Origin of the sequence: Falsiroseomonas sp. (assembly GCF_030695085.1) — a bacterium.
Classification (GTDB): Bacteria; Pseudomonadota; Alphaproteobacteria; order Acetobacterales; family Acetobacteraceae; genus Falsiroseomonas.
Genome location: NZ_JAUYTS010000161.1, coordinates 1 through 47392, shown reverse-complemented (window position 1 = coordinate 47392; position 47392 = coordinate 1). Strand labels below are relative to the sequence as shown.

General features: G+C 68.9%; 67 protein-coding genes, 1 tRNA gene and 1 pseudogene. 38 read left to right on the top strand and 31 right to left on the bottom strand.

The window, feature by feature from the left end; genetic code table 11:
- The coding region (locus tag Q8S40_RS18180) for an efflux RND transporter periplasmic adaptor subunit (RefSeq protein WP_305671507.1) at window positions 1-1465 on the top strand (1465 nt) is incomplete at its 5' end.
- 75 nt (window positions 1466-1540) lie between these two features.
- Here Q8S40_RS18180 and Q8S40_RS18175 read toward each other — a convergent pair.
- Window positions 1541-2926: an amidase gene (locus Q8S40_RS18175; protein WP_305671506.1), complete on the bottom strand. Its 1386-nt coding sequence runs from the start codon at window positions 2924-2926 to the stop codon at window positions 1541-1543.
- On the bottom strand, window positions 2923-3135 hold the full coding sequence (locus Q8S40_RS18170; RefSeq protein WP_305671505.1) for a hypothetical protein: 213 nt from the start codon (window positions 3133-3135) through the stop codon (window positions 2923-2925). Before Q8S40_RS18170 ends, Q8S40_RS18175 begins: the two co-directional genes overlap by 4 nt.
- A 71-nt stretch (window positions 3136-3206) precedes the next feature.
- Between Q8S40_RS18170 and Q8S40_RS18165 the strand changes: the two genes are divergently transcribed.
- Window positions 3207-3283 (top strand) — tRNA-Arg (locus Q8S40_RS18165).
- A 157-nt stretch (window positions 3284-3440) separates the two neighbouring features.
- Window positions 3441-4916, top strand: coding sequence for a site-specific integrase (locus Q8S40_RS18160; protein WP_305671504.1), 1476 nt, complete (start codon window positions 3441-3443; stop codon window positions 4914-4916).
- Window positions 4917-5063: 147 nt separating this feature from the next.
- Here Q8S40_RS18160 and Q8S40_RS18155 read toward each other — a convergent pair whose 3' ends face one another.
- The 25 genes from Q8S40_RS18155 to Q8S40_RS18035 form a co-directional block, all read right to left on the bottom strand.
- On the bottom strand, window positions 5064-5627 hold the full coding sequence (locus tag Q8S40_RS18155; RefSeq protein ID WP_305671503.1) for a hypothetical protein: 564 nt from the start codon (window positions 5625-5627) through the stop codon (window positions 5064-5066).
- Window positions 5624-7339, bottom strand: a complete 1716-nt coding sequence (locus tag Q8S40_RS18150) for a DEAD/DEAH box helicase (RefSeq protein WP_305671502.1) — start codon at window positions 7337-7339, stop codon at window positions 5624-5626. Before Q8S40_RS18150 ends, Q8S40_RS18155 begins: the two co-directional genes overlap by 4 nt.
- Entirely contained in the window at window positions 7339-7704 is a 366-nt protein-coding gene (locus tag Q8S40_RS18145) for a hypothetical protein (RefSeq protein ID WP_305671501.1), read from the bottom strand. The genes Q8S40_RS18150 and Q8S40_RS18145 overlap by 1 nt, the downstream gene beginning before the upstream one ends.
- The gene (locus Q8S40_RS18140; RefSeq protein WP_305671500.1) at window positions 7701-7925 is read right to left on the bottom strand and encodes a hypothetical protein; all 225 of its coding nucleotides are present in this window, start codon (window positions 7923-7925) and stop codon (window positions 7701-7703) included. Before Q8S40_RS18140 ends, Q8S40_RS18145 begins: the two co-directional genes overlap by 4 nt.
- A gap of 112 nt (window positions 7926-8037) precedes the next feature.
- The gene (locus Q8S40_RS18135) at window positions 8038-8517 is read right to left on the bottom strand and encodes a deaminase (RefSeq protein ID WP_305671499.1); all 480 of its coding nucleotides are present in this window, start codon (window positions 8515-8517) and stop codon (window positions 8038-8040) included.
- Window positions 8514-8840 carry a hypothetical protein gene (locus Q8S40_RS18130; RefSeq protein ID WP_305671498.1) on the bottom strand — a complete coding sequence of 109 codons (327 nt, stop codon included), beginning with the start codon at window positions 8838-8840 and terminating at the stop codon, window positions 8514-8516. Before Q8S40_RS18130 ends, Q8S40_RS18135 begins: the two co-directional genes overlap by 4 nt.
- Window positions 8837-9268: a hypothetical protein gene (locus Q8S40_RS18125; RefSeq protein ID WP_305671497.1), complete on the bottom strand. Its 432-nt coding sequence runs from the start codon at window positions 9266-9268 to the stop codon at window positions 8837-8839. The genes Q8S40_RS18130 and Q8S40_RS18125 overlap by 4 nt, the downstream gene beginning before the upstream one ends.
- On the bottom strand, window positions 9258-9839 hold the full coding sequence (locus tag Q8S40_RS18120) for a hypothetical protein (protein ID WP_305671496.1): 582 nt from the start codon (window positions 9837-9839) through the stop codon (window positions 9258-9260). The genes Q8S40_RS18125 and Q8S40_RS18120 overlap by 11 nt, the downstream gene beginning before the upstream one ends.
- 35 nt (window positions 9840-9874) lie before the next feature.
- Window positions 9875-10789, bottom strand: a complete 915-nt coding sequence (locus tag Q8S40_RS18115) for a DNA cytosine methyltransferase (protein ID WP_305671495.1) — start codon at window positions 10787-10789, stop codon at window positions 9875-9877.
- A complete protein-coding gene (locus Q8S40_RS18110) occupies window positions 10789-11313 on the bottom strand; it encodes a hypothetical protein (RefSeq protein ID WP_305671494.1) in 525 nt (174 codons plus the stop codon). The genes Q8S40_RS18115 and Q8S40_RS18110 overlap by 1 nt, the downstream gene beginning before the upstream one ends.
- Window positions 11310-11903 carry a DUF1643 domain-containing protein gene (locus Q8S40_RS18105; RefSeq protein WP_305671493.1) on the bottom strand — a complete coding sequence of 198 codons (594 nt, stop codon included), beginning with the start codon at window positions 11901-11903 and terminating at the stop codon, window positions 11310-11312. Before Q8S40_RS18105 ends, Q8S40_RS18110 begins: the two co-directional genes overlap by 4 nt.
- Window positions 11900-12178 carry a hypothetical protein gene (locus tag Q8S40_RS18100; RefSeq protein ID WP_305671492.1) on the bottom strand — a complete coding sequence of 93 codons (279 nt, stop codon included), beginning with the start codon at window positions 12176-12178 and terminating at the stop codon, window positions 11900-11902. The genes Q8S40_RS18105 and Q8S40_RS18100 overlap by 4 nt, the downstream gene beginning before the upstream one ends.
- Before the next feature lie 35 nt (window positions 12179-12213).
- On the bottom strand, window positions 12214-13365 hold the full coding sequence (locus tag Q8S40_RS18095) for a DNA polymerase III subunit beta (protein WP_305671491.1): 1152 nt from the start codon (window positions 13363-13365) through the stop codon (window positions 12214-12216).
- Complete coding sequence (locus tag Q8S40_RS18090; RefSeq protein WP_305671490.1) at window positions 13362-13484, bottom strand: hypothetical protein; 123 nt, start codon at window positions 13482-13484, stop codon at window positions 13362-13364. The genes Q8S40_RS18095 and Q8S40_RS18090 overlap by 4 nt, the downstream gene beginning before the upstream one ends.
- A complete protein-coding gene (locus Q8S40_RS18085; protein WP_305671489.1) occupies window positions 13481-14332 on the bottom strand; it encodes a hypothetical protein in 852 nt (283 codons plus the stop codon). Before Q8S40_RS18085 ends, Q8S40_RS18090 begins: the two co-directional genes overlap by 4 nt.
- Window positions 14332-15174, bottom strand: coding sequence for a hypothetical protein (locus Q8S40_RS18080; RefSeq protein ID WP_305671488.1), 843 nt, complete (start codon window positions 15172-15174; stop codon window positions 14332-14334). The genes Q8S40_RS18085 and Q8S40_RS18080 overlap by 1 nt, the downstream gene beginning before the upstream one ends.
- Window positions 15171-15434, bottom strand: coding sequence for a hypothetical protein (locus Q8S40_RS18075; RefSeq protein WP_305671487.1), 264 nt, complete (start codon window positions 15432-15434; stop codon window positions 15171-15173). Before Q8S40_RS18075 ends, Q8S40_RS18080 begins: the two co-directional genes overlap by 4 nt.
- Entirely contained in the window at window positions 15431-15787 is a 357-nt protein-coding gene (locus Q8S40_RS18070) for a MarR family transcriptional regulator (protein WP_305671486.1), read from the bottom strand. Before Q8S40_RS18070 ends, Q8S40_RS18075 begins: the two co-directional genes overlap by 4 nt.
- Complete coding sequence (locus Q8S40_RS18065; protein WP_305671485.1) at window positions 15784-16302, bottom strand: hypothetical protein; 519 nt, start codon at window positions 16300-16302, stop codon at window positions 15784-15786. Before Q8S40_RS18065 ends, Q8S40_RS18070 begins: the two co-directional genes overlap by 4 nt.
- Entirely contained in the window at window positions 16295-16465 is a 171-nt protein-coding gene (locus Q8S40_RS18060; protein ID WP_305671484.1) for a hypothetical protein, read from the bottom strand. Before Q8S40_RS18060 ends, Q8S40_RS18065 begins: the two co-directional genes overlap by 8 nt.
- On the bottom strand, window positions 16462-16839 hold the full coding sequence (locus Q8S40_RS18055) for a hypothetical protein (RefSeq protein WP_305671483.1): 378 nt from the start codon (window positions 16837-16839) through the stop codon (window positions 16462-16464). The genes Q8S40_RS18060 and Q8S40_RS18055 overlap by 4 nt, the downstream gene beginning before the upstream one ends.
- Window positions 16836-17045 (bottom strand): hypothetical protein, encoded by a 210-nt coding sequence (locus Q8S40_RS18050; RefSeq protein WP_305671482.1) that lies wholly within the window; start codon window positions 17043-17045, stop codon window positions 16836-16838. Before Q8S40_RS18050 ends, Q8S40_RS18055 begins: the two co-directional genes overlap by 4 nt.
- Window positions 17042-17314 carry an acyl carrier protein gene (locus Q8S40_RS18045; RefSeq protein WP_305671481.1) on the bottom strand — a complete coding sequence of 91 codons (273 nt, stop codon included), beginning with the start codon at window positions 17312-17314 and terminating at the stop codon, window positions 17042-17044. The genes Q8S40_RS18050 and Q8S40_RS18045 overlap by 4 nt, the downstream gene beginning before the upstream one ends.
- Entirely contained in the window at window positions 17311-17550 is a 240-nt protein-coding gene (locus Q8S40_RS18040; RefSeq protein WP_305671480.1) for a hypothetical protein, read from the bottom strand. Before Q8S40_RS18040 ends, Q8S40_RS18045 begins: the two co-directional genes overlap by 4 nt.
- Window positions 17551-17631: 81 nt before the next feature.
- A complete protein-coding gene (locus Q8S40_RS18035; protein ID WP_305671479.1) occupies window positions 17632-17991 on the bottom strand; it encodes a helix-turn-helix domain-containing protein in 360 nt (119 codons plus the stop codon).
- A 94-nt stretch (window positions 17992-18085) separates the two neighbouring features.
- Here Q8S40_RS18035 and Q8S40_RS18030 point away from each other — a divergent pair, with 94 nt between their 5' ends.
- Window positions 18086-18418: a helix-turn-helix domain-containing protein gene (locus Q8S40_RS18030; RefSeq protein ID WP_305671478.1), complete on the top strand. Its 333-nt coding sequence runs from the start codon at window positions 18086-18088 to the stop codon at window positions 18416-18418.
- 44 nt (window positions 18419-18462) lie between these two features.
- Here the strand turns inward: Q8S40_RS18030 and Q8S40_RS18025 are convergent, their stop codons facing one another.
- Entirely contained in the window at window positions 18463-18780 is a 318-nt protein-coding gene (locus Q8S40_RS18025) for a hypothetical protein (RefSeq protein WP_305671477.1), read from the bottom strand.
- 216 nt (window positions 18781-18996) lie between these two features.
- Window positions 18997-19278, bottom strand: a complete 282-nt coding sequence (locus Q8S40_RS18020; RefSeq protein WP_305671476.1) for a hypothetical protein — start codon at window positions 19276-19278, stop codon at window positions 18997-18999.
- Between the two features lie 222 nt (window positions 19279-19500).
- Between Q8S40_RS18020 and Q8S40_RS18015 the strand changes: the two genes are divergently transcribed.
- The 30 genes from Q8S40_RS18015 to Q8S40_RS17875 all read left to right on the top strand — a co-directional run bounded on the left by Q8S40_RS18015 (window position 19501) and on the right by Q8S40_RS17875 (window position 39824).
- Window positions 19501-19758, top strand: a complete 258-nt coding sequence (locus Q8S40_RS18015; RefSeq protein WP_305671475.1) for a hypothetical protein — start codon at window positions 19501-19503, stop codon at window positions 19756-19758.
- Entirely contained in the window at window positions 19743-20117 is a 375-nt protein-coding gene (locus tag Q8S40_RS18010) for a hypothetical protein (RefSeq protein ID WP_305671474.1), read from the top strand. The genes Q8S40_RS18015 and Q8S40_RS18010 overlap by 16 nt, the downstream gene beginning before the upstream one ends.
- A complete protein-coding gene (locus Q8S40_RS18005; RefSeq protein ID WP_371136857.1) occupies window positions 20114-20410 on the top strand; it encodes a DUF2312 domain-containing protein in 297 nt (98 codons plus the stop codon). The genes Q8S40_RS18010 and Q8S40_RS18005 overlap by 4 nt, the downstream gene beginning before the upstream one ends.
- A gap of 311 nt (window positions 20411-20721) precedes the next feature.
- Window positions 20722-20910, top strand: coding sequence for a hypothetical protein (locus tag Q8S40_RS18000; RefSeq protein WP_305671473.1), 189 nt, complete (start codon window positions 20722-20724; stop codon window positions 20908-20910).
- Between the two features lie 44 nt (window positions 20911-20954).
- A complete protein-coding gene (locus Q8S40_RS17995) occupies window positions 20955-23507 on the top strand; it encodes a DNA methyltransferase (RefSeq protein ID WP_305671472.1) in 2553 nt (850 codons plus the stop codon).
- Window positions 23504-23704: a hypothetical protein gene (locus tag Q8S40_RS17990; RefSeq protein WP_305671471.1), complete on the top strand. Its 201-nt coding sequence runs from the start codon at window positions 23504-23506 to the stop codon at window positions 23702-23704. Before Q8S40_RS17995 ends, Q8S40_RS17990 begins: the two co-directional genes overlap by 4 nt.
- Entirely contained in the window at window positions 23701-24351 is a 651-nt protein-coding gene (locus Q8S40_RS17985; RefSeq protein WP_305671470.1) for a DUF1194 domain-containing protein, read from the top strand. Before Q8S40_RS17990 ends, Q8S40_RS17985 begins: the two co-directional genes overlap by 4 nt.
- On the top strand, window positions 24348-24689 hold the full coding sequence (locus tag Q8S40_RS17980) for a hypothetical protein (RefSeq protein ID WP_305671469.1): 342 nt from the start codon (window positions 24348-24350) through the stop codon (window positions 24687-24689). Before Q8S40_RS17985 ends, Q8S40_RS17980 begins: the two co-directional genes overlap by 4 nt.
- A complete protein-coding gene (locus Q8S40_RS17975) occupies window positions 24686-25078 on the top strand; it encodes a hypothetical protein (protein ID WP_305671468.1) in 393 nt (130 codons plus the stop codon). The genes Q8S40_RS17980 and Q8S40_RS17975 overlap by 4 nt, the downstream gene beginning before the upstream one ends.
- Window positions 25075-25914 carry a DUF1376 domain-containing protein gene (locus tag Q8S40_RS17970; protein WP_305671467.1) on the top strand — a complete coding sequence of 280 codons (840 nt, stop codon included), beginning with the start codon at window positions 25075-25077 and terminating at the stop codon, window positions 25912-25914. Before Q8S40_RS17975 ends, Q8S40_RS17970 begins: the two co-directional genes overlap by 4 nt.
- Window positions 25915-25994: 80 nt before the next feature.
- Window positions 25995-26714: a hypothetical protein gene (locus Q8S40_RS17965; RefSeq protein ID WP_305671466.1), complete on the top strand. Its 720-nt coding sequence runs from the start codon at window positions 25995-25997 to the stop codon at window positions 26712-26714.
- Between the two features lie 274 nt (window positions 26715-26988).
- The gene (locus tag Q8S40_RS17960) at window positions 26989-27642 is read left to right on the top strand and encodes a transcription termination/antitermination protein NusG (RefSeq protein WP_305671465.1); all 654 of its coding nucleotides are present in this window, start codon (window positions 26989-26991) and stop codon (window positions 27640-27642) included.
- On the top strand, window positions 27581-27955 hold the full coding sequence (locus Q8S40_RS25205; RefSeq protein WP_371136856.1) for an HNH endonuclease signature motif containing protein: 375 nt from the start codon (window positions 27581-27583) through the stop codon (window positions 27953-27955). Before Q8S40_RS17960 ends, Q8S40_RS25205 begins: the two co-directional genes overlap by 62 nt.
- Before the next feature lie 118 nt (window positions 27956-28073).
- The gene (locus Q8S40_RS17955; RefSeq protein WP_305671464.1) at window positions 28074-28550 is read left to right on the top strand and encodes a P27 family phage terminase small subunit; all 477 of its coding nucleotides are present in this window, start codon (window positions 28074-28076) and stop codon (window positions 28548-28550) included.
- 58 nt (window positions 28551-28608) lie between these two features.
- Window positions 28609-30312 (top strand): terminase large subunit, encoded by a 1704-nt coding sequence (locus tag Q8S40_RS17950; protein WP_305671463.1) that lies wholly within the window; start codon window positions 28609-28611, stop codon window positions 30310-30312.
- Complete coding sequence (locus Q8S40_RS17945) at window positions 30306-31574, top strand: phage portal protein (protein WP_305671462.1); 1269 nt, start codon at window positions 30306-30308, stop codon at window positions 31572-31574. Before Q8S40_RS17950 ends, Q8S40_RS17945 begins: the two co-directional genes overlap by 7 nt.
- A 2-nt stretch (window positions 31575-31576) precedes the next feature.
- Window positions 31577-32302 carry an HK97 family phage prohead protease gene (locus tag Q8S40_RS17940; protein ID WP_305671461.1) on the top strand — a complete coding sequence of 242 codons (726 nt, stop codon included), beginning with the start codon at window positions 31577-31579 and terminating at the stop codon, window positions 32300-32302.
- 10 nt (window positions 32303-32312) lie between these two features.
- Entirely contained in the window at window positions 32313-33584 is a 1272-nt protein-coding gene (locus Q8S40_RS17935; RefSeq protein ID WP_305671460.1) for a phage major capsid protein, read from the top strand.
- Window positions 33585-33660: 76 nt separating this feature from the next.
- A complete protein-coding gene (locus Q8S40_RS17930) occupies window positions 33661-34110 on the top strand; it encodes a hypothetical protein (protein WP_305671459.1) in 450 nt (149 codons plus the stop codon).
- A 35-nt stretch (window positions 34111-34145) separates the two neighbouring features.
- Window positions 34146-34685 (top strand): hypothetical protein, encoded by a 540-nt coding sequence (locus tag Q8S40_RS17925; protein ID WP_305671458.1) that lies wholly within the window; start codon window positions 34146-34148, stop codon window positions 34683-34685.
- A gap of 3 nt (window positions 34686-34688) precedes the next feature.
- Complete coding sequence (locus Q8S40_RS17920) at window positions 34689-35069, top strand: hypothetical protein (protein ID WP_305671457.1); 381 nt, start codon at window positions 34689-34691, stop codon at window positions 35067-35069.
- Window positions 35070-35076: 7 nt separating this feature from the next.
- On the top strand, window positions 35077-35340 hold the full coding sequence (locus Q8S40_RS17915) for a hypothetical protein (RefSeq protein WP_305671456.1): 264 nt from the start codon (window positions 35077-35079) through the stop codon (window positions 35338-35340).
- Between the two features lie 6 nt (window positions 35341-35346).
- On the top strand, window positions 35347-35961 hold the full coding sequence (locus Q8S40_RS17910; protein WP_305671455.1) for a phage head-tail connector protein: 615 nt from the start codon (window positions 35347-35349) through the stop codon (window positions 35959-35961).
- Window positions 35958-36287 (top strand): hypothetical protein, encoded by a 330-nt coding sequence (locus Q8S40_RS17905; protein ID WP_305671454.1) that lies wholly within the window; start codon window positions 35958-35960, stop codon window positions 36285-36287. Before Q8S40_RS17910 ends, Q8S40_RS17905 begins: the two co-directional genes overlap by 4 nt.
- Window positions 36287-36934, top strand: a complete 648-nt coding sequence (locus Q8S40_RS17900) for a hypothetical protein (protein ID WP_305671453.1) — start codon at window positions 36287-36289, stop codon at window positions 36932-36934. The genes Q8S40_RS17905 and Q8S40_RS17900 overlap by 1 nt, the downstream gene beginning before the upstream one ends.
- Entirely contained in the window at window positions 36934-37428 is a 495-nt protein-coding gene (locus Q8S40_RS17895) for a hypothetical protein (RefSeq protein WP_305671452.1), read from the top strand. Before Q8S40_RS17900 ends, Q8S40_RS17895 begins: the two co-directional genes overlap by 1 nt.
- Before the next feature lie 50 nt (window positions 37429-37478).
- Window positions 37479-38693, top strand: coding sequence for a phage tail tube protein (locus Q8S40_RS17890; RefSeq protein WP_305671451.1), 1215 nt, complete (start codon window positions 37479-37481; stop codon window positions 38691-38693).
- A gap of 10 nt (window positions 38694-38703) precedes the next feature.
- The gene (locus Q8S40_RS17885; RefSeq protein ID WP_305671450.1) at window positions 38704-38922 is read left to right on the top strand and encodes a hypothetical protein; all 219 of its coding nucleotides are present in this window, start codon (window positions 38704-38706) and stop codon (window positions 38920-38922) included.
- Window positions 38923-39027: 105 nt separating this feature from the next.
- Entirely contained in the window at window positions 39028-39465 is a 438-nt protein-coding gene (locus Q8S40_RS17880) for a hypothetical protein (RefSeq protein WP_305671449.1), read from the top strand.
- A gap of 32 nt (window positions 39466-39497) precedes the next feature.
- Entirely contained in the window at window positions 39498-39824 is a 327-nt protein-coding gene (locus tag Q8S40_RS17875; RefSeq protein WP_305671448.1) for a hypothetical protein, read from the top strand.
- On the opposite strand, the gene Q8S40_RS17870 is transcribed toward Q8S40_RS17875, so the two are convergent.
- Entirely contained in the window at window positions 39821-40036 is a 216-nt protein-coding gene (locus Q8S40_RS17870) for a hypothetical protein (protein ID WP_305671447.1), read from the bottom strand. The two genes, Q8S40_RS17875 and Q8S40_RS17870, sit on opposite strands and share 4 nt — an antisense overlap.
- Window positions 40037-40290: 254 nt before the next feature.
- Entirely contained in the window at window positions 40291-40560 is a 270-nt protein-coding gene (locus Q8S40_RS17865) for an Arc family DNA-binding protein (protein WP_305671446.1), read from the bottom strand.
- An 86-nt stretch (window positions 40561-40646) separates the two neighbouring features.
- Here Q8S40_RS17865 and Q8S40_RS25200 point away from each other — a divergent pair, with 86 nt between their 5' ends.
- The 4 genes and pseudogenes from Q8S40_RS25200 to Q8S40_RS17850 form a co-directional block, all read left to right on the top strand.
- Window positions 40647-40850 carry an Arc family DNA-binding protein gene (locus Q8S40_RS25200; RefSeq protein WP_371136858.1) on the top strand — a complete coding sequence of 68 codons (204 nt, stop codon included), beginning with the start codon at window positions 40647-40649 and terminating at the stop codon, window positions 40848-40850.
- An 85-nt stretch (window positions 40851-40935) separates the two neighbouring features.
- Entirely contained in the window at window positions 40936-41745 is an 810-nt protein-coding gene (locus Q8S40_RS17860) for a phage antirepressor KilAC domain-containing protein (RefSeq protein WP_305671445.1), read from the top strand.
- Entirely contained in the window at window positions 41745-42125 is a 381-nt protein-coding gene (locus Q8S40_RS17855) for a hypothetical protein (RefSeq protein WP_305671444.1), read from the top strand. The genes Q8S40_RS17860 and Q8S40_RS17855 overlap by 1 nt, the downstream gene beginning before the upstream one ends.
- A 95-nt stretch (window positions 42126-42220) precedes the next feature.
- A pseudogene (locus tag Q8S40_RS17850) lies at window positions 42221-47392 on the top strand (hypothetical protein); the annotation flags it as partial.

The window sequence follows — 47392 nt, the reverse complement described above, 5'->3', positions numbered from 1 at the left end:
GGTCAGCCGCGCCTTTCGCCTGCGCGTCGGCGCCGCGCGCGGCCGGCTCGGCCTGACCGCGACGCTGACCGATGTGACGGAGGCGGAGCGCCTGGCGGAAGCCGAGGCGGCGCTGACGCGCGACCTCGCGGACCAGCACCGCAAGCTGCAGACCGCCTATCTGCAACTGGAAAACGGCGCCGTCCGCATGCAGCTTGTGGCGCGGCGCGTGCGGCTGGCTCGCCTCGGCGCGGGCGCCGGCGTGGCGCTGCTGCTGCTGGCCACCGGCGCCTATGCCTGGCTGCCGGCGCCAAGCTGGACCGCGGCCGCACCGGCACAATCCGGCGCGCCGAGCATCACGCTGGTGCCGCAGCCCATCACCTCCCGCATCGCCGTGGTCGGCATGCTGGATGCGGGGTCGCTGGTCAGCGTGGTCGGGCCGTTCGACGGGTTGGTGCAGGAAAGGCTGTTCCAGTATGGCGGCCAGGTGGAACGCGGCCAGCCCCTGCTGCGGCTGAACCTGGGCGAGGTGGAGGTGCGGCTGCGCGAGGCCCGCAGCGCGCAGATCCGCGCCCGCCAGCGCGTGGCGGAACTGCGGAGCTGGGAAACCGGCTTCGAAGTGGCGCGCGCCCGGCGCACCCTGGCGCAGGCCCGCCTTGAGGCCACAGACCTCACCACCCGCGTGGCGCAGACCCGCATGCTGCTGTCGCGCGGCATCATCGCGGCCGATGAACACCGCGCCCTGGTGCAGCAGCAGCGGAACCAGCAATTGCAGGTGCAGTCGGCGGAGAATGATCTGGAGGCGACGCTGGCGCGCGGCGATGCGGAGACGCTGCGGATCGCCGAACTCGAACTCGCCAATGCCGAGGCGAAGGTGCAGGAGCTGGAGACGGACCTCGCCAACGCCACCGTCCTCGCCCCCGTCGCCGGCGTGGTGCTGATGCCGCCCGAGGCCCAGGGCGGCCGACGGCCGGAAACGGTGGAGGCCGGATCGCGCGTGCAGCGCGGCCAGACCATGTTCACCATCGGCGCGCTGGAGACTTTTCGGGTGCGCGCCACCGTGGATGAGATCGATGTCAACAAGGTGCGGGTCGGCCAGCGGGTGACGGTGACAGGCGATGCCTTCGGTGACCTGGTGCTGGAGGGCCGCGTCATAAGCGTGGCGGCCCAGGCTGGCGGCGAATCCGCCGCGCGGCAGGGAATGCCGAGCTTCCCGGTCTCGGTGGCGGTGGAGGGGCTGTCGCCGGACCAGCGCCGGCAACTGGCCGTCGGCATGTCCGCCAGCCTGTCCATCGTCACCTATGACAATCCGGCTGCCCTGGTGCTGCCGCCCTACGCCGTGCGGGACCATGGCGGCGGCAGCCGCATGGTGCGGGTGCGCCGCAACGGGGCGGAGGCGATGGTGCCCGTGGTGCTCGGTATCAGCACGCCGGAGGGTGTGGAGATCCGCAGCGGCCTGGCGGCCGGGGATGTGGTGCTGCCCTGACTGCATCCGCCCGCCGGGCGGTGGACTACATCCGCCCGCCGGGCGGTGGACTACATTCGCCCGCCGGGCGGTGGACTACATCGCCCGCTTGGCGCGCCAGTTGGTCGCACGCTCGAAGGCATGGCCGGCGCGCAGCACCAGGGCATCCGCGAAGGGCCGGCCGATGATCTGGGCGCCGACCGGCAGCCCACCGACCCCGAAGCCGGTGCAGACGGCCAGCGCCGGCTGGCCGGTCAGGTTGAAGGGCATGGTCAGGCCGGGCGATTCCAGCCCGGCGAATTTCGGCACCTGATCGATCGGCGGCGCTTCCGACACCTGCGCCGCCGTGACCAGCAGATCCACATCTTCCATGGCGGCGGCGACCTGCTGGCAGAGCTGCCGGCGGCGGCGCTGCGCCTGGAGGTAGTCCGCCGCCGAGACCAGCGCGGCCAGCGCCAGCCTTTCCCGCAGGATCTCGCCGTATTCGTTGAAGCGGGCGCGCAGCCAGGGCTCATGCACCGCATGCGCCTCCGACATCAGGATCAGCCAGCCGGCGAAGTGGAAATCCGTCAGCGGCGGCAGCGTGACCTCCGAGACCACGGCGCCCTCGGCGCGCAGCACATCGGCCAGGTGGTCCACACCGGCGCGGACGGCGGGGCTGGCGGTGATGTCCCGCTCATGGAAGTGGCGAATCACACCGATCCGCAGCCCCTTCACGCCGCCCTCCAGCCCGCCGAGCAGGTCCGGCGCCGGGCGATCGGCGGAGGAAGGGTCGGCGGGATCATGGCCGGCCATCGGCTGCAGCAGCAGCGCGCAATCCTCCACGGTCCAGGCGATCGGGCCGGTGGTGTCCAGGCTATGCGCCAGCGGCAGCACGCCGGCGCGGGAGCACAGTCCATAGGTCGGCTTGATGCCGGCCAGGCCGCACAGCCCGGCTGGGCCGCGGATCGACCCGCCCGTGTCGCTGCCGGTGCCGCCCAGCACGATTCCCGCCGCGACCGCCGCGCCCGTGCCGGTGGAGGACCCGCCGGTGAAGCGGCTGGTGTCCCAGGGGTTGCGGGCGGGTGGCCAGGGCAGGTCGAAGCTCGGCCCGCCCCAGGCGAATTCATGCGTCGCGGTCTTGCCGATGGTGACCGCCCCGGCTTCCGCCCAGGCGCGCACCACCGCGGCGTCCTGCGCCGGGACATGGTGTTCCAGGATGCGGGAATGGCCGGTGGTGGGGATGCCGGCGGTCTCGTAGATGTCCTTGTGTCCGATCGGGATGCCGTCCAGCGGACCCTTCAGCGTGCCGGCCATCTGCCGTTCCTCCGCCGCGCGGGCCTGCTGGCGGGCGAGGTCCGGGGTCAGGCGGATGAAGGCGTGCAGTTCCGGGTTCAGCCGCGCCGCGCGGGCCAGCGCGGTCTCCGCCAGTTCGACCGGGGAGACCTGCTTTGCCGCGATCAGCCGGGCGGCGGCGGCCAGGCCCAAGGGCAGTTCGTTCATGGCCGGAACACCGTGGCCGGCTCCAGCGCCACCTGGTCCTGCGGGCGCAGGCGTTCGTTGGCGGCGGTGAGGTAGCGGGAGGCATCGAGGATGCTGGCCCGCTGCGCCGGGGTCAGCACCAGCCCGGCGCGGGCGATCATCGCATCGAACAGCGGCTCGGGCATCGGCTCCGGCATGCGGGCGGTTCCTTTCACGGTTGCGCCGATCATGCGCTTTATGCGGCGCCTGTCATCCCACCCCCTCGCGGCGGCGGCGGAGGGTGTGGTATTTGCGCCTTGGCGTCTCCGTAGCTCAGCCGGATAGAGCACCAGATTCCTAATCTGGGGGCCGTGGGTTCGAATCCCGCCGGGGACACCAGATTTCCCCTCCAAGTCGCTGAAATCATTGGGTCTCATATGGGCCAATAAAGTCCGATAAGGCCCAGAACACACCCCGAACAGCCCGTTGGCGTGGTAGCCCTGTGGTAGCCGGACCCGGAAGCGCGTAATCTGCGCTGGTCTCGGGAGGGTGCGGCATGCGGATCGGCAAGCGGACCATGGAGGACCTGACCAAGCGCTGGGCTGCCGGCGCCGGAAATGACGGGCCTGTGCCGCGCGACACCATCTGGGATGAAGACCTGCCCGGCTTCGGCGTCCGCCGCCAGAAGGTGGTAGCCCGCGCCGCATCCTTCGTCCTGAAATACCGGGTGAAGGGCGACAAGCGGCAGCGCTTCGTCACCCTGGGCGAGTGGCCCGCGGTCCACCCCGACGCAGCGCGCGACGCCGCGCAGGCCATCAAGCAGGCGGCAGCCCTCGGCCGGGACCTGCTGGCCGAGCGGCAGCGGGAGGCGGATGAAGCGGCCCGGGCGGAGGAAGAGCGCCGCCGCGCCGCCATCCCGCTGCCCGACCTGCTCGACGCCTGGCGCGCCAGCGTAGAAGCATCCATCGCCCGCAAGGCGCAGGCGGGACAGAGCTCGGCTTATGAGCGAGAGATGCTGCGGCTCGAGGCCAAGCACGTCCGCCCCTTCCTGGCCGGGGACACCGTGGGCGCCTTCGACCCGGATCGGCTGCAGGTGCTGATCGACCGCACCTCCGGCCGCTCCGCCGCCTACCAGCTCCGCAACGTGTTCTCCCGCATCGCCCGCTTCGCCCGCGCCTGGCTGCTGGAACGCGGCATCAAGGCCAACTGGATTCGGGTCTACGAGATCCCGCAGGAGAAGGTGACGCCGCGGGACCACCGCTACACCATGGTCGAGGCGGCACAGATCTGGATCGCCGCCGGTGCCCTCGGCCGGCGCGGGGCGCTGGTGCGCTTCATGCTGCTGACCGCCTGCCGCCGGTCGGAGGCCCAGCGCCTGCGGCATGAGCATCTGCACCTGGATGACCTGGTGCTTGGGCCGCACTGGGAAATGGAGGCCGGCATGGTGAAGCACCGCCGGATGACCCGGGTGCCCCTCACCTCCCCCGGCGTGGCGCTGCTGCGCTGGCTGCCACCGCGGGAGACGCGGCGCTCAGGCGAGGCCGATCTGGTTTTCGCCGGCCGCGGCAACCGCCCGATCGGCAACTGGACGGACATACGCCGGGCGCTGCTGGCCGGGTCTCGGATCGAAGAGGGCACGCTGCACGACATCCGTCGCACTGTCGTCTCCACCCTGGCCGACCATGGGTGGGAACCGGCGGTGGTCGACCGGCTGCTGAACCACGCCGCCTCCGCCACCATGCCGGGGGTGATGCGGGTCTACCAGCGGTCGGAGCAGTGGGAACAGAAGCGCGCCGCGCTGGTAGCCTGGATGGACCTGCTGATGGATGAGGTTGGAAAGCTGCAAGGGCGGCCGGTGGACCGGGACACCTGGGGCTTCGACCAGCCCTTCGCCGAGGCGCGCATCAAGCGCCTGGGCGCCAAGCGGAAGCCGGCGAAGCGGCGCGGTCAGGCCGCCCGCGGTGGCCGTCTCCCCTCGCCGGCCGGCTTGATCGACGCCGTAAGCCAGGCCTCCAGATCCTCCGGCGCGTAGAGCGCGAACTTGCCCATGCGGTGGTGGCGCGGTCCGTTGCCGGCCGCCGCCGCCTTGCGGAGGTAGTCCGCCGTGACGTGCCGCAGGCCACGGCGCTGCGCCCATTCAGCGGCCGCGGCGCGGTCAAGCCATTGCGGTGTGGCGGCCTCACTCGACATCGGGTGCATCCTCCGCCTCGCCAACCATGGCCCGGTAGCAAACAGCGGCCCGATCCTCCATGGGGGCGACGCATAGCCACGCCTCTGTTCCGGCAACCTCCATTTCCACGCTCGGATTAATCGGTACCACCGCGAAGCCGGCGGCGCGCAACTCGGCCAAGTAAGCTTTGCGGGCTTGTCCAGGCGGAGAAAAAGCCGCCGCCCGCGCCGCCGAATCCATAGCGCGATCGCGGGCTGACCTCGTGGGTGGCGCGGAGGTCGTGCAGATAGCGGTGGCCGACGGCACGAACAGCCTCTCGTTCCGCACTCGGGCGTCGTTGTGCTTCGCGTTATGCGCAGTCAGCGCGGTCGCATAGGCGAGAAGCCCCTCTTTCGTCACGGAAAAGTGCGTCTCGCCATCGATCCACTCCATGGTGGCCCACCCCTGGTCAACCAGATACCTCATTCGGGTATGCAGCCGCCTGTCATCCTCTCGCGAGACACGAACGCGGTCGCCTTTGCGTTCCAGCCACCTTGCCCAGAGGGCTTTGCCGTAGCTTGGCTCCTGGTTCATGCTGCCATCGCCTCCGCTTCCACCGGCGCCGCGCCGCGGCGATGCAGGTAGCGCTGCACCAGTGCCGCAAGCCGACTCTCATCATTCGCGACTGGCTGCAGGTCCAGCGCCGGGTCGATCACCTGGTGTGCCTCGCTGGCCTTGAGGCCGAGCATCTCCATGATAGGCGGATCGCTGCCTTCATCCGCGACCAGGAACAGCGCGGTCACCGGCTGCGTCTGCCCCTCCCGGTCCAGGCGCTCGATGCACTGGTGGTGCACGCCCGGCGACCAGTCGAGCTCGCCGAAGACCATGGTGCTGCACCGGGCCTGCAACCCGTCCAGCCCGGCGGCGGAGCGCAGCGACATGATCAGCAGATCCGTCTGGCCGGCCAGGAAGGCCTCCTTCGCCGAGTTCTTCTGCGTGGCCGATTCGCTGCCCGTGTACATGGCCGGCTTCAGGTCCTTCAGCCGGTCCAGCCAGATGTCGTAAACCGCGCGGTGCCAGCCCATCAGCACCACCGGCTCCCCGCTTTCCACCAGGATCCGGACCACGTCCGCGACGTGCCGCGCCTTGGCCACGCCGGTCGCCTGGCGGACCATGATGTCCAATTCCCGCGCCGCGTTGCCCCGTTCCACGAAGGCGCCGGTGGTGGCGCGGATGGCGAGCTGGCGGGCCAGCGCCTCGATCGACCGCACCTCGCCCTCGTCATAGCCGACCGTGTCGACGATGCGGTTCACCGCCGGCAGTTCCTTCCCGACCTCGCCCTTGGTTCGCCGTAGGAAGGCGTATTGCTCCCGCAGGTAGGTGCCCAGCGCCTTCGGGCTCAGCAGGCGGCCGCGGTCGCTCAGGTACTCGCGCCGGAAGTCCGCCCAGTCCCCCAGGACCTCCGGGTTGATGAAGCGCATGATCTGGAAGATCTCGGCGCCGTAGTTGTAGATCGGCGTCGCGGTCAGCCCGAGGCGCCAGGCGGCGTGCTGGCTCGCGACCTCGGCGGCCTTGCCCTTGGCGGTATCTGTGCCGCCGCGCAGCTCCTGCGGCTCGTCATAGATCACGGTCTTGAACATGCCGGTGGCGAAGACCTCTGCCCAGCCGGCGAGCTGGCTGTAGCGGAACACATAGATGTCCGCCGGCGGCAGGCTGTAGGGGATGGTCTTCTTGATGGCGTGCACCCGCAGGGTGGTGAACTGCTCGACCACATGCCGCCACTGCTTCTGGATGTGCACCTGACAGACGATGGCCGCCGGCAGCCGGCCGTCGCCGAGGCAGAAGCCGGCGGCGGTGAATGTCTTTCCGAGGCCGCACTCGTCGCCCAGCAGCAGGCCCTTGCTGCGCGCCGCGATCTCGATCGCCTGCGCCTGATAGCCGCGGATGGCCTGGCCCGGCCGAAGCCCGACATAGCCGGACGGCCGGTAGCTCGGCAGCAGGATGCGCTCCATCTCCGCCTGGGTCGCGAAGAAGGACCGTTGGCCGCGCTCCATGGCGGCCGCATCGGCCGGGGAGACGGCCAGCGGGTAGCGCTCCATGAACCAGCGCAGGTCCGCGTCCGTCGCCTCATCCCTCCGCAGCGTGAAGGGTCCGGCGCTGCCCTTCGGCACCCGCGGGAACACCGCCTTCAAGCGGATCGAGACGTGCGGCTCGAGATCGCTGATCTCCCACGCGCCGGCAGCGTTCAGGCGCAGGCGGCCATAGGTGCGGGGCGGGGCGAATAGTTCGCCGGCGATGGCTTCCATCACAACCAGGCCCTCCCGAGGCTGATGAAGTAGAGCGGCTTGCCTGCGATCTCCGAAGGCAGGGCGACCGAGGTGTTGGACACCAGCATCAGCGCCAGCACCCGGTCATGCTCCGCGTACCGGCTGAGCTGGCGCCAGATGTCCATCTTCCCGGCGCGCAGCTTCACCTCGATTGCCAAGCCGGCGGCGTCCAGGAAGAAGTCGGGCCGGTCGCGGCGGGACAGCGGCACCTCCCGCCTGAACTCGATCCCGGCGGACGTCAGCGCCTCACCGATCTGACGCTGCGCTTCCTTCTCGTCCGACAGATCGATGCGCGCCTTGGCGATCGCGCCGCGGGCGGCGGCGATGGTGGCGAGCGCCGTCATGGCCCACATCTCAACGCGCGCAGCATCTCCACCAGTCCGCGCCGCGGCGCCTTCACGCCCTTCTTGGCAAGCTCTTCCAGCGTCAGGTGGATTCTGTTGGCGACCAGCTTCGCGCCGGCGGCGCGCGCCATCCCTTCGGCTCGCTCTGAGCCGCTTGCGCTGTCGGCTGCCTCGTAGAGATCATCTACGGCATCCATTGCGGTGCGGTGGGCGATCTGCATGCCGCGCGCAGCAAGTCTCGCATCGCCTGGGGGAAGGCTCCCGATGCTTGATACGCGAATGGATGCCGCGCGGAGCGCTGCCTCCGACTTCACCGAAGGCCAAGGGCGCCGATCAGCCATGGTGCGCCACCTCCCGATACTCCACCCCCGCCTCCGCCAGCAGCCCTCGGGCAACGGCAAGGTCTGCATGCCAGCGGGACGGCACCGCCTTCTGCGGCCGCGACACGACGGTGGTGATGCCGGCCTGGATCACATGCACCGTGCAGCGGGTGCAGGGCGGGCCACCCCAGATCGCGCCGGTGTCGTCGGTGGCGGCCAGGTACAAGGTGCAGCCATCCAGCGGCACGCCAACGCGCGCTGCCTGGACGATGGCGTTGCACTCCGCGTGCACGATCAGGCTGAGCTTCGTCTCCCGATCGTTCAGCCGCTCCGGGCTATCGCAGATCAGGCGCGGGAAGCCATTGAAGCCGGCCGAGCGCAGCTCCCGCCGCGGCCCGACGATGACGGAGCCGACCTTCGTGTTCGGATCCTTGCTCATGGCCGCATGTGCGGCGGCCAGGCCGAGGAAGTGGTTGTCCCATCGCGAGGTCATGCGCCAAGCTCCCCGGCAGGCGCCGCTGGCGGCGAGGCGGCAGAGATCGCGGCTCGGAGCAGCGCGTTCTGCAATTGCCACACGCTCGGAACCTGGGACGGGTTCGCCTCGGCTGCGTAGGCGTCGGAGACATCGAGCTGCCCCCGCAGCGCCGCCAGCTCGCCGGCCATCACGGAGTTCGCGGTGCGCAGCGTGTCGCGCTCGTGCTGAACCAGACCGATGCGGTCGGATGCGTCTCGCAGCGCCCGCGCCAGCACCAGGTGCCCCTTGCGTTGCGCCTTCTCCGCCTCATCAAGCAGGGCAGCTATCGTCATGTCGGTCATGCCGCTTTCCCCTCGAATTGCGCTGCCGCCTGTTCATCCCGCAGCGCGGCCGCGACATCGATCGCGCGCTGCTGATCCCAGATGAATCGCCGTTGCAGGCCGGCCGCACAACCATCCTTGCGGGCCATCATCCTGCGCGCCTCCGTCAGGTCGGCCGGCACCAGCCCGGCCAGCGGATCGTTCGCGTCCAGCGTCCGGATCGGCTGCCCCTGCGGGCCGGTGGCGGCACGCAGCGCCCACTCGGCCTGGTTCAGCGTATCCAGCACCGCCTGCATGCCCCGCGTCTCGGCCTCGGCCTTCGCCTGGGTCATCTTCCCGGCGGCGACCCACCGGGGATAGACGCGCTGGCGCATCGCGATCTCGCGCTGGACCGCCGCGATCTGGTCGCTCAGCGGCACGGGGAGCTCGGCAAGGAGATCACTGGGCATCGACGTTCCTCCGCTCGACGGTAAAGGTCACGGCGACCACGAAGGGGTTGGCTTTCCAGGCGTCGGCGCCGTGGATGCTGTTCCACAAGTCGCCGAACCAATCGCGCGGATTGGGTCCGCTTGCCATGTTCGGGAAGGGGCAGCCCTCTTCCATTGCATCGCCGCGGCTGATGGCGTGCAGCCGCTGGACCCGCACATCGGTGACAGTGAGCGTCATCCGCGAAGCCCAACGCGGCATGTGAATGGATGGGCGCTGCGTTCCCCAGGCCCGCGCGCCATCGTCGGTGACGAACCAGATCGGCGCATCGCGCGGCAGGTCGCGCGGCGCATCGCCGTCGTGGATGCAACTGGTCCACCAGTTCTCCCGCACCCACAGCCGCATGCCGGTCCGGTACCGGACCTCCTGCCGCTTGATGACGCGGCCCAGCGCTATGCGCGGCCAGGGCTCGTCGTCACAAGGTTCCAGGGCCACCTCGCACGGCACCCCGGGAGCCACGTCGAACAGCTTCGGCTGCGGCTTGATCACCCGCCGCGTCTGCGTCTTCCTGCCTTCCAGCAGCGCGCGGATCATCGGCTCCGAGAAGATGATGGGCCTATCAACCGGCATCATGTGGCCTCCCGGATTGCGGTGATCACGTCCCGCGCCATCGGCGGCGGCACGGCATTGCCCAGCATCTGGATCGCGGGGCGAATCTGCGCCGGCAGGCGATAGCCGGCGGGGAAGCCCATGGCCGCCTTCGTCTCGTCCACGGACAGCATTCGCATGCGGTCGCCATCCACGATGGCCCATCGCGCCAGGGTGGTGATGGTGCCGATCGGCCGGGTCAGGCTGCGCCCGGTCAGGCCGCTGCCGCTGCCGTAGTAGGGGATCAGGAAGCGGTCACCGAAGCGGGCCCGCCCCCGAGCGATCCGTGCCAGCGTGGCCGGCGCGCGCCGTGTCGTGGCAACGGGAGACCATGCTCCGGCGCCGAGATCCAGCACGGCCGCGATAGGCCGGTGCTGCTGCATGCGCAGCGGCAGGCGGAAGGGCGCGCGGCTGCGGGTGCCGATGAGGATCAGCCTCTCCCGGTGCTGCGGCACGCCATGGTCAGCGGCATCCAGCACATGGGCGGACAGGGTGTAGCCCATCGCCGCCATCGCCTCCCGCCATGCCGCGAAGAGCAGCCAGGACCGGAACTCCGGAACATTCTCCACAACGATCACGGCCGGCCGGTGGTACTCAGCCGCGGAGACAACAGCCCAGGCGGTGCTCCGGCTGGCGTCATGCGATGGGGTGTTCTTGCCGCGAGCCCGGGTGTGCCCCTGGCAGCAGGGCGAGGCCAGCAGCAGGTCATGGGCCGGTACGCGCCGCCAGTCCGCCTGGTGCAGGTCCTGGCAGCTATGCTCGGTGGCCGGGTGGTTGGCGGCATGCGTCTGCACCGCGGCCTGCCAGTGGTTGGCAGCCCAGACCACCGTGGCGCCTGCCTGGGTGGCGCCCTCGGTGAAGCCGCCGGCGCCGGCAAACAGGTCGATAGCGCGCATCAGGCGGCCTCGCCCGCGACGGCCGGCTCGCGATAGGCGATGCGGTGATCCGGCCCGAGGTAGGCATCGAAGGCCGCGACGGCCTCCGGGACGTCCGGGTGGCCGCCCATGGTCGTGATGCCGCTATCGCGCTGGCTGAAGCTCAGCATCAGGCCGCGTGTGCCGTAGGGCGAGATGCTCATGCGAATGCGCGCGGCGTGGCAGGCCAGGACCAGCAGCGTCAGGCCGCGGCTATCGAAGGTGGAGAGGTGGCCGTAGCTCAGCGGCACATGCATGTGCTCAAAGCGCGCACCCGCCGTGCCCCACACCACCCGATCCCAGGCGATCGGCGCATTGTAGATGCCGCCGAGCGACAAGCCGATGATGTTCATGACGCGCGCCTGGAACGGCGAAAGCCTCTCTGGCATCGCACCCCAGCCGACGGCGTTGCCATCCCGGTCGCGTCGCGGCTTCGCGCCCATGCTTTTGGCGGCCGCGCCGTTCGCCTCAGCCCACCCGGCGTGGTCGTACTGCGCGTAGCTCATGCCGCGCTTCCTCCCACCGCGAAACTGCCGGTCCACGGCACCATCGGCACGTCGTACCCCAGGCGGCTCGGGTGGCGCGGCAGGCCGGCGGCGGTGGTGCCGAGGCAGAGAAGGTCCACCCCTTTCCCCCGCAGAATCGCCTCCACCTTCGCCGCCTGTGCGCGATGCCGCGGATGCGGGTCCCCACCCGGGGCGAACAGCACGGGCGCGTCGATGTTCTCGATCAGCGCGTTGCGGATCGTGAACATGTTCTTCGCCTCCTCCGCCACATCCTCGCCCGCCGCCCAAAGGTCCGCAGGGTCGGTCGCGACGCGGGGGAACATGTTCAGCATGACCAGGCCACCCAGCCCGGCCCGGTGCGCGCGACGGGCGCAGCGCAGCGCGGTCGGGTCCGTGCGCTGGTGGCTGGCTTTCGACGGATTCTGCCCCACCACCAGCAGCGGCTGCACGCCAGACCGCCACCAGTAGTCCAGCCGGTACCGAAAATGGCCGCAGGGGCTGAAGTCGTCGGTGGCCAGCCGCACCTCCGGTGCGCCGGCGCCGAGCATGCCGCGCACGGCCGGCGCGACCGTCGAAATCAGGTCCGTCACGATGTCCGAGCCTCATCCGCGGCGCGACCCGGGATCCGCAGGCGCGGCACGCCAGCGGCATCCATCAGCGCGCGGAGTTGCACATCCAGGTCCATCAGGTCGCCGCGTTCGGCGGCGCGCCGGACCGCCTCGGCCAGGTCGCGCATATCCTCCGGGCCATCGATGGATGGTGCAAGCGCGATCCCGCGCCTCGCGCATTCCTGGCGCAGCACATCGTCCCCGACATCTTCCAAGACGTCGTCCAGTTCGACGCGAACCCACTCCTCGACATGCACCGTGATGCTGCCGTAACCCCGCTTCCTTCCCATCATCAACGCCCCTTCATCGGCATGAGGGCGCCGAGGTTGCGCTGGCCCCTGATCTCGACCGGGCCATCCGGATCGACATTCGGCCGCATCTCGAGCCCGCCCGGCATCGCCTGGCAGATGTCCGCCACGTAGCGCAGTTGCGCGCAGAAACCCGCCGCGCCCTCCGGCGCTTGCCATTCGGCCGCGTCGCCCGGCACCTTCACCAGCACCGTCCGGCCGGGTTCCCGATCGTCCTTCAGGTCGATGTGCAGCACCCCGCCGCTCGGCCGGAACCACGCTGGCTGGCTGTGTGGCCGGCCGGCGGTCAGCGCGCCCAGCATCGCCGCGAGGAATTCGGGCCGGCGCACCACCAGCGGTGATCGCAGCACCTCCGCCTTCGGCAGCACCCTCCGCCACTCCGGAAACGTCCCGTCGATCGTCTTCGCGGCGATGCGCCAGAAGCAGGCGTTGATCACCACGCGGTTCCGCTCCGGCGTGAAGGACAGGTCGATCGGCCAGTCGCCCTGCACCTGCGGCAGCATTTCCCGCAGGAAGCGGCACAGCTTTGTCGGCACGATCATGTTCGGCAGCGGCACCGGGCCTCGCAGGACCGGCAGTTGCGTGCTCATCAGCCGATGGCCATCCGTCGCCACCAGCAGCAGCTCCTGCCCCTCGGCCGAGAAGCAGATGCCATTCAGGTAGTAGCGGGTCTCCTCGGTGGAGATGCAGTGCCAGACCGCTTCCATCAGCGCGACCAGATCGCGCGCGGCGATCTGGATGGTGGCGGTGACATCTTCCGCTGCCGCCTCGATGAAGGTCGCCCACTCCTCCTCCGGCACCGCATCCTCCTCGATGCGAAGCGGGCCGCAGGTCACCACCACCCGCGCATCTTCCTGCGTTACCGTGACCATGTCGTCCGGCGGCGCGGCGCAGAGCATGGTGCGGAGGGATTTGCCGCCATCCAGCAGTACCGCGCCCGGGGCGACAACATTGCCCTTCACCGGCAAGGTCAGCGCAATATCCAGATCGGTGGCGTCCAGCCGGATGCCATCCTGATCCGCGCGCAGCAGCACCATGCCGAGCACGGGAATCGTGTTCCGTTTCTCCGTCACCCGCCCGGTGGTGATCAGGGCCTGCGCCAGGATGCCGGCGGTCGTCTTGATGGAAAGCGTCATGGCGCAGAGGCCTCCGCGAACAGTGTCAACAGGATGGTCGCGGCCAGCGCGGTGGCGCCGGCGGCGAGGGCCAGGCCCGGCAGGCAATGCGCCAGCAGGGTGGTGCGGGTTCGGCTCATGCCGCCTCCCCCAGGCCGGATGCGATCTCGGCGAGTTGGTCGCGCAGCCACTTCGGCTTCCGGGAAAGGCCCGACAGGCGCAGGATCGCGGCCTGTGCCGCGCGGCGCGCCCGGGCTGCCTCCGGCACCACGCTGCCAACCGGCGCGGCCGCGCCCGGCTTTTCGCCGCAGGCCAGCGCCATCACGCGGCGGCAGCGAACCACCGCGGGCCAGCGCTCCGGCAGCTCGGCCAGCGGCACCTCCGCCGCCTCGGCCAGCGCCATCATCCGCGCGATCTCCCCGACATCCTCCACCCAGGGGAGGCCGCGTGCGGCGATCCGCGCGGCGGCATCCTCGACCGTGACCTTGCCGTGCCAGCCAGCCAGGTGCTTGCCGATGCTGGCGTAGGCGAAGACCATGGGGCCGCGGTCCGCGTCGGTGCCCGGCGTGCGGATGACCTTCTGCCCGGTGCGGGTCTCGATCTCCGTCCAGACATCCCGCGCGTGCATCTCGGCCGATTGGATCAGGGGGTGGTCCAGCACCTGGCCAAGGCAATGGGCCAGGCCGAAGCGCAGCACGCGCAGCCGCACGGCGCCGCCGGCCACCTGCACCAGATCGCTGGCCTCCCAATCCAGCGGCAGGCCGAGCAAGGCGGCATGTACCACCGAGGCCGCCACACCCTCCGCATCGCGGTCGAACAGCCACGGCGCCCGATGCTCGGCCCGGCGCTCGAAATCGCGCAGGAACGCCTCCGGGTGCGGCCGGTCCGGCAGGGCGTCGGTGGCGCCGGCCAGGGCGGCGCGCACGGCGCGCATCACATCCTTGCGGTTGCGGGATGGCGTGGCGCGGGTGGTTGGGGTGAACAGCATCACAGGCGCCTCGCCATGCTGACGCCATCGCTGATGGACATCATGCCGCCGCGGCTACCGACCGGCGCCGGCGCGGGACCTCCGTCATGCGTAGGCCGGATGAAGGTCACGCCATGGCGGCGCATGTGCTCCGCGACCAGCGCGTTCAACTCCTCCTCCGACTGCCGCACGGCTGCTGTCATGCGGCGCTGGTGGTTCTGGATGCGCCGGCTTTCATCCCGCCTGGCCTGCTGCACCGGATGGAGGAACTTGCCCCTTCCGCTCAGGCCAAGGCTGCCCGTGGTGGCCGGCTTCGGCACGCGCTTCACGCCATCGGCGTAGAGCATCGGCACCCACGGCGTGACCATCTCCGTGCCGATGATCCGGAAGCGGAACTCGGGCGGAGACACCTCCCGCACCTCGCGCTCGATGGTCCGCACCAGCAGCCGCGTCGTCACCCGCCTGGTGCGATCCTCCGGAATGCCCGCGGCGCGCACGAATTCACGTAACGACACAACCCTCGTTCCGCTGGCGATGGCGCTCCGCAGCGCGCCCAGCACCAACCCATCCTCCTCCGCCACCAGAACTTGCAGGGGCGTGGGTGACGGCCAGGCGGTCCATTCCAGGCTGTCCGCCACGCGGTGGCGGCTCGGCCCGGCGGTGCCGCGCTGGCGTTCGCCGATCAGGGCGCCTGCGGCGATCATGGCATCCACATCATCCATCGTGGCGCCAGCTTGGCGGCCGGTGGCGCGGGCGACATCGATGCGGTTGACCAGCGGCCGGCCTTCCTTGGCCGCTTTCTGTACCGCCGCGGCGATAGCGTGCCAGGACGGCGGCCAGGCTGCGCGATCCGGCGCGCTCATGGCCCGGCATCCTGCTGCACGGCGAGGCACCAGACGCGGTTGCCACCAGCCACCTTGCGAGCGGTGAACTTGCGAGAGGCCGACGCCTTGTTGATGTAGTGGACCGCGCTGTGAACCAGCTTGCGCTCGATTTCCGCTGGAAAGGTGACCGCGTCGCCCGGCTCCATAGCTCGCAGCGTGGCGGAGACCTCGGACCTTGGCCGCCCCCGGGTCTCAGCAGGCGGCGGCGCGCCGCGCTCGATCGGGAATGCCGCGCTCATGCTGCCACCTGCAGCGTCTCGGGCGGCGGGTCGCCGGCCATCGCCGCCATCACCTTGGCCAGGCGCAGCCGGCCGTCCGCGCTGATGTCCAGGAAAACCACCCGCAGGTCCTTCGGATTAAACCGCCGGCGCAGGAAGCCGCGCTTCTCCAGCGCATCCGCCGCGCGCGTCACCGCCGGCTTATGTGTCTCCATGTGCCCGGCCATCGCCGCGACGGTCCGCAGCTTCTCATCCGGCCCAGCCGATAGGGCCAGCACCGCGATCTGCCGCAGGGTCAGGTGCCCGGCATCGCACAGCAGCCGCGCCTCCCGCAGCCGCCGCACCAGCAGCGCCTCCGATACCCCGGTGCTCATGCTGCAATGCTCCCGGCGTGCCGGCCGAATATCCGCTGGACCTGCTGCAACACCGGTGCCGCGGCATCATCCAGCGCCAGCGCATCCAGCAGCATCCGCTCCCCGATCCGGTTGGCGCGGTCGCTCGCGCCCGGCGCCGCGCCTGGACCGCCAAGGGATTCGGCCAGGGCGAAGCATTCGTAGGCGCGGGTGATCATCGCGCGGCGGGCGGTGGCCAGGCAGGCCGGAGCCGGGGGCGGCGCCGGTGGCGGCGGCAGCACGTCGAGCACCGCCCGCGCCTCCTCCGGCCACAGGAACACCTGCTGCCGACCATCCAGGATCGCCACCCGCAGGCGGGTCGGCGCCGCAAAGACCGAGTGGTGCGCGGCCGCAGCGCGCAGCGCGGCGGACAGGATGGTGCGGTCGATATGCCCGCCACCGCTGCTGGTCGCGATGAAGTCCAGCATCGCGCGGTGGGTTTCGCAGAAGGGCAAGGCGCCATCGGCGCGAAGCCCGGGGATCATTCCGTCAGCCATGATGGGGTTCCTCCACGAATCGACAGTCGAGTTGCGGGTTCGCGCGCATCCGGGTCAGCTGATAGGCTGCGACTCGCTCGCGCGGATGGGCGGCGAACACGTCCCGCGCGACCTCTCGGCCGGTGAAGACGTCCGTCCAGATCAGGATGATGCGCGGCGTCATGCCGGCACCTCGATCGGCGCCAGGCCATCGGCCTGCGCCAGCACGCGCTCGATCGACCGGGCCAGCGTGGCGTTCCGCTCCGCCTTCACAGGATCCGGCTTGGCGCGGTGGTGGTGCTCATATTCGCGGAACGTCGCAGCGGCCCGGCGCAGCTCTGCCAGCATGATCGGCGCCGTCGCCATGATGCGGGCATAGACCTGCGCCTGCCGCGCCACCGCGCTGCAGTCGCGTTCCTCGCTCCCCAGGATTGCCGGCGGGCCGAAGACCATGGCGATGCGGTAGGATGTGCCGGCGAGGTAGATGGCAGCGCCATCGGCCTCCCAACGCTCGGTGTCCGGCAGGCCGTCCGCCTGGGTAGGGGCGACCGCGCTCATGCTGCAGCCCGCCCGACCAGTGCGCCGACGATCAGCGCCACGCCGCAGGCGAAGATCAGGACGAACACCGCGGCGCTGTCGCGATCCTTATCCGTCAGGTCCCACAGGAAACGGAACTCCATGTGGCCAAGGCAGGCGCAGGCCGCCGCGACGGTGGCGGCGAAGGCGACAAGGCCGCTGCCCAGGCCGAGCAGGAACGCGCTCATGCCGCACCGCCGCGCTTGCCGGCGATCAGGTCCACCACATTCTGGATGGTGGCGCAGGCCTCGGCCTCGTCGTCGCTGATCTCGAGGCCGAACTCCTCCTCCAGCGCCATGACCAGCTCGATCTGATCGAGGCTGTCCGCGCCGAGCTCATCGAGAAGGGACGCCTCCGGCTTCACCTGCGCCGGTTCCACGCCGAGGTGGTCCACCACCAGCTGCGTCACGCGGGCCAGGGTGTCGTCAGGGACGGATGGGGTCGCTGCGGCGCTCATGCGGCGCCCGCCCGGCGCTGCGCTGCGCGCAGGCGGCCCATCGGTGCCACCAGGGCGGCGGCCAGGGCGGCGTGGTCGCGGTGCGGCGTATCCCACGCCTCGATCAGATCAGCGGCGGCGCTGGACAGGTCCAGGCACAGGCGGCCGGCGCGAGTGAGGGTCAGTGGCTCCGGCGGGCCATAGCCGGGCGGCGCGCTGGTGGCGGGAAGGGCGGGCTGTGGCCTCGTCGTCGGCATCTGCGGCATCCCTGCTTGGGTGCCGCAACTATTATGCGTTATGCGTAAAAATGAAAAGCGGAATTTTACGCACTCTGCGTATTATCTCTTGGGCGGATCGCCCGCCAGCGTCGCGCCGAGCCCAAGCCACTGCTCCGCCTTGTCATCATCCAGCCGCTCAGCGATCCCGCTGGCCTTGATCATGCGGTCGATCTTAGGACCAGCATCCTCCGGCGCCATCATCAGCGCCGCTGGATGGACGCCATAGAATGCGGCCAACTTAACAAGATCGTCCGTTCCCACCTCACGGCTCCCATTTTCCCACCCTGAGAGCGTAGATAGCGCGTTCCCTGTATGTTCTGCAAGTTTTTCGAGGGTTAGATTCCTAGACTTACGCCATGCGGTGAGATGACGCTGAAGGCGCTTGGCCTCCGGCGATAGTGGGTTCTTACGGCCGCTCATGCCGGCAGGGTCGTCCCTTGGCGCGGTGGGCGGAACGCCGGAAGCGCGTAATTCCCTCTTGCGCATAATTCTGCACTCTGCGTAAACTCCCTGCATGACGCTCTCCGAATACCGCGCCCGCGAGGGGCTCACGCTGATGCAGCTCTCCGAGCGGATCGGCCTGCCGATCTCGACGCTGCACGCCTATCTGTCTGGCACCCGCAAGGCGGAGCCGGAGAAGTGCCGGCAGATCAGCGCAGCCACCGGGGGCGCTGTTACGCCTGCCGACCTGCGGCCGGACCTTGTTGATCTGTTTGCCACACAGCCCGCCCAGGTCGACCCCACTGCGGCAGACGCGGTTCAGCACGCCAACGACCAGGCGGGGCTGCGCGGCGAGTCAGGTCCAGCGACGCCGCTGCGCCATCGCCGGCCGGTGGTGGCAGCATGATCGAGCACCTGTCCACTGACCGTGCTGGTCATGAGCCGGGCCGTTCATGCATTGCCGCCACCATTCGCCTGGACCATCTGGTGCGCGACATGGGCGGCGTACTCCATGCGCCCCTTGGCATCGACATTCAGGCCCCGAGCCCGGCAGAAGGCGGGGAATTCGTCCATGTCGAGATACACGCGAATGACGGCGTGGCCGGCGCGACGGAGCTTCTCCTCGCCCTTCATCGCTGCGTAGAGGAATTTCTCGAAGGTCGCCGGAAGTTTCTCGGCGTCGGCCATGCTGGCGCGCACCTCGGCGAAGGTCTCGGCGCGGTACCAAGCCATACCAACGGCGCTGACGCGCATGCCCTTGTCGCTCATTTGTCTCTCCGTGGGTTAGTCGTGGACTCTCTGTCGCTGCGCCATCGCCGGCCGGTGGTGGCAGCATGATGTCGCGCAGGGGGCTCTGCGCGGGGCTGCTGGCGCTGGCGGCGCAGCGGGTGGCCGAGGCCGGCTCGTTGGCCGCGACCCCGCCACTATCCGTTCCGCATGCCGGCGCCGTTGTTTGCAAGGAAAGGCGTTTCCCACCCGCTGAAATCATCCGGGCCGGCTTCCTAAGTCGAGGCGAGGTTCTCGACCTTGAGAGCCTGAGCGGAAGCCCGCCGCCATCTTGTCGTGAGCGTCGCGAATGATCCGCATGATCGCCTTTGCGCCTGGGCTTTCGGCAATGGCCTCGAAGTGGGTGACAGTCGCATCGATCGTGTCCCGCTTGGCTGGATCGTCTGCGGCGAGGATCGCCAAGGATTGCGCCATGAACATGCTCGCCATTCGAACCTCGCTTCGAAGCATCTGCAGTTCGCTTCGCGTTTCGTCATCCATCGGTGTCCTGCCTTGCTGGTTTATGGCGGCCAGCATCATCACGGAAGCGAAACCGCACGTCCATCGTTTCGCGCGCGTTCGGTCGGGGGTTGCCGCCCCCGCCGCCCGCCGCGTCGCGTCTCTGATCGTCCGCTCCCTCAGTCATGTAACCGTTCCGGCTCTGCACGCTGGCAACATGGAGCAAGCGGCATGAGCATGTCTCGGTTGGAAACTCCCCGAGAAATGTCAGGGGTTATCATCACCTCTGAGTTGATAGCGCAGCGGGTCGGAAAGGTGCTGCGCGAGCGGTACGGGCACATCCGGCACGCCGCGAAGCGCCTCGCCCGGCGGACGCAGGCGGACCCGCGGGCGGTCCAGAACTGGATGGACGGGGTGAACGCCCCGCACGCCGCGCACCTGGTTCGCCTGATGGCGGAGTGCGACGAGCTGGCCGCCGAGATCAACGCGATGGTGCGGGAGGCGTCATGCCCCGAAGCCTGATCCTGGAATTCGGCTGGTGCGGCATCGGCGCCAGCGGCGGGGAGACGCGGGAGGTGCGGTTCCTGCTGATCCGCGCCGCCTATGTGCGCGGCAGCGTCCTGCAGCGCCTTCGCTACTACCGCGATGTGCTGCGGACCGCGCTGATCGCGATCCCGAAGAATGACCCCGCCACCGGCGCCATCGCGGCGCTGTTGGATGGGCCGAGCAATTCGCCGAAGGCCTCCCGGCCCCCGCAAGCGGGTGAGCGGGCCTCGGCGGATGGCGCCTGCGCGCCTGGTACGCAGTCTCGTCTCTCGGGTGTCCCATCAACTGCGGGCTGCGCCGGGCAGCCTCGCTCCTTTTCGGAGGGCGCCCGATGAGCATGGAGACGAACGAGACCGGCCACGACACGCCGGCGCCGGCCGATCCGGATGTCGAGGTTGGCGGGATCGCCGTCGACCGCCTGCGGTCCATCATCGAACGATGGGAGCGCTTGGATGAGGAGAAGCGCGCCATCGCCGCTGATCAGAAGGACATCATGTCGGAGGCCAAGAGCGCGGGCTTCTGCGTCCGCACGATCCGCGCCGTCATCGCGCTGCGGAAGAAGGAGCCGGCGGAAGCAGAAGAGCTTGAAACCATGCTCGATCTTTACAAGCGAGCTTTGGGCCTCTGACATGGCGATGCCCCGCATGAACGCCGAACGCTTCTGGGCCAAGGTGGACCGCACTGGCGGACCGGATGCCTGCTGGATGTGGAAGGGCTATGTCAGCCGCCGCTACGGCGTTCTGAGCATGAATGACCGCCCCGTCCGCGCGCACCGTGCCGCGTGGCTTTTCGCCCACGGAAGCGAGCCTGGCGCAATGGTAGTGTGCCATCGCTGCGATCAGCCTCTTTTGCTGCAATCCGGGCCACCTCTGGTTGGGCACGGTAGCGGACAACAACGCCGACTGCGTTGCCAAGCGGCGCCACGCCCGCGGAGAACGGGTGGCAGGCGCCATCCTGAACGCCGACGCGGTGAGCGAGCTTCGTGCGATGTTCCGTGACGGTGTGCCGCGCCAGCATATCGCGAACCAATTCGGCGTCGCCGTTCCAACGGTCTACGCGATCGCCTCCGGACGACTGTGGAAGCACATCGACGAGGATCGGCCGCATGACATGGCGCGCGCCGCCTAGCCACCAAAGCCTGCCCTTCAACCCGAAACCGGGATGCCGTGACAATGGACATGCAAGTCGCCGCCGGGAGTGCCGACGGGCTTCTGGATCGTGCCGCCTATCTCGACTTCCTGCGCGGCAAGTTCCGTTTCGAGACGGATGCCGGCTTCGTGGTCGATCGCGCCCGCATCAACCCCATGCTGAAGCCGCACCAGGTCGACCTGGTGGAATGGATGGTTCGCAAGGGCCGCTGCGCGTGCTTCGCCGCCTTCGGCCTGGGCAAGTCCTTCATCCAGCTCGAGGTGACGCGGCTGGTCCAGGAATACACCGGCGGCCGCTGCCTCATCGTGCTGCCGCTCGGCGTGCGGCAGGAGTTCACCCGCGATGCTGCAAAGCTCGGTATCACCGTCGCCTTCGTCCGCCGCTCGGATGATGTCGGCGGGCCCGGCATCTACCTGACCAATTACGAGAGCGTGCGGGACGGCAAGCTGGATGTGGCGCTGTTCGAAGGCGCCAGCCTGGATGAAGCCAGCGTGCTGCGCGGCTACGGCACGAAGACCTTCCAGGAATTCCTGATCCTCTTCGCCAGCACGCCCTTCCGCTTCGTCGCGACAGCCACGCCGTCGCCGAACGAGCACAAGGAGCTGATCCACTACGCGGGCTTCCTCGGCGTGATGGACACCGGTCAGGCGCTGACGCGCTTCTTCCAGCGGGACAGCGAGAAGGCCGGCAATCTCACCCTGATGCCGCACATGGAGCGCGAGTTCTGGCTCTGGCTGCATTCCTGGGCTGCCTTCGTGCAGAAGCCTTCCGACCTCGGCCACGATGATGCCGGCTACACCATGCCGCCGCTGGTGGTGCGCGTGCACTACGTCCAGGCCAGCGACATCGCCGGCGGGACGGAGCGCGATGGCCAGCATGTGCTGATCCGCGACGCCGCCCTTGGGCTGAAGGAAGCCGCGACGGAGAAGCGGGAGAGCATCGCCGCCCGCGTCGCCAAGATGGCGGAGATCATCCAGGCCGCACCGGATGATCACTTCATCCTGTGGCACGATCTCGAGGCTGAGCGGCACGCGATCAAGCACGCGCTGCCCGAGGCGATGGAGGTCTATGGCAGCCTGGATCTGGATGAGCGGGAGAGGCGCGTCCTCGGCTTCAGCGATGGCGCCTTCAAGTATCTCGCCACCAAGCCGGTGGTCAGCGGCTCCGGCTGCAATTTCCAGCGCTTCTGCCACCGGGCGATCTTCCTCGGCATCGGGTACAAGTTCAACGACTTCATCCAGGCCATCCACCGCATCCGGCGCTTCCTGCAGCCGCACCAGTGCGAGGTGGACATCATCGTCTGCGAGACGGAGCGGGAGGTCTGGCGCGACCTGGAGCGGAAGTGGATGGAGCATGACGCGCTGACGGAGCGCATGGGCGACCTGATCGCCCAGCATGGCCTCTCCACCCTCGGCCTCGAGCGCGAGCTGGCGCGCACCATCGGCGTGCTGCGGCGAGAGGAAGCGGGCCGCGGCTTTGTGGTGGCGCACAACGACACCGTGCTGGAATGCGACGCCCTGCCGTCCAACAGCCAGGACCTGATCGTCACCAGTATCCCCTTCGGCAACCACTACGAATATTCGGCCAGCTATGAGGACTTCGGTCACAACCAGGACCACGCGAAGTTCTTTGACCAGATGGGCTTCCTTACGCCCAACCTGCTCCGCATCCTCAAGCCCGGCCGCATCTTCGCCTGCCACGTCAAGGACCGGATCCGGTTCGGCAATGTCACCGGCATGGGCATGCCGACGGTGGAGCCATTCCACGCGGACTGCATCCAGCACTACCGCCGCGCCGGCTTCGCCTACATGGGCCTGATCTTTGTCGAGACCGATGTGGTCCGGGAGAACAACCAGACCTATCGCCTGGGCTGGACGGAGCAGTGCAAGGACGGCACCAAGATGGGCGTGGGTTCGCCCGAGTTCATCCTGCTGTTCCGCAAGCTGCCCACGGACACCTCGACCGCCTATGCCGATGTGCCGGTAGTGAAGACGAAGCAAGCCTACAGCCGCGGCCGGTGGCAGATCGACGCCAACGCCAAGTGGCGCAGCTCCGGCGATCGCTTTCTGACCGCTGAGGAGTGGGCGGGCTATGGGCCGGGCGAACTGGCCAAGGCCTTCCGCGACACCACGCGCGATCGCCTGTACAGCTTCGACGACCATGTTGCGGTGGCGGAGGCGCTGGACACCAAGGGTCGCTTGCCCTCCACCTTCGCTTCCGTCGCTGCTGGCAGCCACCGAGATGATGTCTTCGACGACATCGCCCGCATGCGGACGCTGAACGGCCAGCAGGCGCAGCGCAATTTGCAGCAGCACATTTGCCCCCTGCAGCTGGACGTCGTCGATCGCCTGATCGAACGCTACTCCAACCCCGGCGAGCAGGTATTCGATCCCTTCGGCGGCCTGTTCACCGTCCCGTATTGCGCGATCAAGCTCGGCCGGTGCGGTCGGGCGGTCGAGCTCAACCCGGACTACTTCCGCGACGGCCTGCGCCACCTGCGCGAGCTGGAGCGCGACATGTCCACGCCATCCCTCTTCGATGTGGAAGGCCTCCGCGGTACGGCGGTGGCGGCATGAAGCCCCGCAACCTCGCCCCGCTCATTCTGCGCGCCATCCTGGCCGTGGCATTCAGCTTGGCCTGTCTCGGTCTGGCACTGGCCGGGATTGCGCTGATGCTGACGCCCTTCGGGACGGTGGCGCCCCCGGCGATCGCTTTCGTCGCCGCGATCATGTTCGGCATCGGCGCCTGGGCCGCCTTGAGCCTCGAGCCATGAGCCGGCTCCGCGCCTTGTCCCTCGTCGGCGCCCTTGCTGTCGCAGCCGCGCCTGCCACCGCCTGCGACATCGCACTGGTGCTGGCGCTGGATGTCTCCGGCAGCGTCACCACCGAGACCTATGCCTTGCAGCGCGATGGCACCGCGGCCGCACTGGAAAGCCCTGCGGTGGCACGTTCCGCGGCCCATGGCCTGGCCCTGTCCGTGGTCATGTGGGGATCCGGCCAGCACAACGTGCTGCCCTGGCGGGTGCTGACCAGCGCGGCGGATGCGCAGGCAGCCGCAGCCGATCTCCGGCGGGTGCAGCGGCCCGAGGCCGGCATGACCAACGTCGCCGCCGCCCTGCGCGCCGGGATCGACGAATTCCGCGCCCAGCCCTGCACGCCCGTGCGCCGCATCATCGATATCTCCGGTGATGGCCGCCACAGCGGCGCGGTGGACGAGGTGGCTGGTGCCGTGGCGGATGCCCGCGCCTATGGCATCGAGGTCAACGCCCTGCCGGTGGTGACAGACCAGGAACCGGGCGTGGCGGACTGGTACCGCCAGCATGTCACAGGCCCGGCTGGCGGCTTCACCATCCCGGCCGACTGGGCCGGCTTCAGCCTCGCGATCCGGGCCAAGCTGGCCATGGAGATCGCGGCGCGATGAGCCTCCCCCGCCTCCGCGCCGAGCTGCGCGCCGCCCCCGGCCCGACGGCCGAGATGCTGACCCGGGCCTTCGACCTGATCAACCCGGCCGGCCCGCGCCGGGACCAGTTCCTGCGCTTCGTCGCGGCGGAGGCGTGGCTGGATGCAGCCCGCCTGGTGGTGCCGGAGCCTTACCTGATCTGTGGCTCCGAACAGGTGGCCTGCGGCGGGTGGTGCGCGCTGGGCGTGACGCCTTCGGCCGCCATCCGCCACTTCGTCTACCAGGACCGCGCCAAGACCCTGCCCACGGCCATCTGTGCCGCCGCGCTGACCGCGCATGAGGGGGATACCGCAGGATGACGAAGCGCACAGCCTTGGAGCGGCAGGAACAGCGCGCCATCCTGAAATGGCTGCGCCTGGTGCTGCCAACGGGCGCCATGGTGTTCCACATCGCCAATGAAGAGGCCTCCGGCTCCCCCGCGCGCGGCAAGGCGCTGCTGGGCGATGGCGTGCTGCCCGGTTGCCCGGACCTAGTCGTGATCTGGCAGGGCTGTGCCTACTGGCTCGAGGTCAAGCGGAAGGGCCGCCGCGCCAGTGTTCGACCGGCGCAGGTGGAGGCGCACCGCGCGCTGGCGGCCGCAGGGTGCCCGGTGGCGGTGGTGGAGGGACCGGAAGATGCCGACGCCATGCTGCGCGAATGGGGCGTCCCGCTGAAGGTCCCGGCGCCGGCTTGGGGGCGGGCAGCGTGAGCCGCACCGACACATGGATGCCGCTCTACATCGGCGACTATCTCGCGGACACGATGCACCTAACCGGCCCCGAGCACGGCGCTTACCTGCTGCTGCTGATGCACAGCTGGCGTACCGGCCCGCTTCCCGATGACGACCGCCAGCTTGCGGCCATCGCCCGCACAGAGATGGCTGCATGGAGGCGCATGCGGAACACCATCCGCGCCTTCTTCAAGGCCGCAGAAGGTCGGCTGGTCCAGGATCGCATGGAGCGTATCCGCGCGGAGCAGGAGGCGAAGATCGAGCAGGCAAGCGCAGCAGGGAAGGCATCGGCTGAGAAGCGGAAGGCACAGCGCGAGGCCCAACGGAACGGCAACGCCCGTTCAACGCCCGTTGCCGTTCCGTTGGGACGGGAGGGGCAACCGAACGACAACCTACTAGAGACAGAGATAGATAAGAGTTCGGGAGCTTCGCTCCCGGCGGCGCCTCCGCCCCCGCCGCCTGATCGCGGCCCGGTCGATCGCAGGTCGGAGCTCTGGGCTATCGGCCTCCCGCGACTGGTCCGCATGACCGGCAAGCCCACCGACGCCTCCCGCGCCATCCTCGGCCGGCTGCTGCGGGACGCAGGCGACGACTGCGAGCTGCTGAACCGGAAGCTCCTGGAAGCCGAGGATCGCCGTGTGGTGGACCCCGTGGCGTGGCTGGAAGCCGCCATCGGAAGCGCCACCGGCCAACGCGCCAGCAAACCCCGGCCCGGCCATGGCAGCGGCTTCGGCCAGGTGGTGCGCGCCATGCGTGCCGCCCAAGGCGCGGGCCCCATCTTCGACGGCCAGGCAGAGGACGCGCCTGCGGCATGACGAACGCCTCCAACTCCATCGCCATCCTGCCGGAGGCGCCGCCCGCCCCGCGCCCGCCCAGCCCGGCCCTCGCCCGCGCCATGAGCCTGGTGATGGTCGCGCGCCCGGATGGCGCGCCTGGCGGGCTGACCAAGAGCGAGTTCGCAGCCGTCGCCGCCGAGGCGCGGCGCAGGCTGGCCGGCACAGAGGCCGCGCTGGATCAGCGCGCGGAGCCGGGCGTCATCCAGCAGTGGCTGGTGCGGGTGATCAGCCTCATCGGCCACCCCGTGGATGCGGACCAGATCGGCTTCAAGATCGCGGCCATGACGGATCTGCTGGCCGATGTGCCGCGACGCTGCCTGACGAAGCAGAGCGCCGCAGCCGTGGCTGTGGCGGCCGGCCGCTTCTTCCCTCCGGCGAAGGACCTGCTCGCGACCATTCGCCCCGAGACGGCAGAGCTCGAGCGCGATCGGGATCGGCTGAGGGCCGTGCTCCGCGCCGCCGAACGGCCGGCACCAGCGGCGCCCCTGACGGATGATCAGCGCGCGGCCATGAGCGCTGCCGCCAAAACCTACCTGCAGGAAGCTGCCGAAAGGCGGGCCGAGCGCGAAGCGCGTGAGATGTCGGCCGCGCACCGTGATGCCGGCGCCCGCATGGCGGCCATGTCGCCTGACACGTCGGATGCTGAGGTGCGCGCCATAGCAGCCAGCAAGGGTCCCGGCGCTGCCTTGGCGCGGGCGCGCCTGGCCATGGCGGAGCGCCGCCGTCTTGCCTTGTCGCTATCGGCAACGACCAACAGCGCGGAGGTCTCTTCGCCATGAACCAGGACATCGTGACGCGCCTGGCCGAGATTGCGCGACTTCGCGAGCGGGAGCGCCTCGGCTCCGCCTGGGGCGCCGGGATGGCCGCCCAGGATGCCCACGAGAATGTCCGTTGACCAAGCGGGCGAGAAAGCCCGACTTCGGCCCACCCTTCTGGCTTCGGTCAATCGCGCACCGCATGCCGATCATGTCGGAGCCGACGGTACCGGATCCTGGTCGGTTGGATCGGCTGAGGGCCAGGGCGGGGAGGCTGGTTGCATGCATGATCGCGGGAATGGATGAGCAACAGATGCTTGACGCGACGCGGGCCAATGATGCAGACAATGCAGGCGCACTCTCAGGGGAAAGCCCCTCGGAGTGCGGTAGCCATAGCACCCCCCGCTGGCACGTCGCCCTGACGCATCAAGGCGCCGAGAAGCTGGCGGCGGACGAGCTCCGCAAGCAGGACTTCCAGAGCTTCCTGCCTCTCCGACGGCGCGAACCGCGCCCCACTCTGCCAGGCACGCCGCGCCGTCATCGCAGGACAGCGGATGAGGGCCAGCCGGTCATGGTCCCGGCCTATCCTCGATACCTGTTCGTGCTGTTCGATCCGCATCGCGATCCCTGGCGCCGCATCTGCTCGACGCGCGGCATCCGGATGCTGTTTGGCAGCCATCCCGAGCGCCCGACGCCGGTGCCCCACGCCGTCATGGCGCAGGTGATGCGGCTGGCCAGCAAATGGGGGGAGGTCCCGCCACGCCCCGCCGATCCGATGGCACCGCTTGTGGTCGGCGCGATCGTGGAGGTCGCCGTCGGTCTGTTGGCGGGCTTGGCTGCGGTGGTTGTGGCCTGCAACGGCAAGCGCAGCCGGGTCCTGCTGCTGGGTCATGGCCGCGAGGTCGAGATGGACCGGTCTGACATCGGTGCGACATCCGCCGATGCCCGGTGATCCGTTCTACTGGTCACCAGGCTGGCGCCAGGCTCGCGCGAAATACCTTTCGGCCCATCCGGTCTGCGAGGTTCCGCGCTGCGGCAAGCCGACGAAACATGTCGACCACAAGGTCTCTCGCGCCCGAGGCGGCGCTGCCCTCGACCCGAACAATTTCATGGCCCTCTGCCACTCCCACCACTCAGAGAAGACTGCGCGCAAGGATGGCGGCTTCGGCCACAAAGCCGGCACAGTCGGCTTCCGCGGGTGCGACGAACGCGGCTACCCCATCGACCCAGGACACCCCTGGAACCGACCCAGGCGCCTGCCGTGACCGGACGGGCGGCGTCCCCCCCCCGGAGGGGTCTGATCTTGGAGGGGGTAGGGGTACCCTCCATACAGGGTCCTTCCTTTGCGGTGGCAACAGAATTTGGAGGGGGGGTTTCCCCTGAATGGCCCTGAAGGTGGTCGAGAAGCACGCCGCGGTCGCTGATGTCAGTGATTTCGCTGGCGACATCGAGGAGCCCGACTGGGCAGACCTTATCCCGGCCCTGCGCCGCAACGACGCGATGCGACGGCGCGAGCGGGCGCATCGTGAATGGCTGCGGATCACGGGCGCCATGCGGAGCGTCGGCACGCTGGCCCTCGAGAACGGCCCGACGATTAAGCGGCTGATCGTCGCCTACATCCGCTACGACATCGCCGTGGCGCAGGTCATGAGGACCGGCGCGGTCACCAGGACCGCGAAAACGAAAGTGCCACAGCTCAGCATGTGGCAGGTGGAGATGCGGGCCGCCGATGCCGACGCGAACAGCCTCGAGCAAGAGCTCGGCCTCACGCCGCGCCGCCGCGGCGCCGCCAGCAAAGCCCCGCAGAAGCGGCGCGGCGCCACGGCCGCCGACAGCTACCTCAAGAACCGCGTCCGCTGATCCGACCACCGCCTGGGCGCGGGATATCGTCGCTGGCCGCATCATCGCCGGCGAGCTGATGCGCCACACCGCCGAGCGCCATATGCGCGATCTGCGCGATGGGCCGGCCCGCGGGCTGCACTGGCGCCCCGAGTTGGCGCAGCGGGCAATCGACTTCTTCCCGTCCGTGCTGACCATCACGGCCGGCGCGAAGGAGGGCGAACCCTTCAACCTGCTGCCCTACACCATGTTCCTCACCGGCAGCCTGTTCGGTTGGCGGCGAGCGGAGGGCACCAGGCGCTTCACGACATGCTGGGTTGAGACCGGCAAGGGCCAGGCGAAGTCGCCCTGGATGGCGGCGATCGGCCTCTACATGATGGGTTTCTCCGGCATCCCGCGCGCCGAGGTCTACGCCATCGCATCCGACAAGGATCAGGCGAACGTCCTGTTCCGCGATGCCGTCGCCATGTGCCGCGTCACCATGCCGGGCCATGAGGATGGCGACACGCTCGAGGCGCTGAAAGAGGTCATCATCCGCGGCACCGGCGACATGGCGTGGAAGATCGAGCATCCGGAGAGCGGGTCGAAGTTCCAGTCATTGGCCAGCGGCGATGCCATCAGCGGCCCGCGCCCCGCCTGCGTGCTGGCGGACGAGATCCATGAATTCAAGTCCGAAAAGCCGATCGAGATGTGGTCCGCCGCGATCGCCAAGATGCCGGGCGACCCGCTGATGCTGCTGGGCACCAACACACCCGCCGCCGGCCAGATCGTCGCAACCGACTACAGCGAGTATTACCAGCGCGTCTCCAAGGGTGAGTTCCCGGACGATTCGAGCCTCGCGCTTGTTGCGCGGGTGGACACGAATGACGATCCTTTCGCAGACGAAAGCTGCTGGTCGAAGGCGCTTCCCGCGCTTGGCATCACCTACCCGATCGAGAATGTCCGCAAGGAGGTGGTCAAGGCTCGCGGGATGACCGGCAAGGCGCTGACCGTGAAGCGCCTGTTTTTCGGCATCCCGGTTGGTGCATCCGAATTCTGGATCGACCAGGATGCATGGGAGGCCGTCCAGGGTCGCGTGGACCCGGAAGCGTGCCGCGGCATGCGCTGCTGGCTCGCCATGGACCTTTCCCAGAAGAACGACCTGACGGCGCTTGCCGCGGTATGGCAGACGCCGGAGGGCAAGTACCGCGCGCACATCTGGTACTGGACGCCGAAGGACACGCTGCTGGCGCGGGCTCAGGAAGACAAGGCGCCCTACGATCTGTGGGTCGAGGATGGCATCCTGACGGCCGTGCCGGGCAAGGTGATCAGCAAGGATTTCGTGGTCGCCGAAGTCGAAGCCCAGGCTGCAACCAATGACGTCGCCATGCTGGCCTTCGACCAGGCGCACATGGCGGAATTCCGGGCCGAGGCCGATCGGCGTGGGTTCGAGACCTGGGAGTATCAGGGCCCGGACAAGCCCACAGGCAGCGGCCTCTGCATGGTGCGACACGCGCAGGGCGCGCGGGGCATGCACTCCGAAAAGCAGCTCTGGATGCCGCGTTCGCTGCAAACGCTCGAGGACATGATCCTGAACGGCGAGATCGAGATCGATCGGACCGGCCTGACCAGCTGGTGCGCTGCCAACGTGCACCTCAACGAAGATGCAGCCGGGAACCGCTGGATGGACAAGAAGCGCAGCCGCGGCCGCATCGACGGCATCGTTGCGCTGGCCATGGCGGCCGGCGCCGCGAAGTCCGATTTCGATGCTGCGCCGACCGGCGTCTGGGCTGTCCTATGCTGACCCGCCTTGCGACCTGGTGGCTGGAGCGTAAGGCGGTTGGCTTCTCGCAATCCTGGGTGGACCATGTTTTCGGCGGGTCCAAATCCGCCTCCGGCGCCTCAGTCTCCATCAACTCGTCCCTGATGCAGACAGCCAATCTTCGGGCCATCATGGTCAAGGCCGATGTCAGCCAGATCCCGCTGGTACTCATGCGGCGGGAGGGCGGCGGCAACGGCTCCGTGCCTGCCACGGACCATCCGCTGCATGACATGATGCTCTACAAGCCGAATGCCTGGATGGATGGGGTGGAGTGGGTCCGCACCACGGTGATGCACTTCGCGGCCACCGGCCAGGCGATCAGCTATCGCAACATCGACAGCCGCGGCCGTCTCCGAGAACTGATCCCGATCCGCCCGGAAAGCACAAACATCGACGTCACCAATCTGATGGAGATGGACTACACATTGGGCTTGGAGAATGGTGCCCAGGTCCGGGTTGGCCGGGATCGCGTGTTCCACTTTCGCGGCCCGTCCTGGGATGGCTTCCGCGCCATGGACCCGGTGGCGCTGGGCCGCGAAGCGATCGGGCTGGCGCAGTCCACCGAAGAAAGCCAGGCGCGGTTGCACAAGAATGGCGTGCGGTCGAACGGCATGTTCACCCTGAAGGGGCGGCCGGACCAGAAGGAAATCGATCGCGTCCGCGAGATGATCATGCAGACCTATTCCGGCGGTCAGAACTCCGGCAAGCCGATGCTTGCATCTGATGCTCTGGCCTTCGAGAAGCTGAGCATGAGCGGCGGCGAGGCGGAGACGCTGGAAACCCGCCGCTTCCAGATTGAGGAGATCGGCCGGCTACATGGCGTGTTCACCATCATGCTCGGCCACGCCGGCGACCAGAGCCCGACCTTCGCCAGCTCCGAAGCGTTCTTCGCGGCGAATGTCCGCTACACCTACCAGCCGCTGATCCGGGCGTTCACCACTGCGCTCAACACGCAGCTGCTGACCGACGAAGACCGCGCCGCCGGGCTTTTCTTCAATATGGACACGACGGAGCTGCTGCGTGGCAGTCTGAAGGATCGGGCGGAATACTACAAAGCCGCCATCGGCAACGCATCGCAGCCCGGCTGGCTCAGTCCGAACGAGGTTCGCGACGACGATGGCTGGAACCTCGATCCTCGGCCCGAAATGGATCAGGTCCAATTCCCACTGACGATGCGCGGCGCGGGCGCGCCCCCGCAATCTTCCCCGCAAAACGGCGAAACCATCCCTGGTGCAGAGGTCTGACAATGGAATTTGGCAGCATCGGCGTGCCATGGGAGGTCAAGTTCGTGGCCGATCAGCCGCCCGGCACCTTTGAAGGTTACGCCTCGGTATTCGGCAACACCGATTCGGTCGGCGATGTCATCGAGCCCGGAGCCTTCACGGCATCGCTGCTGGAGCGTGAACGGAAGGGCGCAGGCCTCCCGCCGATGTACAAGCTGCACGGCGCGCCGGGGAATGCGGATCCTGACCCGATCGGCATCTGGGAGCACATGGCGGAGGACAGCTCCGGCCTGGCCGTGAAGGGCCGGCTGGTGGGCCTGGATACCGACCGCGGCAAGTGGAACCTCGCCATGGTCCGGGAAGGCGCTTTGCGCGGCCTGTCCATCGGCTTCAAGGCTCGCAGCTTCAAGATGGGCTCGGGGCGCGTCGGAGAGCCACGCCGGCACCTGAAGGCGGTCATGCTCAAGGAGGTCTCCCTGGTGGATGACCCGGCGAACAGCCTGGCCCGCATCTACTCCATGAAGAGCCGCTGGCTCGACATGGCCAGCATCATCGACCCGCGCGCGCTCGAGGAAGAGCTGCGCCGCGAGCTCAAGATTTCGGGCGCCTCTGCCGTGAGGGTGGTTGGCATCCTGAAGCGACACCTGCGCGATGCAGGTGAACAGCCGGAAACGGACCTTCGCGATGAAGGGGCATCGGCAGACATGGTGGGCGCGCTCCAGCGCCTCGCCGCCACCCTGAAGACATGAGGATCTGACGATGGAACCGCAGGAAGTGAAGGCTGCCGTCGAGGCGGTGCTGACCGGCTTCGAAGCCTACAAGGAGACGAACGATCGGCGCCTCGCCGAGATCGAGAAGAAGGGCGCGGCGGACCCGGTGGTGGTCGAGAAGCTCGGCAAGATCGAGCAGACGCTGGCCTCCTATGAGGGCCTGAACCAGCGTCTCACGACCGCCGAACTGAAGGCGCGGCAGGCGGCGGAAGCGGCCGACATGCTCGAGGTCAAGATGGGCCGCCTCGGCGGCGGCGGTGGCCGCGCGGCCGATCCGGTCGAGTTCAAGCGCCGGGTCAACGCCTGGGGGCGCGCCGTCGTCGGCGCCCATACGGTCGGCATCATCAATCTGGGCGAGGATGAACGGAAGGCGCTGTCGCAGGTCCAGGATGAATACAAGGCCCTGGCCATCACCCCGGACACCTCCGGTGGCTACCTGGCGCCGGTCGAGTACGTGCGGGAGATCATCAAGGGCGTGACGGAAGCCACGCCGTTCCGCTCCGCCGTCCGCATCCGCCAAACGGCCATGAAGTCCGTGCAACTCCCGAAGCGCACCGGCCAGTTCGCGGCCCGGCGCACCTCGGAGCAGGGGCCGCGGCCCGAGACCGGCGGGCTCACCTACGGCATGGAGGAGGTGGCGGTCCCCGAGATGTATGCGCTGATCGATATCAGCTCGCAGATGCTCGAGGACGGCGCCTTCGACATGGAGGCCGAGATCCGCATGGAGGCGGAGGAGCAGTTCTCGGTGAAGGAGGGTGCGGAGTTCGTCTCCGGCACCGGCGTCGGTGAGCTGGAGGGCATCCTGACCCCTTCCAGCGTGGCGACCGTGACCTCCGGCGCCGCGACGGCGCTGACGGGCGATGGCCTTCTGCGCCTGTTCTACGGCATCAAGACCGCCTATGCGCGCAACGCGGTGTGGATGATGTCCCGCCTGACCATCGGCGCCGTCCGGCAATTGAAGGACGGAAACGGCCAGTACCTGTGGGCGCCCGGCCTGGCCAATGGCGTGCCGAACACCATCAACGGCGCGAGCTATGTGGAGGCGCCGGACATGCCTGCCGTCGCCGCCGGCACCAAGCCGATTGCCTTCGGTGACTTCCGCCGCGGCTACACGCTGGTCGATCGCATCGCCATGGAGATGCTGCGCGACCCCTACACACAGGCGACCAGCGGCAATGTCCGCTTCATCTTCCGTCGCCGCGTCGGCGGCAAGGTGACCCTGGCCGAGGCCTACGCCACGCAGACGATCGCCGCGACCTGACCTGCGGCTGTTGGCCGTGCGCTGGCGGCGGAAGCCGCCGGCTGCCGGTCCCCCACCCTCATTCGGGAGACATCCCATGTTCACCAGCCTGCTGAAGAACGCCAAGGTCACGCGCATCGCCACGGACGGCGCCGGTGCGGCCAGCGCCACACCCACCAAGGGCACCATCATCGACATGGCCAGCTTCGATGCCGTCATGTTCATCGCCGTCATGGGCAATGTGTTGGACACCTCCCAGGTCGCGCTGCGGGTGGCCGGTTCCGACCTGAACACGTCCGGCAGCATGGCGCTGTTGGCGGGCAGCGCCGGCGGCACCGCAGGGGCCAGCGACTATGACGACAAGCTGGTCATCCTGGATGTGGAAAAGCCGCGCTTCCGGTACCTCGAGGCGCAGCTGTTCCACGTCACGGCCAATGCGCCCTTCGATGCGATCCTGGCCATCCAGTACAACGCGAAGTCGATGCCGGTGACGCAGGGCAGCACCGTCGTCGCCTCCGCCTCCCTCGCCGGCCCGGTCGCCGCCTGATCCGCGCGCCGCGCGCCACCTGAAAGGAGGCCATCGTGAGCTACAACACGCAGAACTATCGGGAGCAGGGCGGCGCCCGCGATGTCATCGGCGGGGAGATCGACATCATCCCCGGCGGCGCACTGAAGGTCGCCGGGCAGAACGTGACCAACGCCATCATGCGGCGCGTCCTGGTCACGGTCACCTCCACCCAGCTCCTGGCCCTGTTTGCGACCCCGCAGACCATCGTCCCGGCACCGGGCGCCGGCCGAGCGCTGGTCTTCGAAGGCGCGGTGCTGCACAAGCCGGCCGGCACCGCCTATGCCGGCATCGCCGCCGGCGAGGACCTCAGCTTCAAATACACGGATGCTTCCGGCGCGGCGGTGGCGGGGGCGGAGACCACCGGCTTCCTGGATCAGGCCACCGCACAGACACGCTATGCCCGGCCGGCCACCGCGGCATCCGGCGTCACGGACATCACCCCGGTCGCCAATGCACCGCTGGTGCTGCACCTGCTGACGGGCGAGATCACCACCGGCAACTCGCCCCTGGTGGTGGAGGTTTTCTACCGCGACATCGCGATGGTCCCGGCCTGATCCATGGCGCACATCGAGCGCCATCAGGTCAGCCTGACCACCGCCGCGGATGGGTCGGTGGTGGGTTTCAGCCCGACCATCACCGGCTTCGTCCAGGCCGTCCGCTACGTGAAGGACGAGGTCAACGGCTTCGCGGATGGGGTCGATTTCGCCCTAACCGCGGAGGCAACCGGGGAGACGATCTGGTCCGAACAGGATGTGAACGCCTCCGCCACTCGCGCGCCGCGCCAGGCGACCCACTCTACGGCCGGCGCAGCCGCGCTGTTCGCTTCAGGCGGCGCTGCCGTTCTTGCGCCGATCGGCATGGCGGCGGACCGCATCCGCATCGCCGTGACGAATGGCGGCAACGCCAAGATCGGCACCTTCATCTTCATCATCGGGTGATCGCACCATGCGCTACCTTGCGCTCCGCATATTCTCCCTCAGCGAGGATGGCGTCCGGATCCGCCCAGTTGCGGTCGGCCACCATGTCGAGGTTCCTGCCGCGTTGGCGGAGGGTTTGCTGCGCGAGGGGTTCATCGGGACACCGCCCGATGCACCGCCGGAGGCCGAAGCCGATCGTCCTTCCGCCCCGGAGGCGGGCGGCGCCCCGGCGGCGGCAGAGACGCCAGCGCCGGCTGAGAACAGCCAGCCCGGCCGGCGCACCCGGCGGTAGGGCGCAATGCAGTCCATCCTCACCATCACAACCCCGGCCGCAGCGGCACAACAGCGCCTCTGCACGTTGGTCGCGCTGAAGTCGGAGCTGGGTATCACGGACACCGCCAGCGACGTCGCCCTGGAGCAGAAGATCGATGAGGCGTCTGGCGCCATCGCGGATTACTGCCAGCGCGTCTTTGCCCAGGAAAGTGCCTCGGAAGCGTTCCGCCTTTCGCAATCCGTCAAATCCCTGTCGCTGTCCCGCTGGCCGGTGAGCGCGATCGCTTCGGTCACCATCGATGGGGCGGCCGTCGATGATGCCGCCTATGAGGTTGACCCTGCGAATGGGTTGCTGTGGCGCATCGATGGTGACCAACGCTCCGCCTGGGCGCACGGTAGGGTGGTTGTGGCCTATACCGCCGGCTACGCGCTTCCGGCCGCCGCGCCTTCTGCGCTGAGCCGGGCCTGCATCCTGCTGGCATCCACCTGGTGGCAGGGGCGCGGGCGTGACGCAACGATCCGGAGCGAGAGCACCGACGGCGTGGACAATGTGAGCTACTTCGACCCGCGAAACGGCGGGGGCGCGCTGCCGTCCGCGGTCACCGACCCGATCGAACGGTACCGAGCGACCGCCGTATGACCGTCGATCGCTCCCTCGCGCGAAGCGGCCAGTCCGCCGTCCTGCGCCGTGTCATCGGCACTGGCGAAGCCCAGACCTTCGCCGATGTCACGCTGCGCACCTTCATCCGCGACTTCGCCCCGGCGGACCTGCCGCAGGGCCTGCCGCAGGGCACGTCAGAGGTCCGCATCAGCAACACGGAGATCTCCGCCGCCGCCTGGCCCGGCCCACCGCGCACGGGCGACCGCCTGATCGCCAATGGCCGCACGCGGGTGGTGGAGGCCTGCGAGACCCGGCGGAAGGGCGAGGCCATCGCCATGCATGTGCTGCAGGTGGTTGGCGGCTGATGGCCCGCGCCCCGTCCTCCCGGGCATTTGAGCGGGTCATCAATCTGGCCATCGCGAAGGTGCAGCCGCCGGAGTTGCAGAAGCTGCACGCGAAGATCGCGCGGGATGGCCTCGCCCAGCACCTGGCGACCGTGCCGTCTCGCCCGAATGTCCGGCGCATCGTGGATGGAAGGCTGGGCGCGGCGGAGGAAAGCGTCCGACCCTTCGGCGTCATCCGCTACGAATTCGATTCGCTCAGGGAGGCCGCGCTGTTCGCACTGGATGAGCTGCGGCGCCTGTCCCCCATCGAGTCCGGCGACTACCGGAAAGCATGGTTCCTGCTCTATCAGGGCAAGCAAGTGACGCCGGAGGCCCTGCCGCCCGATGCGCGGGAGGTCACGGTGACCAACGACCAGCCCTATTCCCGCATGCTCGCCGTGGGGAAGCGCGCCGATGGCCGGCCCTTCAGCCTGCAGAACGTGGCCCCGGGCTACATGGAACTGGCCTGGCAGGCCGTGCGGCAGCGCTTCGGCAACAGCGTCACGATCGCCATTGGCTTCATCCAGTTGGAAGGCGGCTACGTGATGAAGCAGACCTATCGCGACACGCGGCGCGACCGCGCCGGGCAGCAGATCACCTATCCCTCCCTGGTGCTGAGCCTGCGCTGATGGCAGACGCCTACACCGTCTCCGACATCATCGCCGCGCGCCTGACCGCCGCCTGGACGGCGACGCCGCCGGATCGGCTGCGCTTCGATGACAATGGCCCGCTGCTGGACATGTCCAGCCTCGCGCCCTTCTGCCAGGCCGAAACCGCATGGGGTGATGACACCCCATACATCGGCGAGCCGGGCAACCGCCTGAACCGCCTGGATGGCGTGCTGATGCTGCACTTCATGACGCCGCGGCAGGACGGCCCGGCCGCGATCCGCAGCATGCACGCCAATGCCCGCGCCGCGTTGTCCAATGCCGTCTGGCGCGTCAACGCCACCACGCTGCAACTGGAGTTCGGAGATCCGGCCTGGTGGCTCGGCCGGGACTATGTCGGCATCTACATGCAGGCCATCCGCGCCAATCGCGGCCGGCCGGCGGCAGAGGACGGCAGCTACTTCGGGGTGACCGCGGCCATCCCGTTCTACGCGATCTACAGCGATACGCCCTGAGCCTCGGCCGCGGCGGCGCTTCATCCCACCAGACATGATGGAGTTGTGACATGGGTCTCTACCAGACGGGGCGGAATATCGTCGTGGCCTACAAGGCCCGCGCCGCCGGTGCCTATGGCGATGCGGCGGCCGGCGGCGCCGGCGCCGCCGTGTTCCGCCCCTCCACCGGCGGCCTGAACCTGACGAAGGGCGCGATCGAATCCGCCGAGAACCGGCGGGACGGCATGCGGACGCGCGGCCGGCATGGGCAGCACGCGGTGGCCGGGTCCTACCAGGCGGAGCTGAGCGTGGGCAGCTTCGATGATCTGTTCGCGGCGGCGTTCCGCGCCAGCTGGTCCGCGGCGGTCACCATCACCCAGGCGACGGCGGGCATGTCCACTGCCACGCTGTCCTGCACCACCAGTGCCATCACCGCCTCCGCCGGGTCCTGGATCACCTCCGGCCTTCGCGTCGGCGATGTCATCGTGTTCTCCACCGGCCTGACCGGGAACACGAACAGGAATCTGCGCGTGGTGGGGCTGACCGCCACCGTCATCACGGTGGCGGAGACGCTGGCGGCCGTTGCCGGCCCGGTCTCCACCTGGTCGGTCTCGGTGCGGCGCAAGCTGATCCAGTCCCCCACCCTGGCCGAGACGGATTTCTCCTTCGAGGAGCATGAGCTGGACATCGACGCCTCGGAGCGGTTCGACGGCGTGCGGGTGACGGGCTTCAGCCTGGAGATGGCGCCCAACAGCATCATCACCGCGACCTTCAACCTGATCGGGCAGAAGATGACGGTGCTCGGCAACGCGGAAGCGCCCTACTTCACCGCCCCGACAGCCTCGGTGACGCTGCCGCTGTCCGTGGTTGATGCCTCCATCCGGCTCGGCACGGAGAACCTGGTGGACCTGACCGGCTTCAGCCTGAACTACGACCTGAATGCCGGCCCGACGGAGGTGATCGCCAGCCGCTTCACGCCGGACGTCTTCACCAACCAGGCGACCGTCACCGGCTCCATCACCGGCCTGCGGAAGAACCTGAACCAGGTGACCAGCTTCCTGAACGAGGACCAGATCGCGCTGCACGTTCTGTGCGCGGAGAATGAGGCCGAGCCGAAGGACTTCTTCAGCCTGTCCATCACCAACCTGACCCTTGGCGGGGCGAACAAATCCGCCCTCGGCGCGGATGGGCCGCGAACCCAGGAGCTGCCGATCATGGTCGGCATCGATGAGGCGGGCGGCGCCTTCGATGCGACGATGTTGAAGCTCGTTCGCAGCAACGCCTGAGGGGCATTCCATGGACCATGTGACCAGGATCAACACCGCCGCGGCCGCGCTGGCCGATGCGATCTTCGGCGCCCGCGCGGCCGGTTACCGGGTGCAGTTCCCGGACCACACCCTGCGCGCCATTCCGATCAGCGAGACCGGACGGGTAGCGCAGCCGGCGCCGGCCTCCGTGCAGCCCGATGTGGCGCTGATCGGCAAGGCCAAGCCCGCCGAGACCAAGGCCGGCTGAGGCCACCAGAACCCGGCCGAACACCGGGTTGCGCGTTCACGCGCGCGTGCAACGGGGCGGGCATGTCGGTGCCCGCCCCACCACCCTCCCGACAGAGGACAGACCATGGACAGCTTCGATATCGCCGACATCGTGGTGGAGGACGTCTCTACCCTCACGATCCGCCACCCGCAGACCAACGCCCCCACCACCTGGCAGATGCAGATCGCCGGCCCCGGCCATCCTGTCACCCTCGCGTTGCAGAACGAGGTGGCGCGGGAACAGCTGCAGGAACAGCGCGCCATCGAACAGGCTCGCGCCAATGGCCGCAAATACAAGGCGCCGGAGACGGATCCGGAGGAGGATCGCGCGCGCAGCATGAACCGCGTGGCGCGGCGCATCGTCGGTTGGACCGATGTGAGCCTGAACGGCCAGCCCTTCCCCTATTCGGCGGAGAATGCGGCGGCCATCATGACCGATCCGAAGCGCGGGTGGATCGCCACCCAGGTGCTGGACTTCTTCGGCGCCGACGCGGCTTTTATCAAGCGCTCCGCGAAGACCTGATCGCCTTCGCGGAGCATGAGTTCGGCCTGTGGGTGCCGGACAAGGCCGGGGTTTCGGCGCGGGAGACGTTGCAGGGCCTTCTGTCCCGGAACCTGAGCGACAAGGCGAGGGCGGAGGTGGAGGCGGACCTCTACGGCCCGCCCCTTCCACCCGCCGCGGCATACCTCTGGGAATGGTTCCTGGAACTGCACGAGGCCCGCGGCGCCGGCGGCATGGGCGGCCCGGCCGCCATCACCTACCAGGATATCCAGGCCTGGACCGGCCTGCGCGGCATCCGCCTGGCGCCCTGGGAGACCAGCGTGCTGACGATGCTGGACCGGGTGTTTCGGCAGGCGATGGCGAAGGGTGCGGGCGGTTAGGGCGCGGTGTAGCGGCGGATGCGGGCGAAGGAGGCCATGCAGTCTTCGTAGTAGCGGTCCTGCCGCGTGGAATAGCCCAGCAGGCTGCCGGCAAGAAGTTCATCAAGCGGCGCGCTGCGGATGTAGATGTTGCTGGCGAAGTCTCGGCAGTATTCGTGGGATCGCTGGAACTCATCCCGACCAGTGCTGGCCGGTGCCGGGGGGCCGCTCATCCGGTCTGTGTATCCTGGGTCTAGCGCGGCCGAGCGCGCATTGACGCTTCGGGCGGGGTTCAGTGCGGGATTTGGAATGAATGGCCCGCCTTCGCGCGCCGGGCCGCCTTGCAAACGCTCTGCTGCTGCGAGATTCCTATCCCATACCGCGCGGACATCTGCATCGGTCATCGGCTGTGCGCAGCCGCAGACGAGAACCAGAATTAGGACAGAAGCCCTCATCGCTCGAACTCTCCATCGTTCCGGAGAGAGTATCAGTCCAGATCGTTGTCGCGCGAGGCCTTCTGAGCGTCTTGCTCTCGAACCCACTTTTCGATGGCCAGCGTCATCTGACGGTGAAGCGCGCGAACCTCCTCGAAGGACGGATCGTCGCCAACCTCCTTCGGCTCAGCGGGGTACGCCTTGGACAGGGTGTGGACGATCTCCGCGTTCATGGATCGGCCGGAAGCCTTGGCTGCATCGGCAATGCGGTCCTTCAGCTCCGGCGGCAACCGGATACGCATCATGGGGTCATCAGCAGCCATGGCCCATCATGGGACATATTTCGCTTGACCGAAATGGCCCATCGTGGTCCATGGACCATAGTGGGCCATGAAGAGGGGTGGTGCAGATGGCAGGCCGAGGTGATTCACAGTTCAAGGTCAGGATCAGTCGTGAGCTTGATGAATGGATCGAGGGGCAAGCGAAGGAGAACCGCCGAAGCAAGACGGCCGAAATCGAGTTTCGGTTGATCCAGGCTTGGCGTTGTGCGGAGGGCCGTTCGCCGGTTCCGGCAGGCGGCGGGTCGGCGGCAGGGCGTGGCCTGGAAAGCTAACCCCGCCGCCGACTGAAACCACCGACCGGGAAGCCCTGGCAGGGGCCGCACCGGTCAACATCAATCCCGATGGAGTAAATCGGAAATGAGCGACTATAATGTAGGGCATTTGCTGCCCGTTTCCAACGCAAAGATCGGCGAAGCCGCGGTGCAGACCGTGGACGGCCGCACGCTGCACGCCTTCCTGAAGGTCGGGAAGGACTTCACGACATGGATGAAGGACCGGATCGCCACCTATGGGTTTGCGGAAGGTCTGGATTACGTGACTGACCTTCTCCCCAATTTCGGGGAAAAGGGTCATGGTCGCCCCTCCAAGGCGTATCACCTCTCACTCGACATGGCGAAGGAGCTCGCCATGGTGGAGCGGAACGCGGAAGGGCGCCGGGCGCGGCTCTACTTCATCGAGTGCGAGCGGCGCGCGAAGGCACCGCCAGTACGGGCGGTGATGACGGATGAGGAGGTGATGGCACGCGGCCTTCTGGTCGCCAGCCGCCGGGTGGAAGAACTGGCGGCGAAGGTCGCCAACCTGACGCCGAAGGCGGAGGCGTTGGACCGCATCGCCACCGCGGATGGAAGCCTTTCCATCACGGAAACCGCGAAGGCGTTGCAGGTTCGGCCAAAGGACCTGTTCGCCTGGCTCCAGCAAAATGGCTGGATCTACAAGCGGCCCGGCGGCGCCGCTTTCCTCGGATACCAGTCGCGCATCACCTCCGGATTAGTCGAGCACAAGGTTACGGAAGTGAGCCGGTCGGATGGGTCATCCAAGGTGGTGGAGCAGGTTCGCATCACGCCGAAGGGTCTGACCAAGCTGGCGGGCCAGATGCCGGGCGCGGCGCTGGATGCATCGGTATCGTCTGCCGGCGCCCTGGCTGCGGTGACGGGGAGCGCGCACTGATGCGCGGCATGTCTCGCCGGGGCGCGCTGGGCGCGTCTCTGGCAGCCAGTGTGGCTGGCATGCCGACCGCGGCGGCGCGGGACCAGGACGCAGGCCTCGTCGCCATGTGCGCCGAACATGCCGAGGCCCTTGAGCGCTACAACCGCCTCGGAGGTCGCGTGGAGGTGGAAGAGTGCCCGCTGGCGCTGCGATACATGGCAGCCTGTGATGCGCTGGATGAGGCAAAGCCGAAGACGATGATCGGTGTCTTGGCGCTTGCAGCTGCCGCGCATCGCGAAGCGCGCTCCGGTCGGCGCGATGATGACCTGACATGGGATGGCCCCGCCGCGGAATGGGCCGGCGAAATCGCCACCGCGTTGCTGCGGCTGCACGGCATCTGATCCGCCCGCCGGTACGCGGCGGGGGCAAATTCTCAGTAGAAGGCGCGGGCTGACCGGCAATCGGTCGGCCCGCCGCGCGTGGAAGGCATCACCTCATGAGCGGATCGCAAGCCGTCACCGCGCTCGTCTTCGATGCTTCGGCCGCTGCCACCGGCGCCGCGCAGTTCGACGCCGCCGGCAAGCGGATCATCGATGCGAACCAGGGCGTGGTCACCGCGACCACCCGCACGCAAAGCTCCATGTCCAATCTGGACCGGGCACTCGGCCGCCTTCAGCAGCAGTTGGACCCCGCTGCGGCGGCAAAGCAGCGCCTGACGCGGCAGCAGGAGCTGTTGGACCGCGCGCTACAGCGCGGCCGGCTCACCTCCGAACAGCACGCGCGCAGCGTCGCCCTCGCCACCGGCCAGTACGACCGCGCCACCGCAGCGGCCGCCCGTGCCGCCGCAGGTGCCGCAGCCCTTTCCTCGGCCAACGACAACGCGGCGCGCGGCCTCGGGCGGATCGAAAACGCCGCGCAGGCCGCGCTGATGCCGGTCACCGCCATGGGGTCCCGCCTTGGCGTGGTGGGTCCGGTGCTGTCGGCGCTCGGCCCGGCCGGCGCCGCGGCAGCCGTGGGCCTGGGCGTGCTCGCCGCCGGCTTCGGCGCATCCCTCCGCGCGGCCGAGCAGTTCGAGCGGCTGAGCCTGCGGACGGATGCCATCATCCGCGCCACCGGCGCGACGGCCGGGCTGACCGGCCAGCAGATCCGGGACATCGCGCAGGACCTTGCCGCGACCACGCTCGCCAGCACGCGCGGGGTGGAGGAAGCGGCGCAGCAGCTCCTCACCTTCCGCTCCATCTCCGGCGACACCTTCGGCCGCACCCTGCGCGCGGCGCAGGATCTGGCCGCCACCGGCTTCGGCACGCTTGGCTCCAGCGCCGTCCAGCTCGGCAAGGCGCTGGAAGACCCGGTGCGCGGCGTGTCCGCGCTGGCTGAAGTCGGTGTGTCCTTCACCTCCTCGCAGCGCGCCATGATCAAGTCCTTGGTCGAGGCGGGCGAGGCGGCTGAGGCGCAGCGGCTGATCCTGGCTGCGGTCGAGGCGCAGGTCGGCGGCGCCGGGCGGGCAGAGGCCGGCGGCCTGGCCGGCGCCTATGACACGCTCGGCCAGAACGTCGAGAACTTCCTGACCCAGGTCGGCAACCTCGGCCCGTTGCAGTTGGCCACCGGCGCCATCAGCGCCCTGGCCGCCGTGGTTGGCGCGCTGAACGATGGCCTCACCGCGCTGCGCCGCGTCTACACCCCGGCCGAGTTGGCGCAGCGGGCGGTGGGCGACGCGCAGGCGCGGGTGGATGCCGTGCGCGCGCAGATCGCGGCGGCGGAAGCGGGCGTGCTGCCCACCGGCCGCCGCGGCAGCCTCGGCGCCGCGGCGGGACAGATCGCGGCCGGGCAGACCGGAAGCGACCGCATTGCGGAACTGCGCCAGGCGCTGGCAGAGGCGGAGCGCATTTCCAGCGACGCGCAGGCGCGCATGGCCGAAGAAGTGGCGCGCGGCCAGGAGGAACAGAACCGCATCGCGGCCGAAGGCGCCGCAACGCGGGCGCAGATGGAAAAGGATGCGGCGGAGGCCGCGCTTCAGGCGCAGCGCGTCGCCAATGATCGGCGCCTGCAGCTTCAGCAGGTGTACGAACAGGAGGCGTCGGTGATCCGCCGTGCGGAACGCGCGGGAGTCATCAACGCCACACAGGCGCAGGCGGACCTGGCGGCGGCGGAGGCCCGGCGCAATGCGGGCCTGGCCCGGCTGACGGAAACCACGAACCGCGCCACAGGTGCGCAGCGCGCGCTGAATCGGGAGCTGGTCTATGAATGGGCCAGCGATCCGCGGCAGACCGTGTTCCCCTCCGCAGATGTAAATGCGGCGGAGGATCGCGAGATCGCGCGCGCCGAGCGTGTCGCCACTGAGGCGGCCGCGGCACGCACCAGGGCAGAGACCGAAGCCCTGCGAGAGATCGAGGGCAAGAACAAGCGGACCACGGACGACATCGTCCGATACGGCGCAGATGCCTTCGCCGACATGTTCTCGAAGAACAACCGCGGCTTTTCCGACCTGATGCGCAACTTCCAGACCGCGGCCCGGCAGACCTTCGCGCGCATGAGCGCGGAGGCCGTGATCCGCCCGATCATCGAGCCGGTTGTGGGGCAGGTTGGGAGCGCGGGCGGGGGCGATCTGCTTGGCGGTCTGGGAAATCTGAGCGGCCTTAGCAAATTGCTCCCCAGTGGCGGCTTGGGTGGGATGATTGGCGGCATCGATAGCTATGCCGCGAGCCTTGCGCCATCCTTGTTCACCAGCGCTGGCGGCGCCAATCTGGCGAACGCCGCCAGCCTGGCGGCTACGACGCCGGAGGCTCTGCTGGCCGCGCTGCCGGCTGGGCCATCCTCCGCAATGGGTGTGAGTTTCTCGGGCGCCCTGGGCGGAATAGGCCTTGGCTTCGGCGCCGGTACGCTGCTGAACGGGATGCTCGGCGGCAACCAGACCGGCGGCATGGTCGGCAGCGGCGCGGGTGCCCTCGCCGGCACGCTGGCGGCGGCCGGCGGCTTCTTGGGGCCGCTTGGATTGATTGGCGGCGGTCTCCTTGGGGGCGTGCTGGGCGGCGGCCTCGGCGGCATGTTCGGCCCCGGCCCCAAAACCAACGCCCACGGCTTCGACATCCGCGCCGAAGGCGGCCAGTTCTCTCTCGGCAGCATGGGCAGCACCGGCAACGGCAATGGCGGGGCGGAGGCCTATGCCGCGGCCGCGCAGGCGTTCGGCGCTATCAACGCGCTGATCGCCTCCGCCGGCGTCTCTGCCTACGGCGGGAGCAACATTGCTGCCGGCGGGAATGTGAATCCACTAGCCAGGGGGACAGTTGGCGGCGCCCTGGCGGATTTCCGCTTCGACGCGAACGACAGTCGCCTCAACGCCGCCGTCTCCGGCCGCCCGTTTGATTCGGTGGAAGCCCTGGCCACCACCATCCAGGAAGCGCAGGCGCTGATCGCGGTGCTGGACACCCTGGCCACGCCCATCAGCGATTTCCAGGGCGCGCTGAACCAGGCTGTCGCGCCCGTGAACCAGATGATCCAGGCCGCCCAGCGCCTGGGCTTTGGTGAGGCGGAACTGCTGGCGGAGCGGGAGCGCATCGTCCAGGCCATGGTTGCGCTGCGCGACACCGAAGTCGCAGTGTCCCGCGCCGAGATCGCGGAAATGCAGGCGCGCGCCGAAGGCCGGACTGCCTCCGCGGATATGGCGCAGGCGCAGCGGGAGGCCAATGCACAGATCGAGACCTATCGCGACCGGCTGAAAGGCCTGGGCCTGACCCTTGATCAGACCCAACCGCACGTCGCCGCGCTCACGGCCGCTCTGGTGGCGCAGCAGCAAGCGGCCACTGCCGCGCTCGAGGCGCAGCGCCGCATACTGAACCAGAACGGCGACCTGCGGTACTTCGAGGCTCTGGCCGGCTTCACCGGCAATTCGGCCGACGCCGAATTGGCGGAATTTGCCGGGCAGCAGATCCGTGCGGAGGCCGAGATGGAGGCCCTGACGGCGGAGCTGAAGGCGCTTGGCCTCGGTGCCGAAGTCACTGCCATCCGCCTGAAGCGCCTGGCTGAAGCGCAAGACCTGGATCGGCGCGCGATCATCAACAAATATGAGGCCCTCCGCACCGCGGCAGCGCAGGCCCTGGATGATCGCCTGTTCGCCGCCACCGCAGACACCTCCACCCAGGCAACCGCGCTGGCGGCGCAGGAACGGCAGCAGGCGCGGGAGCGGGTGGAGGCGGCACGGGTCGGCCTGGTCAGCCTGACGCAGCTGGAAGCGGTGCACGCGGCGGAGCGGGCTTTGGTGATCAAGCGCTTCGCGGAACAGGAACGGCAGGCCATCATCTCTGCCGGCGGGTCCATCCGCGCCTATATCGACGGCCTCCGCACTGGCGAAGCTGGCGGCGCCTCGCCGGAGGATCGCCTGGCCGCGTCGCAGGCTGCCTTCGGGCAAGACCTGACCTTGGCCCGCGGCGGCGACCGGGACGCCCTTGCCCGCATCACCCAGTCGGCGGACGCGCTGCTGCAATCCGGCCAGGCCATGTTCGCTTCCGGCGGCGAGTTCCAGGCCCTGCGGGACATGGTGATATCCTCCCTCGAAGCCCTGCCGGCCGTCAAATCCTACGACCAGCTGATCTACGAGGAACTGCTGGCGCTCGGCGGGGTCATCCAGGTGGAAGTGGAGATGGCCGCGGAACTGGCGCTGCGGGCGGACATCGATGCTGCCCTGGCGCTGATCGATACCAGTGCCGCCACGCCGCGCGCGAAGGCGGAGGCGGAGGCGGCGCTGAGCCAGATCCGCGGTGTGCTGGATGCCATCTCCGTGCCAGACGCTACCACGTCGGCTGTGCTGAACGGTGCCGCGCGGGCTTTGTCCGCCATCACCGGAGCAATTGCCGCGATCACCGTCGCGCCCGGCGTGACCGATGCCGTCCGGGCCGAGGCAATCGCGCGCCTCGCCACCATCACCGGCGCCGTCTCGGCCATCACCATGGCGCCGGCGGTGCCGGAGGCGGTGCGCGTCTCGGCCAGTGCGGCGCTCGCCAGCATCGCGGGCGCGGTGTCCGGCATCGCGGTCGCGTCCGCCGTGACCAATGCCACGCGCCTGGCGGCGAACGCCGCTCTGGACAACATCATCGGCGTCGTGTCGCTGATCAGCATGGCGCCGGCGGTGCCGGCCCTGGTGCGGGAGCGGGCAAATGCAGCGCTGGCCAGCATCTCGGGCAATGTGGCCAGCATCGCCCTGGCCGCCGGCGTGACAGAGGCTGTGAAGGCGGAAGCCATCACCCGCCTGTCCACCATCACTGGCGCGGTGTCCGCCATCAGCATGGCCGCAGCGGTGCCGGAGGGGGTGCGCGTCTCAGCAACCGCCGCGCTCGCCAGCATCTCCGGCGCCGTTGCCTCCATCGCCGTCGCGTCCGGCGTGACCAATGCGACCCGTCTGGCAGCGAATGCCGCGCTGGATAACATCATCGGTGTCGTTTCACTGCTGAGCATGAACCCGGCGGTCCCGGCCGCGGCGCGGGAGCGGGCGAATGCCGCGCTCGCGAGCATCGCCGGCAACCTTGCCAGCATCGCCCTGGCCGCGGGTGTGACCGATGCCGTTCGGGCCGAGGCCATCACGCGCCTCGCCACCATCACCGGCGCCGTCTCGGCCATCACCATGGCGCCGGCGGTGCCGGAGGCGGTGCGCGTCTCGGCCAGCGCGGCGCTCGCG

Coding starts and splice junctions, on each gene's coding strand:
- Q8S40_RS18160 (WP_305671504.1), top strand. CDS start 3,441: ATGCGGATCGGCAAGCGGACCATGGAGGACCTGACCAAGCGCTGGGCT.
- Q8S40_RS18035 (WP_305671479.1), bottom strand. CDS start 17,991: ATGAGCGGCCGTAAGAACCCACTATCGCCGGAGGCCAAGCGCCTTCAG.
- Q8S40_RS18015 (WP_305671475.1), top strand. CDS start 19,501: ATGTCAGGGGTTATCATCACCTCTGAGTTGATAGCGCAGCGGGTCGGA.
- Q8S40_RS18040 (WP_305671480.1), bottom strand. CDS start 17,550: ATGCCGACGACGAGGCCACAGCCCGCCCTTCCCGCCACCAGCGCGCCG.
- Q8S40_RS18140 (WP_305671500.1), bottom strand. CDS start 7,925: ATGCAGATCGCCCACCGCACCGCAATGGATGCCGTAGATGATCTCTAC.
- Q8S40_RS18065 (WP_305671485.1), bottom strand. CDS start 16,302: ATGGCTGACGGAATGATCCCCGGGCTTCGCGCCGATGGCGCCTTGCCC.
- Q8S40_RS18025 (WP_305671477.1), bottom strand. CDS start 18,780: ATGAGCGACAAGGGCATGCGCGTCAGCGCCGTTGGTATGGCTTGGTAC.
- Q8S40_RS18010 (WP_305671474.1), top strand. CDS start 19,743: ATGCCCCGAAGCCTGATCCTGGAATTCGGCTGGTGCGGCATCGGCGCC.
- Q8S40_RS25200 (WP_371136858.1), top strand. CDS start 40,647: ATGGCAGGCCGAGGTGATTCACAGTTCAAGGTCAGGATCAGTCGTGAG.
- Q8S40_RS18080 (WP_305671488.1), bottom strand. CDS start 15,174: ATGAGCGCGCCGGATCGCGCAGCCTGGCCGCCGTCCTGGCACGCTATC.
- Q8S40_RS17865 (WP_305671446.1), bottom strand. CDS start 40,560: ATGGCTGCTGATGACCCCATGATGCGTATCCGGTTGCCGCCGGAGCTG.
- Q8S40_RS18175 (WP_305671506.1), bottom strand. CDS start 2,926: ATGAACGAACTGCCCTTGGGCCTGGCCGCCGCCGCCCGGCTGATCGCG.
- Q8S40_RS18075 (WP_305671487.1), bottom strand. CDS start 15,434: ATGAGCGCGGCATTCCCGATCGAGCGCGGCGCGCCGCCGCCTGCTGAG.
- Q8S40_RS17910 (WP_305671455.1), top strand. CDS start 35,347: ATGCAGTCCATCCTCACCATCACAACCCCGGCCGCAGCGGCACAACAG.
- Q8S40_RS17915 (WP_305671456.1), top strand. CDS start 35,077: ATGCGCTACCTTGCGCTCCGCATATTCTCCCTCAGCGAGGATGGCGTC.
- Q8S40_RS17900 (WP_305671453.1), top strand. CDS start 36,287: ATGGCCCGCGCCCCGTCCTCCCGGGCATTTGAGCGGGTCATCAATCTG.
- Q8S40_RS17860 (WP_305671445.1), top strand. CDS start 40,936: ATGAGCGACTATAATGTAGGGCATTTGCTGCCCGTTTCCAACGCAAAG.
- Q8S40_RS25205 (WP_371136856.1), top strand. CDS start 27,581: ATGGCCGCGAGGTCGAGATGGACCGGTCTGACATCGGTGCGACATCCG.
- Q8S40_RS18110 (WP_305671494.1), bottom strand. CDS start 11,313: ATGAGCTACGCGCAGTACGACCACGCCGGGTGGGCTGAGGCGAACGGC.
- Q8S40_RS17995 (WP_305671472.1), top strand. CDS start 20,955: ATGGACATGCAAGTCGCCGCCGGGAGTGCCGACGGGCTTCTGGATCGT.
- Q8S40_RS17965 (WP_305671466.1), top strand. CDS start 25,995: ATGAGCCTGGTGATGGTCGCGCGCCCGGATGGCGCGCCTGGCGGGCTG.
- Q8S40_RS18085 (WP_305671489.1), bottom strand. CDS start 14,332: ATGCTGTTCACCCCAACCACCCGCGCCACGCCATCCCGCAACCGCAAG.
- Q8S40_RS18115 (WP_305671495.1), bottom strand. CDS start 10,789: ATGCGCGCTATCGACCTGTTTGCCGGCGCCGGCGGCTTCACCGAGGGC.
- Q8S40_RS17975 (WP_305671468.1), top strand. CDS start 24,686: ATGACGAAGCGCACAGCCTTGGAGCGGCAGGAACAGCGCGCCATCCTG.
- Q8S40_RS18020 (WP_305671476.1), bottom strand. CDS start 19,278: ATGGATGACGAAACGCGAAGCGAACTGCAGATGCTTCGAAGCGAGGTT.
- Q8S40_RS18050 (WP_305671482.1), bottom strand. CDS start 17,045: ATGAGCGCGTTCCTGCTCGGCCTGGGCAGCGGCCTTGTCGCCTTCGCC.
- Q8S40_RS17920 (WP_305671457.1), top strand. CDS start 34,689: ATGGCGCACATCGAGCGCCATCAGGTCAGCCTGACCACCGCCGCGGAT.
- Q8S40_RS17930 (WP_305671459.1), top strand. CDS start 33,661: ATGTTCACCAGCCTGCTGAAGAACGCCAAGGTCACGCGCATCGCCACG.
- Q8S40_RS17855 (WP_305671444.1), top strand. CDS start 41,745: ATGCGCGGCATGTCTCGCCGGGGCGCGCTGGGCGCGTCTCTGGCAGCC.
- Q8S40_RS18045 (WP_305671481.1), bottom strand. CDS start 17,314: ATGAGCGCCGCAGCGACCCCATCCGTCCCTGACGACACCCTGGCCCGC.
- Q8S40_RS17905 (WP_305671454.1), top strand. CDS start 35,958: ATGACCGTCGATCGCTCCCTCGCGCGAAGCGGCCAGTCCGCCGTCCTG.
- Q8S40_RS17890 (WP_305671451.1), top strand. CDS start 37,479: ATGGGTCTCTACCAGACGGGGCGGAATATCGTCGTGGCCTACAAGGCC.
- Q8S40_RS18090 (WP_305671490.1), bottom strand. CDS start 13,484: ATGAGCCGAACCCGCACCACCCTGCTGGCGCATTGCCTGCCGGGCCTG.
- Q8S40_RS18005 (WP_371136857.1), top strand. CDS start 20,114: ATGAGCATGGAGACGAACGAGACCGGCCACGACACGCCGGCGCCGGCC.
- Q8S40_RS18130 (WP_305671498.1), bottom strand. CDS start 8,840: ATGACCGACATGACGATAGCTGCCCTGCTTGATGAGGCGGAGAAGGCG.
- Q8S40_RS17885 (WP_305671450.1), top strand. CDS start 38,704: ATGGACCATGTGACCAGGATCAACACCGCCGCGGCCGCGCTGGCCGAT.
- Q8S40_RS18070 (WP_305671486.1), bottom strand. CDS start 15,787: ATGAGCACCGGGGTATCGGAGGCGCTGCTGGTGCGGCGGCTGCGGGAG.
- Q8S40_RS18135 (WP_305671499.1), bottom strand. CDS start 8,517: ATGACCTCGCGATGGGACAACCACTTCCTCGGCCTGGCCGCCGCACAT.
- Q8S40_RS17960 (WP_305671465.1), top strand. CDS start 26,989: ATGGATGAGCAACAGATGCTTGACGCGACGCGGGCCAATGATGCAGAC.
- Q8S40_RS18155 (WP_305671503.1), bottom strand. CDS start 5,627: ATGAACCAGGAGCCAAGCTACGGCAAAGCCCTCTGGGCAAGGTGGCTG.
- Q8S40_RS18095 (WP_305671491.1), bottom strand. CDS start 13,365: ATGACGCTTTCCATCAAGACGACCGCCGGCATCCTGGCGCAGGCCCTG.
- Q8S40_RS17895 (WP_305671452.1), top strand. CDS start 36,934: ATGGCAGACGCCTACACCGTCTCCGACATCATCGCCGCGCGCCTGACC.
- Q8S40_RS17880 (WP_305671449.1), top strand. CDS start 39,028: ATGGACAGCTTCGATATCGCCGACATCGTGGTGGAGGACGTCTCTACC.
- Q8S40_RS18145 (WP_305671501.1), bottom strand. CDS start 7,704: ATGACGGCGCTCGCCACCATCGCCGCCGCCCGCGGCGCGATCGCCAAG.
- Q8S40_RS17935 (WP_305671460.1), top strand. CDS start 32,313: ATGGAACCGCAGGAAGTGAAGGCTGCCGTCGAGGCGGTGCTGACCGGC.
- Q8S40_RS18120 (WP_305671496.1), bottom strand. CDS start 9,839: ATGATCCGCGCGCTGCTGGAAGGCAGGAAGACGCAGACGCGGCGGGTG.
- Q8S40_RS17950 (WP_305671463.1), top strand. CDS start 28,609: ATGCGCCACACCGCCGAGCGCCATATGCGCGATCTGCGCGATGGGCCG.
- Q8S40_RS17940 (WP_305671461.1), top strand. CDS start 31,577: ATGGAATTTGGCAGCATCGGCGTGCCATGGGAGGTCAAGTTCGTGGCC.
- Q8S40_RS18125 (WP_305671497.1), bottom strand. CDS start 9,268: ATGCCCAGTGATCTCCTTGCCGAGCTCCCCGTGCCGCTGAGCGACCAG.
- Q8S40_RS17870 (WP_305671447.1), bottom strand. CDS start 40,036: ATGAGCGGCCCCCCGGCACCGGCCAGCACTGGTCGGGATGAGTTCCAG.
- Q8S40_RS17985 (WP_305671470.1), top strand. CDS start 23,701: ATGAGCCGGCTCCGCGCCTTGTCCCTCGTCGGCGCCCTTGCTGTCGCA.
- Q8S40_RS18170 (WP_305671505.1), bottom strand. CDS start 3,135: ATGATCGGCGCAACCGTGAAAGGAACCGCCCGCATGCCGGAGCCGATG.
- Q8S40_RS18150 (WP_305671502.1), bottom strand. CDS start 7,339: ATGGAAGCCATCGCCGGCGAACTATTCGCCCCGCCCCGCACCTATGGC.
- Q8S40_RS18060 (WP_305671484.1), bottom strand. CDS start 16,465: ATGACGCCGCGCATCATCCTGATCTGGACGGACGTCTTCACCGGCCGA.
- Q8S40_RS18030 (WP_305671478.1), top strand. CDS start 18,086: ATGACGCTCTCCGAATACCGCGCCCGCGAGGGGCTCACGCTGATGCAG.
- Q8S40_RS17955 (WP_305671464.1), top strand. CDS start 28,074: ATGGCCCTGAAGGTGGTCGAGAAGCACGCCGCGGTCGCTGATGTCAGT.
- Q8S40_RS17945 (WP_305671462.1), top strand. CDS start 30,306: ATGCTGACCCGCCTTGCGACCTGGTGGCTGGAGCGTAAGGCGGTTGGC.
- Q8S40_RS17980 (WP_305671469.1), top strand. CDS start 24,348: ATGAGCCTCCCCCGCCTCCGCGCCGAGCTGCGCGCCGCCCCCGGCCCG.
- Q8S40_RS18055 (WP_305671483.1), bottom strand. CDS start 16,839: ATGAGCGCGGTCGCCCCTACCCAGGCGGACGGCCTGCCGGACACCGAG.
- Q8S40_RS17990 (WP_305671471.1), top strand. CDS start 23,504: ATGAAGCCCCGCAACCTCGCCCCGCTCATTCTGCGCGCCATCCTGGCC.